The organism is Flavobacterium sp. UBA7680 (assembly GCF_002482975.1).
In the GTDB taxonomy this organism is placed as follows: domain Bacteria; phylum Bacteroidota; class Bacteroidia; order Flavobacteriales; family Flavobacteriaceae; genus Flavobacterium.
Genome location: NZ_DLHA01000023.1, coordinates 1 through 57,671 on the forward strand (window position 1 = coordinate 1; position 57,671 = coordinate 57,671).

A 57,671-nucleotide genomic window follows, 5' to 3' on the forward strand; every position below is an offset into this window, starting at 1 on the left:
ACATAAAAATTAACTTTTTATCAACCCGTTAACAAATTTAGTATTTTTATTTAAATAAAAATCTGCTTTTTGGTTCATTTTCGGAATATTAAGATAATCATCAGAATAAACAGCTTCATTTCCGTCGTATTCATAATGACCAAAATAATTTTCCAATTCGCCTGCTTCTACTATATAAGCATTAAAATGAATCTTATTTTCAATCAATTCTTCTTTGTATTGTGCGACAAAATTCGTAATAATTTCGATACCATCATAATTTATTTTGATATTTTTATACATAAAATCATAAAAAACGACTTTATTTTGTGAAATATTCAAATAATCAGAAATTCTATTGACAACTAAATCGTTTTCGTTTATGAGTTTAAAGCCCGAAATTAGTGAGAAAAATATGTATTTTCTAGTAATTTCCCTTTCGTAATCGTTAGGAAAATGCCCAGCTTCAAACAATATAGTAGGTACTCCTAAAAACTGAAAAGTATCTCCTATACAGTTTATATTGAATGAATCGTCAAATCTTCCTACTTGTCCAGGAATATATTTTTGCAATTCATCGTTAATTCCGGCAATTAAATTGATCGCTTTTTGTCTGTTTTCATTCACTTCTCTTTCTTCATTATAGGACGGAGCTAAAAAAGAGACAGTTGCAGGCTTACCAGTATCGCCAGCACCAAAAATAGTGCGCTGATCGTGCAGATTAAAGCAGTAGTGAGGCTTAAAAGTTTCAAAAACTTCTCTTAAAACGTTACTTTCAGGTTGTGTCAGGTTTTGAGAATCGCGATTTAAGTCAATTTTATTTGCATTTTCGCGTGTATAAAGCCTTGCGCCGTCAGGATTTAAAATAGGAATGGCATAAAATGTAAATGTAGATAGCATTTTTTCAGCAAAATCAGATTTGCTGTTTAATACATTAATAAAGTCAAAAAGCGCTTTAGTTGTGGTACTTTCATTTCCATGCATTTGAGACCATAAATAGATACGTGTCTTTCCGGTTCCAATTTCGTAACTATATATAGGTTCTCCTAAAACAGATTTTCCAATAACCTTAACTTGATTATTAGTATTTAGTTTGTCTAATAAAGGTTGAATATGATCTAAAGTCAGGTATCTTCCTTCTATTGACTGCTCTTTGTATTGGTTAAATAATTCTTCTAAATTCATTGTGTTTTGATTAGTTTACAAAAGTAAACATCTTTATTTTTACAATTGTAAACAATAAAAAATAAAGAGAATTTAGAAATGTAAACAGATTTATTAGCTTATATTAATGATTCCCGTGAAATACAGTTAACAATTGTTATTACTTTAAGTAAAAAATATGAATGCATTATATTTCAATAAGTTACACACTATTATATGAAGTTAAAATTAAACAATAAACACTTAATTTGAACAATTTACAACTGTAAAATTGTATTATCAAATCTTTTTAGTTACATTTGTAAACATGTCTAATTTAAATTAGAATTTACAATGGTAAACATCGATGATTTTGTAAAAAGACTGGAAATTATACTGGATTATTACGGATTAAACGCTTCTTCTTTTGCAGACAAAATTGGTGTGCAACGTTCCAGTATGTCTCACCTACTCTCTGGAAGAAACAAACCAAGTCTTGATTTTGTAATGAAAATTTTGGATGTTTTTCCCGAAGTAGATTTATATTGGATTCTAGTTGGAAAAGGAAATTTTCCAAAATCAGAAAATGAAACTGTCTCAAATTTTCAAAATACAAATTCAGACTCCCCTTCTTCATCAACCGAAAATTATTCCGGAGAAGATTTATTTACTCCGATAATTAACGAAGAAAATAAATCTCCTATTAAAAATTTGATAGAGACCAAAAAATCAAATTTGAGTTTTGAAGAAGACGAAATTGAGAAAATTGTAATTTTCTACAAAAATGGAACTTTTAAAGCTTATGTACCATAGCTCGAAAATTTCGCGTATTTGAAATTTTTTTAAAATAATTTTCATTTAAGGGATTCTCACGAATCTCAAAAAACATCAAAATTTTAGACTTGAATTCCATTTTCAGGAATTTTTCCTAAAACACCTTTATAATGTTGTTTTAAAATTTCCCAATCAGCTTCATAATTTCCTGTCGGATAAAATGGCTTTCCTAGATTCACTTCTTTTTTGCCCCAATCAAAAGCAACAGGAACAATTGGCACATTTGCTTTAAGCGCTATATAATAAAATCCGGTTTTAATTTCGGTTACTCCTTTTCGTGTTCCCTCAGGCGCAACAGCCAAACGGAAAACTTCTTTACGATCAAAAATAGCAGCAATAGAATCTACTTTATTTAATCCGCCAGTACGATCAAGCGGTTCGCCGCCCACATTTCTGAAATAATAACCAAACGGAAACTTGAATAATTCTTTCTTTCCAACCCAGTTCATCTGCAAGCCGGAAATTCCGCGGGTAAAAAGACCAATATAAAAATCATGATTACTGGTATGCGGCATAACCATTAATATACATTTTTTCACTTCGGCATTTTCTATTCCTACTATCTTCCAGCCCATTAGCTTAAAAAAGATAAATTTGTATAGTCTTTTCTTCATTAAAATTTGATATTTCTTGCAAAATAAAAGATTTAAAATGGTATTTTTGAGTAAAAGCATTACAAAATGATCCAAAAATTATTCAGTTATCTCTATCCAATTAAAATCTTCAAAAAAAAATCGGCCCGAAGTAAAGTAATCGAAGTTACCTGGGCAAATGGAGAGCTGGTTTTAGATTCTGAAAACACAAATTACTCTTACGGAAGTTTACAGCGTATATTAAGGTACGGCCTTCGAAATATTGGTTATGAAAAGGTATTAGAAATGGAACATATTCTCGTTCTGGGCGTTGCCGGCGGAAGCGTAATTAAAACTCTTGTTGACGAAATTAACTATAAAGGTAAAATTACCGGAGTTGAAATCGATCCTGAAATGATTCAAATTGCCAATCAGTATTTTAACTTAAACGAGATCAAACAGCTTGAAATTATTATTGATGATGCTTTTGAATTTGTTTTAAAAACAAAAGATCGCTACGATTTAATAATTATTGATATTTTTGAAGATACTAATATGCCAAACTTTTTGTTCGAAAAGTTTTTTAGCGAACGGGTTTGTTTTCTTCTCAAAGATCAGGGCTTCATTTTATTTAATACCATGATTCTAGATGAAGCGCATAATATTCGCAACAGAAAATACATTACAGAAATAAACGCACAATTATTTACTTCAAAAATGCTGCCCCGCATAGAAGTTCATAATGAATTAATAATAATCGAAAAAGTAGCTTAAATTTAATTTTTATGAAATCCCTTGTATCTATATTAAAAGCCTTACCACCTACTAAAGTCATTGATGCCTCTATTGATTTTTCAAAATATCTTCCTTTAGATTTATCCGTAACCAATACCGATTTAGTCGAAAGTAAACCCGAAACGTCTACAGAATTTGAACGTTTTATTTTTGATTATCTGGCCGATAATAATGCAGAAGTTGCCTATGGCGGTTATATCGAAGGCCGTAACTTATATAAAAGGAGCACCATTTTTAAAAATGATTCTGTTCCGGAAAGAAATATTCACATTGGCCTTGATTTATGGGCAAAAGTTGATACTGCAGTTTTAGCTCCGCTTGACGGAAAGGTTCACAGTTTTCAAAATAACCAAGGTTTAGGAGATTACGGGCCAACCATAATATTAGAGCATGAAGTAGAAAACGAGAAATTTTATACTTTATACGGACATTTATCGTTAGAAAGTATAGAAAACCTTACCGTTGGGACAATTTTTAAGAAAGGCGAACAAATTGCAGCTTTAGGAAATTCAACTGTTAACGGAGATTATGCTCCTCATGTTCACTTTCAGATTATAAAAAACTTAGAAGACAAATGGGGCGATTATCCCGGTGTCTGCAATACAAATGATTTAAATTTTTATATAGAAAATTGCCCCGACCCAAACTTATTATTAAAAATAACTTAAATGATTATGAAGAAAGCGGGATTGATTATATGTTTGTTGTTATTAATTGGATGTAAATCGAAAACTGTAAGTAGAGATACGGAAGATTTAAAAATTAAAAAAGTTTCTAACGCCGATATTAGTTCAGAACAGCAGCGAAAAGCGTATGAATTAGGCAAAAGAGTTTTAGAAACCTGTAATACATCAAAGTTTAAACCTTTTAATGAAACCGAAGTTACTCAGTCTGTTAGAGAAAATACGACCGAAGAGCGATTGACTAAAACCTGTACCAGATTTAGACAATATTATGGAAGTTTTATTGATTTAAAATTAGATGGCGTTTACAAAACCAAACAAGAAGTAATTTACCGCTATCATGCTATATACAGTAAAAAAGTGGCAAACAAAGAACTTCGTATTTTTGTAAATGAAGAGAACTTAATATCTGCCATTAAATCAATGGATTGGGATGAAAAGTTTGACGCAAAAGTAGCCGAACAATAAAGTAACTATATATGAAATTAAAATTGCCTCTTCTTTTATTACTGTTTATTTCAATCTTTGCAAATGCGCAGCAAACCATGAGTGTAAAAGGATCTCAGCCTTTTCCGGCAACGCAGGAATATACTTTTATCTGCGAAAAATATGCTTTTACGGGCGAAGCCAACATTCAGATTGCAAAAACAGATAAAGGCGGCATTTTAAAAATCACAATTGCAACTTCAAATGATAAAGCGAAAATTGCCGGAGGTCTTTATGTAGATTTGGCTAATGCCGATGTTATTGCCTGCACAGACAAAAACGTAAAAGAATCATCCGAAGGAAAAACAACAGCGTACTATTACTTTACTCCTGCTGAGTTTGCCAAACTTAAAAAAAATGATATTTACGCTGTTCGATTTATCATAAACGGAGGTTCCAATACTTTTGGAAACGAAACCGGATATTTTACGGCGCACAACAAAAAGAATTATTTTTCAACGGCTTACGATAAATCTAAAAAGAGTTACGATACCGCAAAAGAAATTAGTGTTTTATAAATACAATATTTTATATAATAAATCTTATATTTATAATTATATTCTAATTTCCAAATTTATGACTCCCAACGAAGCTTTAATTACAAAGTTCTATACTGCTTTTGCCAATTCTGATTTTAAAACAATGGCTGAATGTTATCATCCAAAAATACATTTTATTGATCCGGCCTTTGGTTTATTAAAAGAAGAACAAGTTTCGAAAATGTGGGAAATGCTGATTATACGAAGCAAAGGAAATCTTAAAATTGAATTCTTTGATGTAAAAGCCGATGAATTTACGGGTTCAGCAAAATGGGTCGCGGCTTATAATTTCAGCAAAACAAATCGTAACGTAATCAATAGAATTTCAGCAGAATTTGTTTTTCAAGATGGCTTAATCATCAAACACACTGATAATTTTGATGTTTGGAAATGGTCAAAACAAGCATTTGGTCCAACCGGATATTTATTAGGCTGGACAGGTTTTTTTCATAAAAAGATCCAAGAACAAGCCTTACTTTCCCTTAAAAAATTCCAGGAATCTAAGTAATGTAGAAAAGCTTTTTTTAACGCAAAGTACGCTAAGTTTTTTTCGCAAAGTGTGCGAAGGTTTTGTTTTGTAAAAGTTTTTCAAGGTCTCAAAGTTTCGTTTGAGAATATCAAGTATAAAAGTAAGCCCGAGAGTTTTTAAAACTTTCGGGCTTTTACTTTATTATGCATATATTTTAAAAACCAGCTTTGCGAACTTAAAAAACTTATTTTATACTAGAAATCTTTGTGCACTTTGCGAAAATTCCTTAGCGCTCTTTGCGTTAAAATTAAAAGTCACAGCAAAAAACACTACAATTTAAACCAGCTCTTCACCAATTCATCTTCGAATGAAGTAGCATTTTTATGAACAAATTCATTAGTCTCTTTATTATAAGAATAATCTAAAGCCCACGTTTTATGGTTTTTAGCTAAGTCTATAATACTATTACAAACAAAAGCAATTTCTTCGTCAGTTGTAGTTGGGTGAATCGACATTCTAATCCATCCCGGTTTTTTGATTAAATCACCAATAGTAATTTCATTCACCAGTTTATTAGAAGTTTCCTGATCAACGTGCAGTAAATAATGGCCGTAAGTTCCCGCACAGCTGCATCCGCCGCGAGTTTGAACCCCAAATTTGTCATTCAATAATTTTACACCCAAATTAAAATGAAGATCCTCAATAAAAAAGGAGATTACACCCAAACGGTTTTTATGCTGTCCCGCTAAAATCTTAATATTTTCAACAGGATCTAACTGACTAAAAACAAAATCAACAATTTCGTATTCGCGTTGCAAAATGTTTTGAATTCCCATTTCTTCCTTCAGCTCAATTGCCAAAGCGGTTTTAATAACCTGAAGAAACCCCGGAGTACCACCATCTTCACGATCCTCGATATTATCAATATATTTATGTTCGCCCCACGGATTTGTCCAGCTAACCGTTCCTCCACCCGGACAATCCGGAATCATATTATTGTATAATTTCTTATTGAAAATCAAAACTCCCGAAGTTCCAGGGCCGCCAAGAAATTTATGTGGAGAAAAGAAAATCGCATCAAGATAAGATTCCGAATCTGCAGGATGCATATCAATTTCTACATAAGGGCCAGAGCAGGCAAAATCTACAAAACAAACCCCGTTATACTGGTGCATTAATTTTGCCGCTTCATGAAAAGGCGTTTTTATACCTGTAACATTTGAGCAAGAAGTAATTGATGCAATTTTTATAGTTCTGTCGCTGTATTTCTGTAATAACAATTCTAAATTATCCAGACAAAACAACCCTTTTTCACAAGATGGAATAATCTCAACATCAGCAATAGTTTCTAACCATGAGGTTTGATTAGAATGATGTTCCATATGAGAAATAAAAACAATAGGCTTTTTTTCTGCTGGAACTGTGGTGAAATTTTTAAGGTTTTCAGGGATTTTCAAACCTAAAATCCGCTGAAATTTATTAATAACCCCAGTCATTCCGGTTCCATCCGTAATTAAAACATCATCTTCACTTGCATTGGTATGACGCTTAATTATATGTCTTGCGTGGTGATATGCCTTTGTCATGGCAGTACCAGACACCGTAGTTTCAGTATGTGTATTGGCAACAAAAGGTCCAAATTGATTCAAAAGTTTCTCCTCAATTGGTCTGTACAGCCTTCCGCTGGCAGTCCAATCGGTGTAAACAATATTTTTTTTGCCAAAAGGTGACATAAATTCCTGATCTATGCCAACAATATGCTGTCTAAAATCCTGAAAATAAGTTTCTAGACTGATGGTACTATTTTTGGTATTCATTTGTTGTGCCTGTGTTTAACTGCAAATATATCGCTTTTTTCTAAAATTGAGAATTTATCAATTCTAAACTTTAAACTTTAAGAAACCTTTTAATATCTTTAGTTAAATACCTCTTTTTTAGATAAATTATCATAATATTCTATCAGGTTAATAGGGCATGTAAACTTTAAGCTATTTTTACATTTATGGAAAATTTATCAACAGCCACTTTTGGTGGTGGATGTTTTTGGTGTGTAGAAGCTGTAATTCAGCGTTTAAAAGGAGTTGAGACAATCAAATCTGGATTTTCAGATGGTTTTATAAAGAATCCTGCTTATCGGGAAGTATGTACAGGACGAACTGGTCATGCAGAAGTTATTCAGGTTACTTTTGATTCTGACATAATTTCATATCATGATTTACTAACCGTTTTCATGACAAGCCATGATCCTACAACTTTAAATCGCCAGGGTGGCGACAACGGAACACAATATCGTTCGATAGTTTTGTATCATGACGAATCTCAAAAGGAAATCGCAGAAAAGGTTTTTGAAGAAGTTCAGCCTGTTTATGCAGATCCGATTGTTACGCAGTTAAAACCTTTTGAAGTGTTTTATGAAGCCGAAGATTATCATCAGGATTATTACAACAATAATCAAGAAGCAAGATATTGCCAGCTTGTAATCGACCCAAAAGTTCAAAAACTTAAAAAAATGTATGCTGATAAATTGATTAGCTAAAAAAAATAGGCCACAGATTTCACGGATTAAAATGATTTTTGTGTATTCTCTGTGAATATGAATTTACACAGATTTAAAAAAATCCGTTTAATCTGTGTAATCTGTGGCCCAATATATAAAAACTCAAATGAAAAACTTAAAAATAAATAATCGATTTACTGCTGAATTGCCTGCGGATACTGATTTAACAAATGAAATTCGTCAAGTTAGAAACACTGCTTTTTCGTATGTAAATCCAACAAAACCTTCAAATCCAAAATTGATTCACGCTTCTGAAGAAGTAGCCGAATTGGTCGGGATTTCAAAAGACGAAATTCAATCTGAGGAATTTTTGAATGTTTTTTCAGGAAAAGAAATTCTTTCTGAAACAAAGCCTTATGCGATGTGTTATGCCGGACATCAATTCGGAAACTGGGCTGGACAATTAGGCGACGGCCGCGCAATTAATTTAACGGAGGTTGAAAATAACAATCAGTTTTTTACCCTTCAATTAAAAGGTGCCGGAAAAACTCCATATTCCAGAACTGCTGATGGTTTGGCAGTTTTACGTTCCTCAATAAGAGAATATTTATGCGCCGAAGCCATGTATCATTTAGGTGTTCCCACTACCCGATCGCTTTCGTTGATTCTTTCTGGAGATCAGGTTTTGCGCGACGTTTTATACAATGGAAATCCTGCTTACGAAAATGGTGCAATTGTATGTCGTGTTGCGCCTTCTTTTATTCGTTTTGGAAGTTTTGAAATGCTGACTGCCAGAAATGAACTTAAAAATTTAAAGCAATTTGTAGAATACAATATCAAACATTATTTCACTGAAATTACTGGCGAACCAAAAGAGCAATATTTGCAGTTCTTTAAAAAAGTAGCCGATACAACACGCGAAATGATTTTGCACTGGCAGCGAGTTGGTTTTGTTCACGGCGTAATGAATACAGATAATATGTCGATTCACGGAATCACAATTGATTACGGGCCTTACGGATGGCTTGAAAATTATGACCCGAATTGGACACCAAATACTACAGACAGTCAAAATAAAAGATACCGATTCGGGAATCAGCCGCAAGTGGCCCATTGGAATTTATATCAATTGGCAAATGCTATTTATCCATTGATTAACGAAACCGAGGAGTTAGAAAAAATCTTAGAATCATTTATGGATGATTTTATTTTAGATTATAAAGAAATGATTCTAAATAAATTAGGATTGTTTATTTCAACTTCTGCTCAAATTGATAATGATTTAACAGATAATCTTGAAGCGACTTTACAATTGACAGAAACGGATATGACGATCTTTTTTAGAAATTTAAGTTCCGTTAAAAAATCGGATTCTGTTGAAAAAGCGATTGAAAAAATTCAATTCTCGTTTTATAAAATTGAAGAAGTTTCGGGAGATATTTTAGATGCCTGGAAAAAATGGTTGGCAGTTTATTTGGATAGATTGAACGCTGAAGAATTATCTGATGAAGAACGTTCTCAAAAAATGAACTTAATTAATCCGAAATATGTGCTTCGAAATTATATGGCTCAATTAGCCATTGATGCAGCTGATAAAGAAGATTATTCGCTGGTCGATGAATTGTATAAACTTTTACAAAAGCCATACGATGAACAACCTGAAAATGAAAAATGGTTCGCAAAACGCCCGGATTGGGCACGAACTAAAGTTGGTTGTTCTATGCTTTCTTGTAGTTCTTAATTTTTTTTTTAGGTTGCCACGAATTACACAAATTTTCACGAATTAATATTTTTGTCAGTTCGAGCGAAGTCGAGAACACACACGCATCTCGACTCCGCTCGATGTGACAGTTCAAAAAAAATTCGTGAAAATTTGTGTAATTCGTGGCAAAACCTTATTTAGAAGTAATATAATCCACAATCATATTAGCGTGAATTCTTGAGTTTTCGATAAACCATTTATGTGTCTGCATTCCTCCGCAGACAACGCCTGCAAGGAATAGGCCTTCAACATTGGTTTCCATAGTTTCAGGATTATACGTTGGAATTTTCAAATCGTCATTTGAAAGTTCAATTCCTATATTTTCCAGAAAATTCAAGTCTGGTTTATAACCTGTTAAAGCCAAAACAAAATCATTTTCTATTGTCACTTTACCAACTGGAGTTTCAATTTCAACTTCATTATCACGGATTTCCGTAATATTCGATTCAAAATAAGCTTTGATACTTCCTTCTGCGATTCGGTTTTCGATATCGGGTTTAACCCAATATTTTACTCGATTATTGATTTCATTTTTACGAATTACCATAGTTACGTTGGCGCCTTTTCGCCAGCATTCTAAAGCTGCATCAACAGATGAATTGTTTGCACCAACAACTATAACATTTCTAAAAGCATATTCATGCGCTTCTTTATAGTAATGGCGAACTTTTGGTAATTCTTCGCCTTTTAGATTCATGTGAATTGGAATATCATAAAAACCGGTAGCAATCACAACGTTTTTCGATTTGTATGAACTTTTGTCGGTAGCAATTTCGAAAACAGAATTTCCAGTTTTTTTAATCTTAGTTACTTTTTCAAATAGATTAATATTTAAATTAAAATAACGATGGATATTTCGATAATATTCTAAAGCTTCCTGACGACCCGGTTTTGGTGCTAAACAGTTAAACGGAATATCTCCAATTTCAAGTCTTTCGGCAGTAGAGAAAAAAGTCATGTACAACGGATAATTGAAAATACTATTTACAATCGCACCTTTTTCTATAATTAAATAACGCAAGTTTTTCTTTTGAGCTTCTATTGCACAAGCCAGACCTATTGGCCCGCCTCCTACAATAATTAAATCATATTGGTCTGCCATAAATTATTCTTTTCCCCAGTTTTTAAAAGGATTTTTGCTCAAATAAGCGTTATAATATCTTTCGTCATTTGTTACTTCTTCTCCCAGCCAATCTGGTTTTTCGAAACTTTCATCTTCAGACTGCAGTTCAATTTCTGCCATTGTTAAACCTTCATTTTCTCCATAAAATTCATCCACTTCATAAATATGGTTTCCGAATTTAATTTCATAACGTGTTTTCTCAATTTTACCTTTTTCGCATAATTTCAACAGTTCTGCAGCTTCGTCAAGCGGAATTTGATTTTCCCATTCAAAACGGGACATTCCTCCCTGATGGCCAATTCCTTTTATGGTTAAAAAAGCTTTATCTCCCTTAATTCTAACACGAACCGTTCTCTCGGCAATTGAACTTAAATAACCTTGTGCAATTTGATTTTTTGCAAATGCCTGTTCTTTAAAATCGTCTGATTTTACAAGAAACTTTCTTTCTATCTCGAGCATTTTGAATCTTAATTTATTTTACTGCAATTTACTCATTTTAATTCAGCCGTGGAATTTCATTTTTAAAAATCCAGTTATAAAATTCGTTTCAAGTTTTAATTTATCTGGTCTAAAATGAAACCAATTTCACTGATAGTTAATATGTTACATGTCTTAATTTTCCTTAATTTTGATAGAACCTTAATTCATCAAATCATGTCTAAAAAAATATTTTATCTATTAGGGATCGCTCTAGTCATAATTTTAGGTACAATTTTGTATATAAAATTTTGCTGCAATTGCGATGCGGCCCAGCCAAATGCTGCTGTCGAAAAAGCACCTCCTACGGCAATTAAAAATGATAATTTTGTTCCTTTTATCATAAACGGTTCCGGATTTGAATTTCAGACGAATGATAATTTTAAATTTCTAAAAAATAATCCTGCTGCAATTCAACCCATAAGTGATTCAATTTCAATTGGAATTGAAAAACTTAAAACTTTTTTGCTTTCAAATCCTAAACAAAAAGTTACCATTACAGGTTATGCAACTTCTGATGAAACCAACACAACAAAATTTGAAAATCTTGGATTAGCACGAGCAAATGATGTTAAAAATTATTTTATTTCAAAAGGTTTAGCTTCTTCTCAATTGGATACAAAAGGAGAAATTATCAACAGCTGGAAAACGAATGCAGATACACTTATTGGCCCTGTTGAATACGAATTTGGGACTATTGACGCTGCTTCTGCTGATACAACTTCTACAGATGAATGGTCTGCATTAAAAGAAAAAATTAATGCCAATCCGTTGATTCTTCATTTTAACACCAATAAATCGAGCTTTAATTTAAATGAAGAAGAACAGCAAAAAGTGGCTGATATTAGTAAATATTTAAAAAATGTAAAAAACACTTCTGTCTTAGTTGTGGGGCATAGTGATAATGTCGGAAATCGGGATTTAAATATAGAATTGGCACAAAAAAGAGCCGATTTTTCTAAAAATTATTTAATCAAAAATGGCATTGAAGCCTCCAGAATCGAAACTGAATCAAAAGGTCCGGATGAACCAATTGGCGATAACACAACCGCCGAAGGAAAAGCAAGCAACAGAAGAACCGTAATTACGATCAAATAATCAAAAATATACTTATTATGAATTTACCATGTATCTTAATACCGATTTTAGTGGGTATAATCTGTGGAATTTTAGGTTACTTACTAGGAAAATTGAACTCAAAAGAAGATGATTCTTTAGCTGCATCATTACAAGCAGATCTTGATGCGTGTAAAGCAAATACGAAAAATTTAAATACAAAAATAGCTTCTCTGGAAGCAGATTTGGCGGCTGCACATACCAAAGCTTCTGCATCTGTACCTAAATCATTTGTTGCAGAAGCTCCATCTGCTTTGTTTGATAGTGCACTGGCCGCAAATGTATTAGGCAAAAAAATAAAACAAGACGATTTGAAAATTGTCGAAGGAATTGGCCCTAAAATAGAAGCTTTATTTAACGCTGCCGGAATTAATACCTGGCGTGAACTTTCAGAAGCATCGACAGAAAAACTACAATCCATTCTGGATGCCGGAGGAGAAAATTTTGCTATGCATAATCCAAGTACCTGGGCTAGACAAGCTTTATTTGCTTATCAAGGCAAATGGCAGGAACTAAAAGAATGGCAGGATAATTTACTTGGCGGGAAAGAGTAAAAAATAGGTTCAAAGGTGCAGAGTTGCAAAGGTTCAGAGGTTTTATATCGTGCTTTTTAACCCTATGAATCTTTGTTACTTTGTACCTTTTCCAAAATTAGCGAATTCCAGTCTATTGATGTATTGTACCACAATTTTCCTTTTACGACTTCTAATGGAGAATCAAAATTATTGGTGTAAAGCGCTCCTGTTCCTAATCCTTGAGGCATTTTTGAATTTTGAAGAAATGTCCATTGTGCGATTGCATTTAATCCGATATTGCTTTCTAATGCAGAGGTTATCCACCAGCCAATATTGTATTTATCTGCTAATTTTATCCATTCCTGTGTTCCTCTAAAACCGCCAATAAAACTTGGTTTTAAAATAATATATTGTGGTTTGATTTCTTGCAGTAATTTTTCTTTTTCTTCTAATAAAAATACACCAATTAGTTCTTCATCTAAAGCAATTGAAAAAGGAGTTATTTTACACAAATCAGCCATAGCCTGAATATTTCCTTTTTTAATAGGCTGTTCGATACTATGTAATTGAAATTTATTTAATTGGTTGAGTTTATCTAAAGCTTCATTTAAAGCAAAAGCACCATTTGCATCAACTCTAATTTCTATTTCTTCTGCTGAAAAATGACTGCGGATAAATTCTAATAATTCTAATTCTTTTTGAAAATCTATCGCTCCAATTTTAAGTTTGATACAGCTGAATCCGTCTGCTAATTTTTCTTCAATCTGCTGTTTCATGAAAGCCGGCTCGCCCATCCAAACCAAACCATTTATCTCAATTGACTGCGTATTATTAGTAAAATCAGAAGGAAACAATAAATATGGATTTTCGCTTTTTAGTGATAAAAAAGCCATTTCAATTCCGAATTGAATTGAAGGGAATTCCAGTAAAGATTCCCATAACGCTTTTTCTCCTAAATGAATATTCTCGCAAGCCCACTTTAGTTTTTCTTCGTAATCATCGCGATCATCAGCACTTAAGCCACGAAGTATACCGCACTCACCTATTCCCTTTTTACCGTTTTCTTCAAGAACAATAAACCAGGTTTCTTTTTCGGTCATAACACCGCGAGACGTCCCGGACGGACGTTTAAACTCGAGCATGTATTTGTGGTAAGTCGCTTTCACTGTGCTGTTTTTAAACCATATAAGTTATATAAGTAAATTTAAGTTTTTCGTTGCCAAAAGTTTAAATGAACTTATATAACTTATATGGTGAAATATTTTTAATTGAATAATTTTAGGATTTTTTCGAAGTCTTTTGAGGGTAAACCTGCTTTTTCGAAAAGGACAAAATCAGATTTTGTTTTGTCTTTCCAGCTTAGACTGTCTGTAACGTTTTGATCTTGATATTTTTTATAGATTGTTTTTGCGTCACTGTAATTATTGCTTACTAAATAAACGTGTGCTAAATTTAGTTTTACCAATAACTCTGTATCGTCTAATTTTTCGCCTTCTTGTAAAAACTTTAATGCTTTTGCATATTGTTTTGTCAGGATATAGCAATAACCAATTGAACTATAGTCTAATGCTGTAGCTTTTCCGTCATTAATAATTATATTTAATTTCTGGATTGCTTCGTTATACTTTTGTTGTTTTATTAAAGTTGCAATCTGATTTCTTAAATCGTTATAAACGTTTTTAGAAATATCGGCATCTTTATAACAAGCATTTCCAAAGTCTTTGTAAACTTTTGTTTTTTCTACTGCCAATAATTTTTGAAATTCAGCATAACGATATTCTTTCATGATTTTATCTAAAATACAAACACAAAAATCATCAGAATTGGCCATTTTCTGAGCCATTGTTGATGTTTTGCACAAACTGATAATTTCATTTTTGTTATCCTGATTCCAGCCGCGGTTTAGTTTAGTATCAACCCAAGGCACGACTTCTAAAACTATTTTTTGAGTCAAAAACCAATTTTTGCTTTCAAAACCAAACCAAATTGTTTTTGTATTTTCTTTTAAACAGGAATTTTTATCTAATGAAATTCTTTTTGCGTCTTTACTAACTGGTTCTGACTGAGAATAACATGCTGAATCTATTTTTCCGTCGGAAACGTATTTCTTTGCAGTTTCATTTGAAGTAAATAATGAATATGTGCATTGGTCGTCTCCAGAAATTTTAGACATTAAAAAAACAGCTCCGGCAGAACCTTGTCCTATTCCGTATGGATCTGGAATTGCTTTTAAAAGCGAAACCAAACTATTGGCCATTTGCTGATTTTTGTCGAGAAGTGTAATTCTGTACACAATTTCAGTTGTTCCTACTGGTAAATCTTCTGTTTTTACTACAAGTCGGTCACCTGCTGAAACCAGAACTTCTTTTGTAGTTGCACGTTCTTTGTCCCAATAACCGTCTTTTTGAGCAAATGCGCTGTAGGTTGAAGTTATTAAAAGGATTAAAAATATTCTTTTGAAAGTCATATTTGGTTTAAATCTTTTGCCACGAATTGCACAAATTTTCACTAATTTTTTATTTGCCACAGATTGCACAGATTAAAGTGATTCAATAATTCATTATCTGACATATATTGTGCCAAATATTTTTTATGAAACCGAATGTCCTAGCCCCGATAGAAGCGACATCCTTTTGTGGTCTCGTTTTTTCACGAGACCATAAAAGATATAGCGGATAGCGGGATTAGCTCCTTACTATACTCAGGATAACTATTATAATTCTATAGATTCTCCAATATTTAAAAGCATCAAATCTTTTCCTTTATCAAAGAATTTGCGGATTGATTCTTCATGGTTGATTTCGATATAACCAAAAGTATCAAAGTGATAACCTAGAATTTTGTCGCATTCTACAAAGTCAGACGCAATTATGGCATCTTCAACATCCATTGTAAAATTATTTCCGATTGGAAGAATGGCTAAATCTAATTTCGTACGCAGCGGAATCAATTTCATATCAAATGTAAGTGCTGTATCTCCGGCAATGTAAATGTTTTTGTGTTCACCTTCGATTACAAATCCGCCTGGATTTCCTCCGTAAGTTCCATCAGTGAAAGAACTTGAGTGAATTGCGTTTACATATTTTACTCTTCCAAAATCAAATTTCCAGCTTCCGCCGTGATTCATTGGGTGTGCGTTAAAACCTTTTTTTGCGTAGTAACTTGTAATTTCAGCATTTGAAACAATTACTGCATTGGTATTTTTTGCAATAGTATCTACATCTAAAACGTGATCGCTGTGCGCGTGAGTTAATAAGATATAATCGGCTTTTAATGTGTTTATGTCGATGGCTGCAGCTTGTGGATTTCCAGAAATAAACGGGTCAACAAGAATGTGTTTTCCTCCTACTTCGATCCCTAAAGATGCGTGTCCGTAAAATGTAATTTTCATTTTTAAAAAGTTTTAAAGTTGAACTTAAAATTATCTTCCTCCAAGGAAAAGATTAACAATGATGTCTGAAATCAACGAAATCATACAAATTGTCAATAATATGGAAAGCAAAAATGTGCTTAGTGCCACTTTTTTTAATTCCGGATCTAAAAGCTTAGGGTTTTGATTTTTATAAACGGTAATTAAATGTTTAGTTAAAGGAATGTAAGCCAGTAAAAACAAATATTGATCGAAATTATAATCGCTTAAAATCGCAAAAATTATAACCAAAAGCATCGCTGTAATAATGATTGAAAAGTGATAAATTTTAGCTTTTGCACCGCCCATTTGCACTACGATTGTATTTTTACCGGATTTTCTGTCTGATTCTTCGTCGCGCATATTGTTAAGGTTTAAAACCCCAACGCTTAATAATCCAATTGCAACTGCCGGAAGAATTAAAAGCGGATCTACTTCCTTTGAATATAAAAAGTTAACGCCTAATGTGCTTACCAATCCGAAGAAAATGAAAACAAATAAATCGCCAAATCCTCTATATCCGTAAGCTGAATTTCCGACTGTATAACGAATTGCCGAAACAATTGCAGCGATTCCCAGTAAAAGGAAAAAGATAGAATAACCAAAATTGTCCTGACCAAAAGCGAAATAAATTAAAATAATTGCTGATAATAAAGTTAGCAAAGAAGTAATTATTATGGCTTTTTTCATGGCTTGCGGCGTAATTGCACCACTTTGAATGGCACGCTGCGGACCTACACGATCAGCATTGTCTGTACCTTTTACTCCGTCTCCGTAATCATTTGCAAAATTAGAAAGTACCTGAAGTCCAAGTGTTGTTAAAAGTGCGAAACCAAAAATTTTCCAACTAAAAACTTCTGTTGGCGTATTAATCGTTTCTGTTGGGTTTGAAAGTGCATATATACTTCCAACTATAATTCCGGAAACTGATAAAGGCAATGTGCGCAGTCTAGCGGCTTCAATCCAGTGTTTCATATTTTAATTTTAGATTTTTAGAGTTTAGATTTTAGATCGTTGGATTCTTTATAATTTAAAAAATCTAAAATCTGTAATCTAAATAATATTGTTTTTTTAATCTAGAGTTTAGATGTCATTTTCAGATTCAAAAAATCTAAAATCTGCAATCTAAAATCTAAAATATTTATGGCAACCATTTATTTTCGCCAAAGTTTGGTTTTCTTTTTTCTAAAAAGGCATTTCTTCCTTCTTTTGCTTCTTCGGTCATGTAGGCTAAACGTGTTGCTTCACCTGCAAAAACCTGTTGTCCAACCATTCCGTCGTCTGTTAGGTTCATGGCGAATTTTAGCATTTTGATTGAAGTTGGAGATTTTTGAAGAATTTCCTGTGCCCATTCGTATGCGGTAGCTTCTAATTCATCATGTGGAATTACGGCATTTACCATTCCCATATCCATAGCTTCCTGAGCTGAATAATTTCTTCCTAAAAAGAAAATTTCACGCGCTTTTTTCTGCCCCACCATTTTAGCTAAATAAGCAGATCCGTAACCACCGTCAAAGCTGGTAACATCTGCATCTGTCTGCTTAAAAATGGCGTGTTCTTTACTTGCCAGCGTCATATCGCAAACTACGTGCAAACTATGCCCGCCGCCTACAGCCCAGCCTGGAACAACTGCAATAACTACTTTTGGCATAAAACGAATTAAACGCTGTACTTCAAGAATATTTAAACGATGCTGTCCATCTTCTCCAACATATCCCTGATGTCCACGCGCATTTTGATCACCGCCGCTGCAAAACGAGTAAACGCCATCTTTTGTCGATGGTCCTTCTGCAGAAAGCAAAACTACTCCAATTGAAGTGTCTTCTTGCGCGTCATAAAAAGCCTGGTATAATTCTGAAGTCGTTTTAGGTCTGAAAGCATTTCTAACATTGGGTCTGTTAAAGGCGATTCTGGCAACTCCATTACATTTTTTATAGGTTATATCTTCAAATTCTCTGGCTGTAATCCAATCCATTTCTGTTTGTTTTATTTAAAAATTATAGTGTAAAAATAAACCATTTTTTACATTTTTTCCTATTCAATTTTGTTTAAGTCACAGCTATTTTTTCATTCAATGTTAACAATTACTATTCTTGTACAAAAAATAACACTTTTTAACATTAGTATTAAAAAATAATGAGTAATTTTACAGCCTAGAAATCAACAAGATACAATTTATTTTGTTGACATAAGATTGATTTTCTTTCACTGATTTATTAACCTAAAAAATGATTTTTTTGAGAAAATTTAAAAAATTTGTCGCTCATTTTTTTATGGTTTTAAATAGTAAACCTGTTAGGAATGAGCAAATGATTTACTCGTTTGTCAAAACTTCAAAAAGGAGATAGTAACACCTAAGGTTAAACGCTAGAATTGTTTTGTAATTAGTATCAAATTGATTACGAAAAGAGGAAAAAATGCTAACTAAAACTTTCTATAAGTTATTTTATTAAACCAAATGGATTAGCCGTGAAATTAATTTTTTGCTTTTAAGATAAACGCAATAATTGTTTAAAGACATACCATCAAGAAAGAAGTTTCTAAAATTCGTAAAGTGCTTACTTTCAAGATGAATTCGAATTATTTTATTTCTGTTTTTTTTTAATTACAATTTTTTTTAAAACTAGAATAAAAAGGGAAAGGCTGCTTGTAATGAGCAGCCTTTCTTGTTATAATGTTTAATAAATTCCAAAAAATAAAATTCCAAATTCCAATATATTCGTGATGCATTGGAATTTGGAATTTAAAATATTGGAATTTTAGAGAAATTTAATTTTATTCTTTTACCAGATAAATTCCATCTTCTTTAATTTCAATAAGTTTCTCTTTGTATAAAGCTCCTACAGCCTTTTTAAAAGTTTTTTTACTCATTTTTAAAACCGTTTTTATGTCTTCCGGATGCGAATTGTCATTTAAACGTAAAAAACCACGGTTGGCTCTTAATTCATCTAAAATCTTTTCTGCATTTGGTTCAATACTTTGATAACCTTGAATTTGCAAAGCAACATCTATTTTATTATCAGGACGAATGGTTTTAATATAACCGCGCATTCTGTCACCGGTTCTTATCGCATCATCATAAACTTCATCTTTATATAAAAGCCCTTTATGCTGTTCGTTGATAATGACATTTATTCCCAATTCTGTAATGTGGGAAACGATCAAATCAACTTCTTCTCCTTTTTCAACCGTAAGCTGGTCGTTATTTAAAAATTGATTTAATTTACTCGAAGCTACTAAACGATTGGTTTTCTCATCTTTATACAGATAAACTAGGTAGCGTTTTCCTTTTTCCATAGGGCGCGCCTGTTCTTTAAACGGAACCAGAATATCTTTTTCCATTCCCCAATCCATAAAAGCACCAACATTATTGATGTAGTTTACTCTTAAAAGCGCAAACTCATTCAGTAAAATATAAGGTTCAAGCGTAGTCGCCACAGGGCGTTGTTCATGATCTAAATAAACAAAAACAACAAGTTCTTCGCCTATTTCAAATTCATTTGGAACATATTTATTTGGTAATAAAACATCGTGAATTCCGTCTGGATCTTTTTCAGGATTCCCTAAAAAAAGACCAACTTTTGTATCACGTAATATAGTTAGTGTATTGTATTTTCCTATTTCAAGCATTTTTCTTAAGATTCTAAGTTGAAAAGCATCTAAGCTTCTAAGGTGCAAATGTACGAAGTTTGAAATCGTAAATGAAAAATGTTTTGTATTAAGGTATATAAAAAGAAAAAAGCGCCAATTTTGACGCTTTTACTTTTGTTATTTATAAACACTTTCTTTTTTAAAGTGAACTGTTAATAGATAGTATACAACAGCTCTGTATTTGTGTTTATTAGATTTTCCGTATTTTTCTAAAACTGCATGAATTGCTCCAAACAATTCCGGACTATCTGGTAAACCAAGTTTTTTTACCAAAAAGTTTTTCTTAACGGTTTCTAATTCTGACTCTTGAGTTCCAGCTACAACTGAAGCATCGTCATTGTATATCGCTGGTCCGCAGCCAATTGTCACTTTTGTTAATAAATCCATGTTTGGAGTTACTCCGCATTTGTCTTTTAAATCTGCTGCATACTTCTTAATTAATTCTTCTCTTTTGCTCATAATAAATTTAATATTGGTTACTAATTATGCAACCAAATCTAAATATTATTACGAGTTAAAACAAATATTTAACACAATTTAACTTACAAAATATTAGACAAGCTCTTTAAAGTATTGTTTTAAAATTACATCGTTTTCTGCAGTTGGAGTAAATACTTCCAATATTCCCGGTGCTTCATTCCCATTATAAAGTTTATTTAAATTCTCATTCAGATCTTCTACATTGCTGGCTTTGTAATAATTACAGCCGTACATTTTGGCTAAATGTTCTGCTGTTAATTGATGAGAAGTTTCAAAATAAGTATTAAAAACAGGCTTTTCTTCGTGTCCGGGTAAAATCCTGAAAATTCCTCCTCCTCCATTATTGATAATAATAATTTTGAAGTTTTTAGGAATATAAGAATTCCATAAAGCGTTACTGTCGTATAAAAAGCTGATATCGCCTGTTATAAAAACAGTTTGTTTTCCACTTCCAACGGCTGATCCAACTGCTGTTGAAGTACTTCCGTCAATTCCGCTTGTTCCTCTATTGCAAAATACTTCAATTGAAGGATCAATTTCAATTAATTGAGCATAACGAATTGCAGAACTGTTACTAATTTGTAATTGAATATTTTTAGGAAGTGATTCTATTACTTTTTCGAAAACTTTAAAATCTGAAAATGGAATTTTCTTTAAATATTCTTCTTTTCTTTTATTTCTTAGACTGTAAATTTTATCGATTTTCGAAAAGTAATTGCTTGCTTTAAATTCTGTTTTTGGAAGCAGATCTTTAAAAAAATCATTTGGTTCCATTACAAAATGTTTACTTAAAGCATTGAATGTATCATAAGCACGTAAAGTATCTATGTGCCAGTGATGTGCAGGTTTATATTTTCGTAAAAAAGCTTTAATACGTTTTGATACAATCATGCCCCCAAAAGTGATTAAAACCGGGGCTTCCAATTCTTTAAAATCAGAATCGTCAAATGGAGTAATTAAAGTATCAATACTATTAATAAAACTCGGATGATGTATGTTTGAAGTCGTTTCTGTAAGCACAACAATCGATGGATCATTGGCAAAGTTTTCCAGAATTTCCTCATCTATGGAATTTACTTCATTTATTCCTCCAATAAGAATTAGTTTTCTTTTTGCCGAATTCCAAATGGAAACAATTTCTTCGCTGTTATCAATAATTTTGGTTGGAATTTCTTCTTCCAGCGTTGTGATTTTTGGCTCAACAGAAAGTTCTGAAACGGTTTCGTATAATGGTTCTTCAAATGGTGCATTAATATGAACCGGACCTTTTTGAAGAATGGCTGTTTCTATAGCTTTATTTATTTTTAAGTCGTTTTCTACCGAAGCATCTTCAGTTAAATTGGCATTAAAAACAGAATGATTTAAGTAAACATTTTCCTGACGAATGGTTTGCCCGTCGCCAATATCAATTTTACTCTGCGGACGATCTGCAGAAATTACAATTAAAGGAATCTGACTGTAAAATGCTTCGGCTACAGCCGGATAATAATTCAATAATGCTGATCCTGACGTACATACAACTGCCGTAGGCTTTTTTGTCTGCATTGCGATTCCTAAAGCAAAGAATGCAGCGCAGCGCTCATCGGCAATACTGTAACATTTAAAATTTGGATTTTGTGCGAAACCAATCGTCAAAGGCGCATTTCGCGAACCTGGAGAAATTATAATATTATGAATTCCTTTTGCTGAACAAATCTCGATAATGCTTTGTGCAAGCGCTATTTTGGGGTAAATCATTCTAAAATGGTGTATAATTTTTAAAGAAAATATATTGCTTAAAATTTTCTTTTACGAATACAAAGTTACAAACTTCGCGCTTTATTTAACTTATATATTAGGAAGATATTAAGATTGGTTTTATAAAAAGGGAATATATTTGTAAAACAGAATTTCTTTATTAAAATTAACCCTTTATGCGTTTTTTAAATTTACTTTTTCTTTTCGTTTCGCTGCAAACCGTAACCTCTCAAAATCAATTTGTGGTTGACGGAATAACGTACAAAACGGCTCTTGAAAATGCTAAAACACAAAGCAAACCAGTTTTTGTAATGTTGTATGCAGATTGGTGTCCGCATTGTAACCAAATGAAAAAGGATGTTTTCAGCGATCAAAATGTGATGGATTTTTTAAATAAAAATTATATCTGCGTTTGGAAGAATATCGAAAAAGAAGAAGGAATTGCGCTTAAAAATAAGTTTAAAACGACTTCACTTCCAGCATTTTTGTTTTTAGATGCTAATGAAACTCTTTTATATGCTTTAAAAGGCGAAATGAAAAAAGAAGAATTTTTGGCAGAAGCCAATTATGCTTTAAATCCTAAATTACAGCTTCCTTATTTAGAAAAAGATTTTCTGGCTGATCCTAGTAATTCAACAAAATTCTTTACTTATTTGAATACATTGAAAAAAGGAAAAGACAGAACAGAATTATCGATTCCTACTCATATTTATCTGCAGACACAATCAGATGCTCAATTGGTTAGCGAAACCAATTGGCGCGTAATTGCCAATGGTGTTACTGATATTAATTCGAGAGAATTTCAATATGTTTTAAAACATCAAAAAGAGTTTGCCGCTGTGGCTTCGCAAAATCGTGTAGACCGTAAAGTCGAAAGTATTGTAAACGAATTACTTCGTCCGCTTGTGGATAATTTAGATACTATAAATTATTACAAACAAAGAGAAGTTGCCAAATCAATTCGATTGCAAAAAACGGATTCTCTTGTTTTTAAATTTGATTTGACGCTGGCTGAACGTACTGAAAAGTGGGATTTCTATAAAAAAGTGACTCTGGAAGATACTGAAAAATTGGTTTGGAACGATGCTAGTTTTTTAAAAGATATTGGACAGACTTATCTAAAACATATTAATGATACGGAAAGTTTGAAAAAATCAATTTCGTGGGTAAAACATTCTTTAGAATTAACGGATTCTTACGATGGAAATTTACTCATCGCCCGACTTTATAATAAAATTAAAGATAAAAAACAGGCATTAAAGTATGCTAAAGATGCCAAAGCTATTGGTAAAGAAATGGGATGGAATACCAAGGATATCGATACTTTACTGGCTGAATTAAATTCTAAATAAACTTAAAATAACAACCACGAATTTCATGAATTAAGACTAGTTCTTTTTGATGTGAAATTTTAAAAGATTAAAACCATGAGCCTTATCCTTAGACCTGCAACCACAAACGATTTAACGAAAATTCTTGATATTGTAAATCATTCTATCCTGCATACAACGGCAAATTATAGTTATGATATTCAAACTCTTGAAGTACAAACAAAATGGTTTGAAGATAAAAAAGCTAAAAACCTTCCTATTGTTGTAGCTGATTTAGATGACGAAGTTGTTGGTTTTGGAAGTTATGGTCAGTTTCGTGAAAAAATTGGGTATCAATATACTGTTGAGCATTCTGTTTATGTGGTTGATAATGTTATTGGAAAAGGAATTGGCTCTAAATTATTGACTGAATTAATTCGTTTGGCTAAAGAACAGGGTTTTCATGTTATGATTGGTGCTATCGATGCTGATAATGCGGGAAGTATTGCTTTTCATGAAAAATTTGGATTTGTAGCGACTGGGACGATTCGTGAAGTTGGGTATAAGTTTGATCATTGGCTTGATTTGGTTTTTATGCAGCTTATATTGACGTAGATTGCACGCGGATTTTACGGGTTCGCTTTCGCGAAGGCGCCGGATTTTACGGATTTTTTTTCTTTCTATTCTGGAGCCTCTGAGAGAATTGTTTACGAATATTGGCGTAGATGGCACGCGGATTTTACGGGTTCGCTATCGCGAAGGCGCGGATTAGCACGGATTTTTTTCTTTCGCTTTTTTGTCTTTTGAGAAAACCTTTGTCCCTTTGTAACTTTGCCACTTTGAACCTTTAAAAAAAAATCCCCAAATTTGATAAATTCAAATTTGGGGATTTTTTTAATATAGAAGTTCTAAATTAACTCTTGATCCAATTAATAACTTCTGGATCTGTAACTAAAGTTTTTGGTTTAATTACTTTTACCAATTCTCCTTTTTCGTTGATTAGGTATTTTTGGAAATTCCACTCTACTTCAGAATCCTGTAATCCGTTTTTAGATTTTTGAGTTAAGAATTTATAAACCTCACACATATCGTCGCCTTTTACAGAAACTTTATCCATCATAGGGAAAGTTACACCGTAATTTTGCTGACAGAAAGTTTCGATTTCTTTGTTTGTTCCAGGTTCCTGAGATGCAAAATTATTTGCCGGGAAACCTACAATTACAAAACCTTTGTCTTTGTATTGTTTGTAAACCGCTTCAAGATCTTTATATTGAGGAGTTAACCCGCATTTTGATGCTGTGTTTACGATTAGGACTTTTTTGCCTTTTAAAGAAGCAAAATCAAAAGTATTACCTGATAAATCTTCAACTTTAAACTGATAAATGTTTTCTTTTGCCATAGCTTTATCTGATTTAGATAATTTGTTTGTGCTTGTTTGAGCCTGAGTTGGTGCGCTTAATAAAAGTAAGGCACTGCATGCTATAAATAGTATTTTTTTCATTGTATAATTTTTTATAAAATTAATTAAAATCTGTATTGCTGAATATTTTTACCGCTTTTATTTTTATTAATAATAAGTTAAATAAAAAATGAAGCCCGGCGTTAATCAGACGCCGGGCTTCCCCCCATACAAACAAATCAAACCATGAATTAATTATTTGTCTCTTTTATATTTTAAATTATAGTTGATGCCCCGGTTATAATGAAAATCTTTAATCTTAATCTCACTAATTCAATTATCTATGGCGTTTATAGTGGAAATTTCAGTTCGTTTAGCATGCGTGATTAATATTATTGTTTTAATTTTCAGTTGGAAGTCCGAGGACATCAACTATTCAATATTTTTATTAAGTTCATTTTGAACGATTTCATTTTTAAAATCTTTATTGCTAAAATTTATCAGCGATAAAACAGTTGTTAAACCCACAATTAATATTTTAAATTTTTCTATCCTTCTCATAATTTTCTACTCTTAAAAAAAATCAATTTTATTAATTGCTAAATTTTTCAATTCTCATTTTTTCTCTTATAATGTTATATACGTAAGGAGATTAATTTTGGATTTAAAAAAAGTAAAAAAAATTGCACTTTTTTTCTAAATTTTATCTGAAGCCTTTATTTATCTAAGGTTTTGACTACAAAAAAAAATATTTTTTTCACAAAAAAATAAATTATCTTTATCTCAGGTTATAAGAAAATTTCGATAAAATATGTTTAAGCTTTAAAATCCAAATCTATGAGTCAAGAAGAATTGTTAGTTTTAATTTACAAGAAAGACGAAAGAGCTTTTACCCACTTGTACGATATGTACTCTAAAAGTTTGTTTGCAGTCATTAATGTTTTAATCAAAAATCGTGAAGAAGCCGAAGACGTTTTGCAGGAAGTTTTTGTAAAAATCTGGAAAAACATCGATTCTTATAACGAAAGTAAAGGCCGATTTTACACCTGGATCCTTAATATAGCTAGGAATACGTCGATTGACAAGCTGAGATCCAAAAATTTTAATAACAGCCAAAAAAACCTTTCCTCGGATAATTTCGTAAATCTGTTAGATGACAGTAATAAATTAATTAATAGAATTGATACAATTGGAATTCAGGAATTCGTAAAAAAACTGAAACCAAAATGTATAGAAATTATTGATTTATTATTTTTCAAAGGATATACCCAGCAAGAAGCTTCAGAAGAATTGGCACTGCCACTGGGAACTATCAAAACACAAAACAGAAACTGTATTAACGATTTAAGAAATTATTTAAAAATATAATGGAAGCACAAGAATATATTGAATCAGGAACTCTAGAACTTTATGTTTACGGTTTATTAACCGAAAAGGAAAATCTGGAAATCGCCGAACTGGCAAAAAACAACAAGGAAGTAGACGACGAAATAATTGCGATTGAAAGAGCTATTGTGGCGCTGTCATCAAGTTTCGCTCCTTTCCACTCTGTTGAGAATTTCGAAAAAATTAAAGCTCGTTTAGAACTTAAACATGGTAAAGTTGTTGAATTAAAACCTGCATCAAACTGGACTCAGTATGTGGGCTGGGCAGCAGCAGTTTTATTATTGTTAGGTTTTGGATATCAAACTTTAGAATTAACTAAATCTAAAGAAACAATCTCTAAAGTTGGAACTGAGAAAAATAAAATCGAAAGAAATTATGCTTTTTTAGATCAGCAGAATAAACAAACGGAGAAAAACTTAACTATTGTAAGAGATATTAAAAATACTGGTGTAACGCTTGGCGGTCAGGCAGTTTCTCCAACATCTTTTGCAAAAGTGTACTGGAACCAGCAGACAAAAACAACTTATATTGATGCTGCAGGTTTACCAACGCCTCCAAAAGGAATGGTTTATCAGGTTTGGTCTTTAAAATTAAGTCCGGTATTAACACCTACAAGTATTGGTTTACTGGATAATTTTGAAGGAAATTCACAAAAAATCTTTGCTATAAGCCAGACAGATTCGGCAGAAGCTTTTGGAATCACTTTAGAGCCGGCCGGCGGAAGCCTAACGCCTACAATGGAACAACTATATACTTTAGGAAAAGTTTAAAACCTAAAATATTTATAAATTTAAAGCACATATTAATTACTTTTAATATGTGCTTTTTTATTTAACCAAAAACAAAGCTAACCTAAACTATGAACGGAACTTTACTTTTAAGAATTGCTACTGCAATAATTCTGCTGACACATTCGGTTTTCGGAATTTTTAATAACGGAATTAATGATTTTGGAAATTTGTATTTAAACCAGATTGGCTTTGCTCCTTTTGGTGTTTTTCTGGCCTGGTCTATTAAATTATCACATATAATTGCGGCCTTGCTTTTACTGTTTAATAAATATGTAAAACCAGCAGGATTTGTAACGATTTTCATCCTAATTATGGGAATTGTTTTGGTTCATTTTCAGGAAGGTTGGTTTGTTGTAGGCGGCGGAAGAAATGGTGTTGAATATAATTTTTTATTGATTTGCGTTTTATTGGCGATAATGTACCCAAACGGGCTTAAGTTAAATTCTAAATAATGTATCAATATGGAAATAACTTGCAAAAACTGTCATCAGGTTTATACAGGTCATTACTGTAATAATTGCGGACAAAGTGCCGAAACTCATAAAATAAACGCGCATTTTTTGTGGCACGATATTCAACACGGATTATTACATTTTGACAAGGGAATATTATATTCTTTAAAGCAGTTATTTACCAGACCGGGACATTCTATTCGTGAATTTATTGACGGAAAACGTGCCCGACATTTTAAACCGCTTTCACTCGTTGCTGTTTTGGCAACGCTGTATGGTTTTATGTATCATTATTTTCATATCAATCTATATCCTTATACGAGCGATGTTAAAGGAATAGATTATGCGGAGTTTAACGAATGGACGTCAACGCATTTTTCATGGATTACAATAGCTACGATTCCTATTTATACCATTGGAACTTATATTTGTTTTAAAAAGCAAGGGTATAATTTTGTTGAGTTTTTCGTCCTTAATACTTTTAAAGCTTCGCAGCGTTTATTTGCCCATATTATAACATTTCCGCTTTTGTATTATTTCAACGGAACTGCTGAAATTCCTCTGCTTGTCAAAATTTTTTATGTAATTGATGTTCTTTTGATTTTCTGGACTAATATTCAATTTTTCAATAAAATTTCTAAAATGAAAGCATTATTGCTTTCGATTCTAAGCCATCTTATTTTTTTGACTATTTTTTATCTAATTGTCGCGATCGTATTTTTAATTATAACCAAATTTTAAAAAACGAAATATTTATAAATAAAAAAGGTTCAACTTAATTGTTGAACCTTTTCTTTTATATCAAAAAACTACTTTTTTTTGCTTTTATAATATTTTCTATATTTCGGATAAGTTACAGCACCAATTACTGCAATTGTTGCTATTGAATAGTAAACCCAGTTTAAAGAATGCGCTTCTCCGCTCGCATAAGAGTGTAAACCAACTAAATGGAAATTTACTCCGTAATACGTAAATAAAATCGAAATAAAGGCAAACATAGTCATTAAATTAAAGAACCATTTTCCGCGTAAAGCAGGAACAAAACGAGCGTGAATTACAAAAGCATAAATCATAATCGAGATTAAAGCCCAAGTTTCTTTTGGATCCCATCCCCAGTAACGCCCCCAGCTTTCGTTTGCCCATTGACCGCCTAAGAAGTTACCAATAGTCAGCATGATCAAACCAATCGTTACCGCCATTTCGTTGATATAAGTTATCTCTTTAATATTCAACTCCATTTTAGCTTTGTTTTTCTCAGTTGTAAACAAAATCAATAGCAAAGCCACAAAACCTAAAATCATTCCTAATGCAGTTGGGCCATAACTTGCTACAATAACTGCAACGTGAATCATTAGCCAATATGAATTAAGAACTGGCTGTAAGTTTGCAATTTCCGGATCGATCCAGTTCATGTATGCTGCCATTAAAATCATAGCCGTAACGAAAGCAGATGAAGCTACCGTTAATTTTGATTTTCTATCAAAAGCCAATCCAAAGAACATTGTTGACCAAGCCACATATACAATTGCTTCGTACGCATTACTCCATGGAGCGTGACCAGAAATATACCAGCGTGCTATTAATGCTAATGTGTGAAGTGCAAATAACAATCCAACTATAATATGAAAAGCATTTACTGTAATACGAAGCCATTTTTTCTCAAAGAAAATATTGACAATCACAAAAACAAACATAAATAATGCTGCTGTGATATACCAATACGGTAGTTTTTGAAGAACATCATATTTATTATAAGCAATCTCAGCATCAATTTTTTGTTCGCTTGGACGAACTTTTGCGCCAAATTTCTTTTGGAAACCATTAATACTTTCGACCAATTGATCAGCTGTATCCCAGTTTTTAGAAATAGAACCATTATTTAAGGCACTAAAATATAATGGAAGAATTTGATTTACATAAGTAGAATCCATTCCTTTAAAACCATTGTTATTACGTTCTAAATACGAAACCCATTTGTGGTTTGAATCATTTGGAACAGGAAAAATTCTCAAAATACTGCCGCTTAAAGCAGATTCCATCAAGTTTACTTTTTTATCTGTTTCAATATAATCTTTCTCAAATTGATTTGGATTTCCTGCTTTATAAGCAGCATCTAAATAAGGTGACAATTTATAATTTCCGTTTTCATCGAAGAATTTTACAAATGGCGCATATTGATCTTTTGAATCAATTCCGATGATTTTACGAATACTATCATTTCCCATCTTAATATAAATAATCGGAATCTGTATCCAAACCTGAGCGTATTGCGTCATAGACAAAAATACCTGATCAGAATTCATTCCGTTATATTTATCGCTGTGGCTAACTTTTCGAAGTAATTCAGAAGAGAATGTATTAATCGGTTTCATACGTCCTCCTGCATCCTGAATAATCAAACGACCAAATTTTGCCGCATGCGCTTCTGGAGCTTTATAAATTGTCAATAATGAATCTAATTGTTTTTGACTCGGTGGTGCAACTACGTGATTAGCGTGATCGTTTGGATCTGCAGTATGATTGTGGTCATGTTCATGCGAATGTACATGAGGATTTTGCTGTGCGAAGCCGCTCAAACTAATCATTAAAACTAAAATGGTAATTAGTTTTTCTTTTTTCTTTTTCACATTTTCCAGTTTGCGTTTTAAGTCAGCAAAACGAGAATGTTTGGTGAACATGATTGCCATTAAACCAAAGAATAACATAAAATATCCTAAATACGTGATAGAAGTTCCCCAGAAATCGTGGTTTACAGATAAAACTGTTCCTTTTTCGTCTGGATCAAATGAAGATTGAAAGAAACGATATCCTTTATGGTCTAAAACGTGGTTCATATAAATATCGGCATCAAAAGTTTCTGTAGAATCCTGAACGGTAACTTTACTTTCAAAAGCAGAATAACTTTTTTCTGTTCCCGGATATTTTGTTGCAATAAAGTCATTCAATTTCACTCTAAAAGGTAAAACATACGCTTTACTTCCGTAAAATATTGAATATTCGATTTTACCAATTTTTACTGTTTTTGGTTCTCCAACACTTCCTTTAGAACCCATCACCATTACTTCTTTTTCCTGTCCTTCTGCTTTTACTTTTAAAACTAAAGCATCCGTATGAGATTTTGCTTTGAAATCATTATTAGATTCATAATCTACTTTTCCTTTCATTGCAGGATCTGGGAAAACAATTCTAATATCTCCAATACTATATAACGAACGCATCATTAAAGGCTGAACATTATCTTTAGTAACTTTTCCTTTCAACTGATCTGCCATTCGCATAAATTCACCTTCAAAAGGAGTCTGAATCGTGTATTTTTCACCAGTTGTATTAATATTTATAGCACCTTGCGTTGGTTTATTTAAAGCAAATAAAACATTGTGAATGTTTTGAACTTCACCCTCTTTCAGGAAATGTTCTTCACGTCCGCCCGCACCCGCTTCAACTAATTTAAGATATAAAGTTCCTTTAGGATCTGGTTTAACCACTTCCTTCGCTCCCATTATATATTTTGAATACGAAACTTCAAAAGGAGTTTCGTCAAATTTTCCTGAAACAGAGAAATCATTATTGGTAACCGGAGAAAGTAAAAGGCTTTTTTCGAAAACCCTGCGTTTCATTTCTCCTTTATATTCACCATCAACAAAAATGGTAATAAATGTTTTATCTGAATAAATCTGATTTTCTGATGCGCCTTCGCGAATTGGCATCATTCCTTCATAACTGATATAACGTGTAATAAAAGCTCCTAAAATGATAAAAACAAAGGCAATGTGCAGTAAAAAAGTTGCCCATTTTTCTTTTTTCAATAATTGATAACGTTTGATATTTCCGAAGAAATTAATCATGAAAATGAACATTATGGCTTCAAACCACCAGGTATTGTATATTAAAATTCTGGCTGTATCGGTATTGTATTTACTTTCGATAAAAGTTCCAACACCCATTGCAATTGCGAATGTCAAAAAAAGAACGGCCATTAATCGTGTAGAAAACAAAAAAGAGAATATTTTTTTATCCATTTTTAAGGAATTACATTGTATAAAAGTGGCACAAAAATACTTAAAAATGTTGATTTGAGGTAACTGTTATTTGTTAATAAAAACCAAATAATAGGATTGAGTTTTGGGCCACAGATTACACTGATTAAACGGATTATTTTTTTAATCTTTTTTATTTTTCATGATAAATAAAGCATAAATCCGTATAAATCAGTTTAATCAGTGTAATCTGTGGGCAAACTTTCCTCCATCATATTTTCTTTAGAAAAAATAATGTTAATTTTGCGATTATGATTCGAATAACGATTATTGGTTCCGGAAACGTCGCACAGCATTTAATAAAAGCTTTTTCTGCAAGTTCGCTTGTTGAAATTGTGCAGGCTTTTTCGAGAAAAAAAGAAGCTTTGAATCATCTTTTAGATTCAAATAAAATTGTAACAGAATTTTCAGCTTTAAAAGCCGCCGATTTATATATTATTTCGGTTTCTGATAACGCTATTGCTGAAGTTTCAAGCAAATTACCTTTTGAAAACCAATTAGTTGTTCATACTTCTGGAACGACTTCAATTGATGTTTTAGATTCAAAAAACAGAAAAGGCGTTTTCTATCCGTTACAAACATTTTCTAAAACTAAAGATGTTGATTTTTCAGTAATTCCGATTTGTTTAGAAACTGAAAATCAGAATGATTATAAAGTTTTAGAAGATACTGCTAAAAGCATTTCAAATGCAGTTTTCGCCATAAGTTCAGAACAGCGAAAAGCTTTACATGTTGCAGCCGTTTTTGTCAATAATTTCACGAATCATTTATACCAAATTGGGCAGGAAATCTGCGAAGAACATCAAGTTCCTTTTGAAGTTTTAAAACCTTTGATTCAGGAAACTGCCGAAAAAATAAAAACCTTAGATCCAATTGACGCTCAAACTGGTCCGGCAAAACGCCATGATTCTGTCACAACCGATGCGCATTTGAATTTTATCACCAACGAAAATCAAAAAAACATTTATAAAATACTAACACAATCTATACAGCATAATGGCAAAAAGTTATAAAGAAATGATGAACGACATTACAACATTTATTTTTGATGTTGATGGCGTACTTACAGACAGTTCGGTTTTTGTAACCACAGAAGGAGAAATTCTTCGTACGATGAATATTCGTGACGGTTATGCCATGAAAGCGGCTGTAGAAAGCGGTTACCATGTCTGCATTATTTCTGGCGGAAGCAACGAAGGCGTTCGCGTAAGACTTAAAAATTTAGGAATCACCGATATTCATTTAGGAACTCCGGATAAAGTGAAAACATTTAAAGAATACACTGAAACTTATAATATTAAACCAGAACAGGTTTTATATATGGGAGACGATATTCCGGATTATCACGTAATGAAATTAGTAAGTTTACCAACTTGTCCGCAAGACGCAGTTCCTGAAATCAAAAATATCTGCCGTTATATTTCACACGTAAAAGGCGGAAAAGGCGCAGCACGCGACGTTATCGAGCAAGTAATGAAAGTACAGGGAAAATGGATGGAACATTTTAATGGACAGCATGATTAGGTAATTTTAGATTTGTGATTTTAGATTTTAGATTATTTTCTAAGTCTTTAAAATTTCAAAAGAAAAACCTTTGCACCTCTGTCTCTTTGTCCCTTTGAACCTTTTAAAAAAAACTTAGAATCTTAGCATCTCAGCAACTTAGAACCTAAAAAAAATGAAATACCTAAAACTAATTCGATATAAAAATCTACTTATGCTTGCTTTTATGCAGGTTTTATTTCGTTATGCTTTTTTAAAACAGCAGGATATTCCTCTGGCTTTAGCAGACTGGCAATACGGACTTTTAGTTTTAAGCACCGTTTTACTGGCTGCGGCGGGTTATGTCATTAATAATATTTATGATGTTGCAACAGATACAATTAACAAACCTCAGGATGTTGTAATTGGCAAAGGAATTTCTGAAACGGCAGCGTTTAATATTTATATCGGACTAAATGTTACTGGTGTAGCAATTGGCTTTGTTTTAGCCAATATTATTTTAAGACCAACATTTGCTTCGCTTTTTATTCTAATTGCTTCACTGCTTTATTTTTATTCCACAACTTTAAAATCGATTATGATTTTAGGAAATTTTGTAGTGGCCGCTTTACTTGCTATAAGCGTTTTAATCATTGGTGTTTTTGATCTTTTTCCGGCAACAACTTTGGAGAATAAAGCACAAATGGCGAGTTTCTTTTCTATTTTGACAGATTATGCGCTTTTTGCTTTTATGATCAATTTTATACGCGAAATAGTTAAAGATATTGAAGATATGGACGGAGATTATAACCAAGGAATGAATACTTTACCAATTGCCATTGGAAAAAACCGTGCAGCAAAAATTGCATTGGGATTTGCTATAATTCCGTTTATTTTATGTCTGCTTTATATCAATAAATACTTCTTTGAAAATAATCTTTTGATAGTCACGTTTTATACGTTTGTTTTTGTTTTAGCACCTTTATTATATTTTATTGTGAAAATATTCAGTGCCAAAACCCAAAAGGATTTTCACCATTTAAGTACCGTTTTAAAATTGATTTTATTCTTCGGAATTTTATCAATCTTAATCATCAGCTTAAACCATCAATACCTTCAAAACCATGCTTAAAGAAAAACTCAAAAAATATAAAATTATCCTGGCTTCGGGATCGCCGCGCAGACAACAGTTTTTTAAGGATTTAGATCTTGATTTTGAAATTCGCTTAAAAGACGTGGAAGAAATTTATCCGCCAGAATTAAAAGCAGTTGAAATTACTGATTTTCTGGCACAATTAAAAGCGGATGCTTTAAAAAACGAATTAAAAGAAAACGAAATATTAGTAACAAGCGACACGATTGTCTGGCATCAGAATAAAGCTTTAGGGAAACCAAAAAGTGCCGAAGATGCTTTTCAAATGATAAAATCAATGTCGGGTACAACGCACGAAGTTATTACGTCTGTTTGTTTTCAAACCAATACCGCTTCTACTCTTTTGCATGATATTACAAAAGTGACTTTCAAAGATTTATCTGATGAAGCAATTTTGTATTATATCGAAAATTACAAACCTTATGATAAAGCCGGAGCATACGGTATTCAGGAATGGTTTGGTTTTATGGCAGTTACAAAAGTAGAAGGTTCTTATACCAATGTTATGGGACTTCCAACGGCTAAAGTTTACGAATATTTGAGTACTTTAGTGTAAAAATTTATTTATGTTTTCTTTTAAAGAATATACTCAGGAATTATTTGCAACCTTTATTCTTATTATTGCTTTAATCGCTTTAAGAATGATTGTTGCCAAATTAATCCGACGCTTTGCTTCTTCAAGTCAGTTACTAGAACATCGTACTAATTTGGTTATCAAATACATTCATATTTTGATGAATATTTTAGTCGCGATTAGTTTAATTGTGATTTGGGGCGTTAATACCGAAGATATTTTTTTAACTGTTTCCTCTATTGCAACCGTTATTGGTGTTGCGATGTTTGCACAATGGTCTATTTTGAGCAATATTACTTCGGGAATGATTTTGTTTTTTTCATTTCCTTTTAGAATTGGCGATACCATAAAAATTCACGATAAAGATTTCCCAATTGAAGCTGAAATAGAAGATATTAATACCTTTCATATCAGTCTGAGAACAAAAGAAGGCGAAAAGATTATTTTCCCAAATAACCTGCTTTTGCAAAAGGGAATTTCGATTATGCCGGCACACTACGAAGAGAAAGAATTTTTTGATTAATTTTTGAATGGGAATTTTATAACGTATAACTAAAAAGCTAAAACGCTATAATTTGAAGAAATTATAATATTTGCTTAACCAATTATACATTATCTAAAAATTTCACTCAAAATGATTCAACCCATAAAATTGCCGTTTTATGCAAAACTTGCTTGTATCTTAGTAAGCTTAATTTCTTTTGCTTATATTTTTTGCATTACAAAAGATATTCTGACTCCAGTTTTGTTAGCCTTTTTGTTTGCGGTTTTACTATTACCCATTTTCACCTTTTTAAACACAAAATTTAAGTTCCCCAGACATCTTGCGGCGATAATTTGTGTTTTAATTTTTCTGGCATTCATTGGGGGAATTCTTGTTTTTATCTCCTATCAGGTTACTAATATGGCAAGTGATTTTGATACAATTAAAAAAAATGCAAACTCCTTTATAATTGAAATTCATAAGTTTATCAGAGAAAATTTCCAGATAAGTATTGGCGAACAAAAAAAATATCTGGACACCGTTACAAAAGACTCTGTAAAAAATGGAAATGCAACTTTAGGTTCCGCCATAATATCAATCAGCGATCTGCTGTTAGACAGTACTATTATTGTAATTTATACGTTTCTGTTTCTGATATATAAAGAACATTTCAAACTGTTTTTAGCCAAATTAATAAGCAAAGAAAATCATGCTGTTTTAAAAGATATTTTATCACAAATCAAAGTTTCGATCAACAATTATATTGTGAGTTTGATACTGGAAATGATTATAGTTTCGGTATTAACCAGTTTAGGACTTTGGATTATTGGTATTAAATATTTCATTTTATTAGGATTGATAACCGGAATTTTAAATCTGGTTCCTTATATCGGAATTTTAGTTGCAGGTATTATTACCGTTTTGGCTTCGCTGACCGGATCCGGAGAAACATCTGTAATTGTCGGGATTTTAGTTGTCAATGTAATTGTTCAGCTAATTGACAATAATCTTCTTGTGCCTTTAATTATCAATTCAAAAGTAGAAATAAACGCTTTTGTATCCATTATGGGAATTATAGTGGGCGGTGCGGCGGCTGGTATTTCGGGAATGTTTCTCGCAATTCCGCTTTTAGCCATTTTGAAAATTATATTTGACCGAATAGAATCGCTGGAACCCTGGGGCTATTTAATGGGAAATCATATTCCGAGAAAATTTGCGTGGAGAGTTCGCAGAACCAAAGTAGAAGAGTAAAATAATCTGCCGATTTTAAAAATAATCGTGTTATTTATCTTAAATTCATAGAATAATAGCCTTTAAAATAAGTTTAAATCCATCTGAATGTTATCAAGTAAAAAAATAGTTATTTTTATTTTCTTATGCTTTTGTTTTCAAAGCATTTGTGCACAGACAGATAAAACTAAGAAAGAGAATCCTTCAAAAAAGGACAGTACAGAGATTTACACTAAAATAAAAAACTATTCTAAGAAAAATAAATTTACCCAAACCTTACACAAACTTCTATTTAGATCAAAAAAAGCTAAAAAAAGAGAAGTTATCGAACCAAGTGACAATACAAGTTTTGATGGCAAAATCATTCGAAAAATCAATATTGTAACGCTTGATCCTTTTGGACATTCCATTGTAGATTCTACGGTTCAGCCAAAAAACTGGGGTGAACGAACCGGAAACAAACTGCATTTAAAAACAAAAAAAATAGCGATTCATAATCTTCTTTTGTTTAAAAGAAATACTCCTTACGATTCTTATAAAGTACAGGAAACGGAGCGTTTAATTCGTGCTCAGAGATATGTTACGGCAGTTAGGATTTCTAACGAATTAGCCAGTCCGGCATCAGATTCTGTTGATGTTACCATTAGGGTTTTAGATTCCTGGAGTACCATCCCGAGGTTTTCAATTTCGAGCAGCAGAGTTGGCGTAGGATTTAAAGAAAAAGATTTTTTTGGCACCGGACAGCAGCTCGAATATCGTTTTACCAACCGATTTGATGATGGTGCAAATGGTAATGATATTACCTATACGGTTCCAAATATAAAGAACACTTATATAGGAACTACGCTGCATTACAACATGGATTTGGACAATAATTATACTAAAAGTATTGATATAGAAAGAGATTTCTACTCGCCTTTAACCAAATGGGCCGGAGGTGTTTTTGTTGGGCAGAATTTCAGAAAAGATAGTTTGCAGGCTCCAGATATGAGTTATGCATTTCAAACTTTTAAAAATAATTTTCAGGATGTTTGGGCAGGAAAAGCCACGAAAGTTTATGAAGACGATAATGAAGCGATTACGAATTTAATTACTTCTGCCCGCTTTTTAAACGTGAATTACAGCGAATCTCCTGATTCCTTATATGATCCAACAAATTTTTATTCGGATGAAAAACTGCTTTTAATGGGCGTTGGATTAAACAGACGAAAATTTATAAAAGACAATTATATTTTTAGAAATGGTCAGACAGAAGACGTTCCAATTGGGCGTATTTACGGAATCACTTTTGGATATCAATATAAAAATCAAATTTGGAGACCTTATGCCGGTGCGCAGTTTTCATTTGGAAATTATTACCGATTAGGTTTTTTGAGTATGAATTTTGAAGCCGGAACTTATTTTCATCAATCTAAAACCTATCAAACCGCTTATTTATTTGAATCGAATTATTTCACCAAACTCTTTAATCTCGGAACCTGGAAATTACGACAATTCGTAAACCCAAGAGTTGTTATTGGTGCAAATCGGGAGGAAATAATTGGAGATGAGCTGAATATAAACGAACGAAATGGTCTTGCAGGGTTTAACAGCGCTTTGTATGGAACTAGTAAAACGGTTTTATCCTTGCAAACGCAAACGTATTCTCCTTATGCACTTTGGGGATTTCGTTTAAATCCATTTTTTAATTATACGATTGCATTTTTAGGAAGTCCAAAAAATGCGATGTTCGACAGCAAACCGTATTCAAAAATTACTTTGGGATTATTAATCAGCAATGACTATTTGGTTTTTAGTAATTTCCAACTGTCACTGTCATATTACCCAAGCATTCCTTTTCAGGGTGATAATGTTTTCAAAACCAATACTTTTGAAACAACCGATTATGGTTTGCAGAGTTTTGAGCTTGCAAAACCAAGAGTTGTTGATTATCGATAATCTGAAAAAATTTAGAAAATTTTTAGAAATTTTATATTCTTCAAAACACTTTAGAAATCAATATTTTACACAATATTTAACTTCTCTTCAATCGTTAAAAAGTATATTTTATCCGATGAAATACAATTGCATTTTATTTTTGGCACGGTATATGAAAATCCTTAAACAAAGATTAACATTAAACTTTAGAAAAGATGAAAACAATTAAAATAGCAATCGCCGGATTATTTCTTTTGGTTGCAAATGCCACACAAGCTCAGGTATCAATTAACGTTAACATAGGAACACCTCCAGCTTGGGGACCTGCAGGATATGCTGAAATGGAATATTACTATCTTCCAGACATTGAAGCTTATTATGATGTTCGTGCATCACAGTTCATCTATTTTGGAGGAGGAAGATGGGTTAGAACAACTTACTTACCAAGACAATACAGAAATTATGATTTATACGGAGGTTACAAAGTAGTTTTAAATGATTACCACGGAAGAACTCCTTACACTTACTTCGATCGTCACAGAGTAAAATATTATAAAGGATATCACGGTGCACCGCAAACATGCTACAGACCGAGACCAGTTTCAAGACCTGTTTATGGTTACAATGAGCGTCGTTATGAGCACAGAGATCACAGACATTATGATAAACACGATAAGCATGACAAACACCACGGGCATGATAGACATGATGATGATGATCGCGGGCATGGTCACGGAAGAAGATAATATCTAAATATTTAAGAGCGTATTAATTATAATACGCTCTTTTTCTATTTTATAAATCAGGTAAATAGCCCTTAAAAATCAGCATTAACATTTCATTTAAATATTGTTCCAAGATTTAATTAGTATTTTTGGGACACATTTCAAAACCATTTAACTACGCCATGCGAAAAATACAAGTTCAAATACTTCTTTTATTTTTTATAAGTTTTCAAACCTTATTTGCACAACAGCCGCAAAAACCTAACGCAGTCGAAATTTACAATCAAATTAAAAAGCTAAACTTTTTAGGATCTGTATTGTACGTAGCCGCACATCCTGATGATGAAAATACCCGAATGATTTCGTATCTGGCAAATGAAGTAAATGCGAGAACCGGTTATTTATCATTAACCCGCGGTGATGGCGGTCAAAATTTAATAGGCCCGCAATTGCGTGAATTACTTGGTGTAATTAGAACTCAGGAATTAATTGAAGCCCGAAAAATTGACGGTGGAGAACAATTTTTTTCGAGAGCAAATGATTTTGGTTTCTCAAAAAATCCAAACGAAACTTTAGAAATTTGGGATAAAGATAAAGTCCTTGCTGATGTGGTGTGGACGATTAGAAATTTTCAACCGGATATTATCATTAACCGTTTTGATCACCGTTCGCCGGGAACTACACACGGGCATCATACATCGTCTGCTATGTTGAGTGTGGAGAGTTTTAAGCTGACAAACGATCCGAAAATTTATCCGGAGCAATTGAAATTTGTTTCGCCTTGGCAGGTAAAACGCCAGTTTTTTAATCCGTCTTGGTGGTTTTACGGAAGTCAGGAAAAATTTGATGCCGCAAATAAATCAAAATTCACCAAGTTAGAAACAGGTGTATATTATACCGGAATTGGAAAATCGAATCAGGAAATTGCAGCTTTAAGCCGAAGCCGTCACCAGTCACAAGGTTTTGGAAGTACTGGAGTTCGTGGTTTAGAAACTGAATATCTTGAACTTATTAATGGAGAAACTCCAAAAGACCGCGACAATTTATTTGACGGAATTGATACAAGCTGGAACCGCGTTAAAAACGGAAAACCAGTTGGAGATTTAGTTGCTTCAATTATTGAGAAATACAATTTCAGCAATCCATCCGCAAGTATTCCAGATTTAGTAAAAGCCTACACTATGATTCAGGCTTTAGACGATACACATTGGAAAAATCTAAAATCGACAGCGATAAAAAACATTATTGCTTCATGTTCCGGTTTATATCTTGAAGCCGTTTCAAATGAGCAGGAAGCAACTCCGGGAAGCAGCATTCGTTTGAGCTTAGAAGCCATTAACAGATGTTCTGTTGAAATGCAATTGACAAGCGTTACAACATTGCCAGATAATAAATCAACGGCTCAAAACAGCATTTTAAAAGATAATAACGATCAAAAAATCAGTCTGCAATTACAGCTTCCAAATAATATCGAATACACACAGCCGTATTGGTTAAAAGAAAAAGCAACGGTTGGAATGTATACCGTTTCTAATCAGGAAAATATTGGTATTCCGGATATTATTAGAGAAGTAAAAGTAATTTTCAATATAAAAATCAACAATGTAGAAATTCCGTTTGAACGCACCGTTGTTTACAAATACAATGACGGAGTAAAAGGCGAAATGTATAATTTCCTGGATATAGTTCCAGAAGTTACGACTTCTATTTTAGAAAAAGTTTTGATTTTTAGAGATACAAAAAGCAAAATGGTTCCGGTAAAAGTTCGCGCCGGAAAAGATGATGTAAAAGGAAACCTGCAGCTGGATTTACCAAAAAGCTGGAATGTTTCTCCAAAACAAATCGCCTTTACTTTAGATAAAAAAGGGACAGAACAAATCTTCTATTTTGAAGTTACTCCACCCGTAAATCCTGAAGAAGTTGTAGCAAAAAGTATTGCAATTGTTGACAATAAACGTTTTGACAGAGACGAAACTATTATCGATTTCAACCATATTACCAAACAAATGGTTTTAAAACCGGCTGAATCAAAATGTATTAGAATTGATTTGAAAACTTCTGGCGATGCTATCGCTTACATTATGGGTGCCGGCGACGAAGTTCCGGAAAGTTTAACTCAAATGGGATACAAAGTTTCTATTTTAAAACCCGAAGAAATTACTCCTGAGAAACTGGATTCTTTTAGTACCGTTATTACAGGAATTCGTGCTTATAATACCGTAAACGCTTTGGCAAACAAACAAAATATCTTATTTAATTTTGTAAAAAGCGGTAAAAATATGATTGTGCAGTACAATACATACGGCAGCAGATTAGTAACCGATAAAATTGCACCTTATCCATTAAAATTATCAAACGACCGTGTGACCGAGGAAAACGCAAAAGTGACTTTTCTTGCGCCAAATCACCCGGTTTTAAATACGCCAAATAAAATCACTTCAAAAGATTTTGAAGGCTGGACACAAGAACAAGGTTTATATTATCCAGATGAATATGATCCTGCCTTCACTCCTATTATTTCTTCACACGACAAAGGAGAATCTGCTAAAAATGGCGCTTTATTAGTCGCTCCGTATGGAAAAGGATATTACATTTACACTGGTCTAAGCTTTTTTAGAGAACTGCCGGAAGGCGTTGCGGGAGCTTACAGATTATTATCAAATATAATTTCGCTAAAACAGCCTCTTGAAGCTCCTAAACAGGATTTAAAGCAATAATTTCAAAAATATGGAAGCAAAAAAAACAAAAAAATGGAAAAAAAGTTACACCTATGTTTTAGTTGCTAACCTCATTTACATTGTGATTTTTTTCTTAATCATGCAATTTTATTCATAACCTATGCAGCTATTTGACTGGATCGTACTTATTGTAACTCTTTTATTCATTGTTGGTTACGGTTCCTGGAAAACCAAAGGAAGTAAAAACGTTGAAGATTTTATTTTAGGAAACAACGAAACGCCTTGGTATACCGTTGGACTTTCAGTAATGGCAACTCAGGCCAGCGCAATTACATTTTTATCTACTCCCGGACAGGCTTATCATGACGGAATGGGTTTTGTGCAGTTCTATTTTGGACTGCCAATCGCAATGGTTGTTATTTGTTTGACCTTTATTCCGCTTTATCATAAAAATAAGGTTTTTACCGCTTACGAATTTCTTGAAAAACGATTTGATGTACAAACCCGTTCTCTTGCCGCTATTTTATTTTTAATTCAAAGAGGTTTAGGAACAGGATTAACGATTTATGCTCCTGCGATTATTTTATCGGCACTTTTAGGCTGGAACTTAACGGGTATGAATATTATAATTGGAGTTCTGGTTATTATTTATACTTTTTCTGGAGGAACTAAGGCCGTAAACGTTACGCAGAAGCAGCAAATGTTTGTAATTATGTCGGGAATGTTTATCACGTTTTTCCTGATTTTACATTACCTTCCAAATGATATGACTTTTACAAGCGCACTGCATATTGCCGGAGCAAATGATAAAATGAATATTGTAGATTTTTCTTTTGATCCCGAAGAAAAATATACTTTTTGGAGCGGAATTACGGGCGGATTCTTTTTAGCACTCGCCTATTTTGGTACAGATCAATCTCAGGTTGGAAGATATTTATCCGGAAAATCGGTAAAGGAAAGCCAAATGGGATTAATCATGAACGGACTTTTAAAAGTACCGATGCAGTTTTTTATTCTGTTAACCGGAGTTATGGTTTTTGTGTTTTTTCAATTCAATCCCGTTCCTTTAAATTTTAATCCGAATAATAAAATTGTAATTGAAAAATCGGCTTATAAAGAAGAATATCATGTTCTTGAAAAAAAGCTGGACAAATTATCTGAAGATAAAAAAGTAATTAACTTATTATATATCGATCAGTTGAATCAGGATTACGATAATCCGATTCTTCGTAAAGAATTAGTCAATTTATCGAATAAGGAAAAAGATTTGCGTGATCGCGCCAAAGAAATAATTTCAAGAGCCGACAGCAACAGCGAAACCAACGATAAAGATTATGTCTTTTTCCACTTTATTCTTCATTATTTACCAAAAGGTTTAATTGGTTTATTGCTTGCAGTTATTCTTTCGGCAGCAATGTCATCAACGGCTTCAGGGTTGAATGCTTTAGCTTCAACAACAGCAATTGATATTTATAAAAGAAATATCAAAACCGAAAAATCAGAGAAACATTATCTTAATGCCACTAAATTTTTTACACTGTTTTGGGGAATTATAGCAATCCTTTTTGCCTGCGTAGGAACTTTGTTTGAAAACTTAATTCAGCTTGTAAATATTATTGGTTCGATTTTTTACGGAACTGTCTTGGGAATTTTCCTTGTTGGTTTTTACATAAAACGTGTTCAGGCAAAATCGATGTTTATTAGTGCCTGTATAAGCCAGTTTGTAATTATAATCATTTATTACTTTATGGTTTACAAACAAGAAAAACTGGGTTATTTATGGCTGAATTTTATTGGAGCAATTTTGACTATCGGTTTGGCTTTGATTTTGCAGTTTTTGTTCTTTAAAGGAGATAAAAAGGATAATAGTGATCTAATCTTAGAAGAATAATTAATGAGATATTTAAAAAATATCTTCTTCTTCTCTGCTTCTTTTTCAGGAAAAGCTGGAAGAATTGAATATGGATTCTATTTATTATTTAGCATTTTATGCGGATGGTTTGCACTTTATTTAAATAGTAAAGTTGATTTAGATAATGAGAAAATACTTTACCTGTTTTATGATTGCTTAATTATTTTACTGGTTTTAGTTCCTATGCAAGCTGCTGCAACAAGAAGATTACGAGATTTAAATGCAAATCCCACTTTTATTATTTTTAATTTTATTCCTGTTTTGAATATTGCATTTGCAATGTTTTTATTGTTTGTAAAATCAAAAACAAAGAAAATAAATGAATAAACTCTTATACTTTTTTTTGCTTTTAAACTTCAATTTTTGCTTTTCTCAATTTGCAATTATTAAGGATACTGATGGATTTGTGAATGTTCGCAACACTCCAAAGAAGGCAAATAACATTTCTGACAAACTAAATAATGGTTTTATAATCTATTATTTTAAGCAAAAAAACAATTGGTTAAGTATTTATTACAAAAAAAATGGTAAAGAATTAAACGGTTTTATTTATAAAGATAAAGTCAAATACATATATGATTATAAAAGTATTCCTTTAAAATCTAACACAAATGGGCAGGTAATTCTAGAAAATAACACCCTAAAAATTGAAGTAAAAGAAACTAATTTTGTGAAAGAAAAACACAAATTAAATTATCTCAAAAATTCAAGTGTATTAAATAAAATTGATGGTTCGGCTTTTTTAGGAACTGACGGAGGAATTCCTAAAAGAGAATATAAATCTATTGAAATAAAAATAAATAATATCAAAGTTGAAATACCAAAAACTGCACTGCAAAATTTATATGAACCAAATTTGCAAAATACAAAAGCAAATTATGACGAATTAAATGATATTTTATATATTCAATCTTCAAATAGTGATGGTGCTGGCGGTTATGACATAATGTGGATTATTGATAAAAAGAAATTTAAAAATCGAGTTGAATTCTATGGATTCTAGATAATAAAACCTAAGAATTAAAAAATAATAGGGTATTAAAATGACAAAAGAGGAGTTTTTATTTCATCTAAACGGTGCAAGTTTTGTGGCTCTGAAATTTGCCGAAAATTATGTCAAGGATAAATTGACTACTGATTTCAAGTATAATATAATTTTTACCCCGCCAAATGTCATCGGAAATATGGATCAATTTGATATTTATCCAGAAGATGAAGGAATTATAAGACTGAATTTGACAGATAATGAAGTGGTAGAACTCCTTTATCGAAAAAACAAAATACCTGTTTGGATTGATATAAATGTTCTTAAATCAAGCAGAAAAAGCACTACTTTCAATCTTTTATGTGCCGGAAGATATACTGATAATAAAGAAGAATATTATTATAATGACAATGGTTCAGGACCATTTGGAGTAAAAAGTCCAACGTTTCCTATTGGTTATAAAGAAGGCGAAAAATTTAGATTGAAATAAATTTATAATCTTTATAAAAGATAATTATGCTTCAAAAAATTGTTTTAATGATATTACTTCTTTTGAGCCTTTCTGTCAAAAGCCAAGATACTAATGATACTGAAATAGTTGAAGATTATTCTATTGCTGATCAACTTTATACAAAATGCTTTGAAAATTTAAATCAAGGGATTGAAATTTTTGAAAAATACCCTCCTTTAAAAAGCAGGAAATTTTGTTCTCTTATTGAATGTATGTTTTTATATTCTTATAAAGAAGAAGATATAAAATTTGCAGCCGAAAAAAGATTAATAGGTATCGCTACTCAATTATACAACGCAGGAACTCCTGTTTATTTAACTATGGGAATGGATAGTTATTTATATGCTACAGAAAAAAATAAAAATCTTGAAGATGATGATCATCTTATTTATATTAATTACGGTGAGTGTACAAATCCAAGATTTTTATCAGATGCCGCTGAAATTATAAATAGACAAACTCTTTCGCTAATTAAGCAATCTACTTCCAAATAAATCTTTCTTTTAGATCTAAAAAAACATAATCTTGTCATTCCGAGGAACGAGGAATCGCACTAGAAATTACGCACGGAAAAGCCCTAATCTTTGTCGAGTTACGAGTGCGATTCCTCGTTCCTCGGAATGACAAACTTAATGTAAAAATCTCTATCTTTGAGTAACCCACTTCTTAAATAGAGCGTTATGAAAGACCATAAAAAATACAGCAATAAAACCAAAGCAGCTTTTATCCTGCTGATTGTAATGCTGATAATTTTATTGGGAAATTTCAATACACTTCGAAATTCTAAAAATGTAAATGACAATATCAACGCCATTTATAATGACCGATTAGTTGTGGCACATTATATTTTTCAATATTCGAAACAACTTCATTTTATAAAATCCGAAGCTGAAAAACTGGATTTAAGCGATAATATCAAAAAAAATGAAATCATTCATACTTTAGACATCATTCACGATATTGATGATTTGTACGCTAAAACGGTTTTAACCAATAACGAAAAAAGACATTTTGATGCTTTTCTGGGTTCTTGTAAAGAAATCAACAAACAAGTTGAAAACAAAAACTGGAATAAAATCGCTTATTCGAGCGCACAAGCTTTAAAAACTTTAGAATCTTTATCTCAAATTCAAATTAAAGAAGGAAAAGCAAAGCTGGCAAATGCAAATGCAATGTACAGCAAAAACAATAGTTTAGGCCAGCTTCAAATTGCTTTACTTATAATTTTAGGCGGAATTACGTTTTACCTTTTAATTGTAAAGAAAATCAAAAGAAAAATCAAAATTCCGGAACCGCCTAGTATGAATTAGTTTTATTTAAACTTCCTGTCTTCTTCCTTTATTTGAAGATCATTTATACTGGCATATCTTTTCTGCATTAAACCATTAGCGTCAAATTCCCAGTTTTCATTTCCATACGCTCTAAACCAATTTCCATTAAGATCCTGATATTCATACTCAAAACGTACTGCAATTCTATTTTCGGTATGTGCCCAGTATTCTTTTTTCAATTTGTAATTTCTCTCTTTCTTCCATTTTTCAGTTAAAAAAGCAACGATTTCCTCGCGTCCGTTAACGAATTTATCTCTGTTTCTCCATTCGCTGTCTATTGTATACGCTTTTGAAACTCTTTCCGGATCCTGGCTATTCCATGCGTCTTCTGCCAACTGAATTTTTTCTTTTGCCGTTTCTAAAGTGAAAGGAGGCAGCGGTAATTTCTGTTCCATTATTTTAAAATTAAAGTTTGAATTATTTTTTTTGATTGTTCTATTAACTCGTTTGATTTAAACATTTGGCTTTCAATTATACAGCTTTCAAATAATAAATAAACATGATCTGATATTAGTTCATCTTTCAAAATATCCCTGAAAAAATTACGCAAGTTACTTTTATGGCTTTGAATTACGTTGAGAATCTTAACATTATCTGACGGAATCTCTGAAAGTATATTTAGGAAACTACAGCCTCTAAAGTTTTCTTTTTCATTCATATAAACCAAGAACTCAAAAGAAGCTAAAACTTTAGAATTTGAGTCTTCTGCATTGCTTGTAAACTTTAGTAATTCGTTAAACCAAAAGGAATGACGCTGCTCTAAAAATGCCACACATAAATCTTCTTTAGATTTAAAATGTTGATAAAAACTGGCTTTTGCTACTTTAGATTCTTCAATAATCTGATTGATTCCCGTAGCATTATAACCTTGCTTATGGAATAAAATAAAAGTCTTTTCTAAAATTCGTTCTCTGGGCTGCATCTTCAATAAATTGGATATACAAATATAAATATTATTTAAATATACAGACAAGTCTGTCTGTTTTAATTTCAAAAAAAAATCCAAAACTTATAAAGCTTTGGATTTTAGAATTTTTATATTGAAATTTTCAAGAAATTATCTGCTCCATTCAGTGATACTGTCTTTATTCATTTTTACGTAATCTTGATTGTTTGCAGCTTCTGCAGCAGCCAATGAAAGTTTAGCCGTTTCAACAGCACCTTTTTTATCACCTTGTTTTGCCTGGATTAATGATTTTAATCTTGAAACATAATAAGGTTTATCAGTGCTCATATCTAATGCTTTATCCACATAGATTTTTGCAGTATCTAAATTTCCGTTTGAAGAAAATAAATATTGTGATGCTGCATAATAATCATTCCAAGTTGGTCCAGCCAATGTTTTTTCGATACTTGCAATTGCATTTTTAGCAGTTGGAACTTCAAATTTTAAAGCAACGTGAGAGTTTTCCCAAGCCATTTCTAAATAAGCAAAGTTTTGATCTAAACCATTAATTCCAATTGTAAAAGTTTCAACCGGAGTTGGTAATGCATTTTCTTTAACTGTAGTTTTTAAAACCACATAAGCATCGTTCCAGTTTTCAGGTAATCCCCAGTTGTCTGTAGAAAGATAAAAAATAACTTCCCAGCTTTCGATTTTAGGAATGGTATAAATTGCATATTTTCCTTTTTTCAAAGTTTTACCGTCAATTACAACATCGTCACTAAAATTAATAACGGTATTTTCATTTGCTCCGGTTCTCCAAAGTTTACCAAACGGAACTAAGTTTCCAAAAACAGCTCTACCTCTGGCTCCCGGTCTTGAATACGTAACTTCAACATCCGTTAAACCCACTGTTTGTTTGATATAAGCTTTTGGACTCGCTTGCGGCGTTCTCACTTGTGCTTCAGCTGCAAAAGGCGCCAAAATGATGGCTAATGCAATAAGTATTTTTTTCATTATAAGTTTTTGTTTGTTTTTGTTCAAATTTACGAATTCAATTACCTAACAAATGTTAAATTTTACATAATTCAAGCCGTAAGCTGTGATATTTTTTGCGCATTCAGTTCGTTAAAATGATTGATAACAATATCAGCTTCTGATAAATCCTGCATGTGTGAATGATCGCTATTATAACCTACACAGTATATTCCGGCAGCTTTTGCGGCCTTTACACCATTTGTGCTGTCTTCAATAATAATACATTCTTCTTTTGGCGCAATTGACAATGAAGCTGCATGATTAAAAATAGCCGGATTTGGTTTAGACTGCGGAAAATCTTCGCCACTAACTATATGAGAAAAATACTGATGCAGATTAAATCTTGTAAATACGCGCTCAATTGTAACTTTTGAAGCCGATGAAGCTAAAATCAGCTGAATTCCGTTTGCGTATATATCTTTAATTAAATCTTCAACTCCTTCTAAAAGATATAAATCTTCTTTAGTATCAAAAGCATCATTAAAAATATTTCTTTTTCGTTGAATCAAATCTTCCACTTCGTGCTCAATTGTCGGAAAAAAACCTTTTAAACTCTGAAAAGTATTTTTAGTCGAAAATCCGGTAAACGAAGTATACATTTCCTCAGGAACTTCAATATTTAATTCTGAAAACTGCTTGTAGTAGGCATAACGATGAACGGGTTCTGTGTCGACAATTACTCCGTCCATATCAAAAATTACTGTTTTAATCATTTTTTTTTTAAGTTTCTGAGTTGCTAAGATTCTAAGTTTTTGTTTCAGGTTTTCTTTGTTTCATGTTTCAAGTTACTGGATTGGGTAACTTTGACAAAGTTTACTCCGTTTAGAACGTGAAACCTGAAACTTTAAACTTGAAACAAAACTTTCTACTCTTTCTTTAATAAGTAGCGAATTACAGTTTCCGCAGCGTGAAGGCCGAATAATCCCGGCATGTAGCTGTTTGTTCCGTAGAAAGATTTTTTGAAGTTTTTTCCGTCGGTTAATTTTAAGCTGTTTTCGTTTTGGATTTCAGATGAAAAAACAACTTTTAATTTGTTGATATTTACCGCTTTTAATCTCTTACGAATTGCTTTTGAGAAATAACAGTTTATAGTTTTAGAGATATCACCCACTTTTACTTTAGAAGCCAGCATCTTTCCTCCTGCTCCCATACTGCTGATGATTTTTACTCTTTTGCGTTTTGCTGCAATAATTAAATTCAGTTTTGGTGTAATACTATCAATACAGTCTAAAACATAATCAAATTCTGGAGAAACGATTTCAAAGGCTCTTTCCGGAGATAAAAATTCCTGAACGCGGGTAAGCTTCAATTCTGGATTAATATCCATTAAACGATCTCCGACAATTTTAATTTTTGCCTCTCCCACTGTAGAATGCAAAGCTGGTAATTGTCTGTTAATGTTTGTAATATCTACAACGTCACCATCAACAATGGTCATGCTTCCTACTCCTGCTCTTGCTAAAAATTCAGCTGTAAACGATCCAACACCGCCTAAACCTACTACTAATACATTTGCATTACGCAAATTTTCTAATCCTTCCTTTGTAAATAAAAGCTCGGCTCTTTCTGTCCACTCTGCCATATTATATTTTTTTGTTTTTTATTTTTGTTTCAAGTTTAAAGTTTCAGGTTTCATGTTTGTCAGGCTGAGCGAAGTCGAAGCCCCACGTCCAATTGGAGCGCCCTTCGACTTCGCTCAGGGTGACAAACTTATTTTACTTTCTCCCAAATACTTCCGCAAAATTACTTGAGATAATACCTTGTAATTCTTTGATTGTAATATTTTTATATTCTGATGCTAAATCATAAACCTGTTTAATATCCTCTTCAATTGTATCGGTTTCCAGAAAAAAACGATCGTTTGGAATATTTTGAAAAACGGTTTTTAAATCGGGATTTCTTAATAGATATTTTCCGAAAGAAATATAAAATCCGTCTTTAATTAATTGTTCTGCCAACTGTTTGTTTTTTGAAAAACCGTGAATAATCATCGGAACAGAAATCTTTAATTTCTTTTTAATTGCTGTTACTTCCTGAAAAGCGGCAACGCAATGAATTACGACTGGTTTATTGTATTTTTCGGCTAAAGCCAATTGTTTTTCAAAAACTACAATCTGCAGTTCTAACGGAATTTCGATTCGTTTGTCTAAACCGCATTCGCCTATTGCTAAACAATTTTCGGTTTGCAGTTTTTCTTCAATAATTTTCAATTCCAAATCAATTTCACTTTCCTTAATATGCCACGGATGAATTCCGATGGAATAAAACGGAATAGCCGAATCAAATTCCTGCGGATATTGATTGACCAATTCTACTATATTAGATTGATTTGTAAATTGATGGGTATGAAAATTAAAAAATTCCATTAATGAAATGTTTTCACTCCGGCTTTGATTTCTACTTTTAAATCATTTTCCAACGGAACAAGCGGACATGAATATTTATGATTGTAAGCACAATACGGGTTGTATGCCTGATTGAAATCGACTGCAATTGTTTTTCCTTTCGGAATTTTTAAGTCGATATATCTTCCACCAATGTAACTTTCTTTACCACAGGTTAAATCAGAAAAAGGAAGGAATAAATGATCTTTATATTCTTTTTGTTTAGAAAGTTCAATATTTCTGTAAACGTTCAACTTCATTGCAACACCATTTATAGTAAAGGATAAAGTACCGTATTTTATATATTGCGGTGTTCTTGTTCCGGTAGTTTTCATTTCGAAAACTTTTTCATTTGTAGCTTTTTCAAATTTTGCATTCACAAAATACTTTCCATCAATTGGGTAAAAATCTAAAGTTTTAAAGGTCTTTAAATCTTCTTCCATTAACGGACTTGTCTTAGCATCAGCATATTCTGAGTTTATTTGCTTTTGGAATTTTTCAGCTTCAGTCTTGCTAAATTTACTTTGGCTAAAGCCAAAACTAAAAGCCAGAAGCAAAATAAGGGCAATAGAATTTTTCATCTTTGGAAATTTTATGCAAAAATAGTTTAAAAGTAACAAAGCAACAACCGTTGTACGTGACAAAGTTTCCTAACTTTGTGGCAAATACAATAATTATAATGCTCAAAACTGCCGCAAACCATTACTTCAACAATTTTAGGGGATTTTCAAGAGAAATTTGGATACTTACATTAGTTACTTTCATAAATCGTGCGGGTACAATGGTGCTGCCTTTTTTATCAAAATATTTAAATGAGGATTTAAAGTTTTCTTTAGATCAGGTAACCTGGATTATGGTCTCTTTTGGTTTGGGTTCTATGCTTGGTTCCTGGCTTGGAGGGAAACTTTCTGATAAAATTGGGTTTTACAAAATCATGGTTTTCAGTCTGTTTACCAGCGGAGTATCACTTTTCTTTATTCAATATATTACCTCTTTCTGGGGACTTTGTATTGCAATGTTTGTATTAATGACTATTGCCGATATGTTTCGCCCTGCAATGTTTGTTTCGCTTGGTGCTTATGCAAAACCAGAAAACAGAACACGTGCCTTAACCCTTGTTCGTCTTGCCGTAAACTTAGGTTTTGCTGCAGGACCGGCACTTGGAGGTTTAATCATTATAGGAATGGGGTATTCAGGTTTATTTTGGGTTGATGGGGCTTCATGTATAGTTTCTATATCGATTTTTGCATTATTAGTTAAAGAAAAGAAGAAAGTCGATCATGGTGATAAAACCGAAAGTGTAACAAATGTAAAATCAGTATTTCACGATAAAATATTTTGGGTTTTCTTATTTGTGAGTTTTATTACGGCTATTATTTTCTTTCAGCTTTTCACCACTTTACCTTTATATCATCATAAACAATATGGCTTAAATGAGTTTCAAACAGGACTTTTAATGACTCTAAACGGACTTCTGATTTTTGCCTTAGAAATGCCAACGGTTGGTTTTATGGAAAGAAAAGGATTTCCGAAAATCAAAATCATCATTATAGGATCATTTGTAATGGCATTGAGTTTCTTTTTGTTGCTGATTAATGTTTGGGCCGGAATCCTGGTTATCAGTATGATTTGTATTTCAATTGGAGAAATCCTAACCTTCCCTTTTTCGAATGCATTTGCTTTAAGCCGTGCGCCTCGTGGTCAGGAAGGGCGTTATATGGCTTTGTATACCATGAGTTTTAGTTTAGCACATATTTTTAGCACTATGCTAGGTTTTGGAATTGCTGATCATTTTGGTTACCAAAGTAACTGGTTATTTATGGCTTGTATTGGAGTTCTGGCTACACTTTGCTGTCTCTGGATTAAAAAAGCTTTAGTTCAGGAGAAAATAAAATAAATCTTCTTTTTCACATAAATCATTACAATTCAAATCATTAACTTTGATTCTGAATAGCTTTTCTATGCTTTTAATTCACCTTGAAACGAAATTTTTAGTTAAATAACTATATTTATAGTTGCGTAACTAAAAAAATAGTTGTAGGTTTGAATTAAAATTAGAAAACATGCAAAAGTTAACCAACAAAGAAGAAGAAATAATGCAGATTTTATGGAAGCTTAAAAAAGCATTCGTAAAAGAAATTCAGGCAGAGATTACGGAAGACCAGCCGCATTATAATACACTTTCTACAATTGTTAGAAATCTGGAAGAAAAAGGTTTTGTAGCACATAATGCTTTTGGAAATACGCATCAATATTATCCAGCAATTACTCTTGAAGCGTACAGCAAAAAATATATGAAAACGGCTATTGATAATTATTTCAACAGTTCGTATAAAAATATGGTTTCGTTTTTTGCCAAAGAAGAAAAAATTTCTGCAGATGAATTGCGCGAAATTCTGGCCATGATCGAAAATCCAAAAGACAATAAATAACAGTAAAAATAAACGAGGAAAAATAATAGTTATGGAATCAATATTTGTTTATATCGCAAAATCGGCTGGCTTAGTGGCAATATTTTACTGTGCTTATTATTTTTTACTTCGAAAAGAAACTTTCTTTACTAGCAACAGATGGTTTTTACTAACGGGTTTAATTACTTCAGTTGTACTTCCATTAGTAGTTTATACTAAAGTTGTTTGGGTAAACCCTACTCCTATTCCAAACTTAAATTTCTCTAACACAAATCTTATTCAAAATACTGAAAACAAATCTTTTGAAATAAATTGGATCTATGTTATGTTATCCATTTATTGTATTGGCCTTTTAGTTTTTCTGATAAAATTTGCAATGGATTTTTACAGTTTGAATTCTATTTTAAAAGGAAAAAAAATACATCAACAAGCTGATTTTAAATTTATTGATACAAACGAAGATATTGCTCCTTTTTCTTATTTCGAATATATCGTATACAACTCATCAATGTATACACCTACAGAATTAGAAAATATTATTGAGCATGAAAAAGTGCACAGTGATCAAAATCATACTATTGATGTATTGATTTCACGAGCTTTCTGCATGCTTTTTTGGTTCAACCCTATTATATGGCTTTATAAAAAGGCAATTACCCAAAATTTAGAATTTATTGCCGATAAAGAAGCTGCTAAAAAATTATCCGATAAAAAAGCGTATCAATACACGCTTTTAAAAATAACAACACACGAAAGCTGTGTTGCCATTACCAATCATTTTTATCAATCATTAATCAAAAAACGAATTGTCATGTTAAACAAAAATCAATCAAAAAAAAGAAATTCTTGGAAGTATTATGTTGTAATTCCTGCTCTTGCAGCTTTTGTTTTACTATTTCAGGTTGAAGTAATTGCAAAAGAAAAACAACAAATTGTAAAAGAAGTTTCGGGCGAAATTAAATCTGTAGATGTGTACAAAATCAAGAAAAGCTCTACAGATGCAGACTTGGAAAAAATTAAAGAGAATTTAAAAAAACTTCACAATGTTGATTTTGAAGTTTCTGATGTAAAAAGAAATAGCGAGAACTATTTAACTTCACTTAAAGTTGCTATTAAAAACGGGAAGCAGCAAGCTCAATCTATTCAGGTTAATGGCGATAAAGCGATTAAAGATTTTGGAGTATTTGTTACGACAGATGAAAAAGGCCAAAAAAGCGTTGGTATCCAAACTGATGACGAAGCAAAAACTAAAGTTGCTGTTAGTAAAAAAGTCAGCTTTATAGATGCCTCTGAACCTGATAATACTAAAACTGCAGCCAGCAAAACACTAATCACTAAAATTGATACCAATGCTAACGATAATACTAATACTAGTACAAAAACTAATAGTAATACTAACACAAATATTAGCACTACTGTAACTATTGATACAGATAACAAGACTAATACTAAAGTAATTACGACTACAAATGGTTCTGTTATTGCCATTTCGAATGATACAAAAGCCAACGGCAAAGTATTAGAAAGTCTTGTAATTGTTGACGGAAAAGAAATGCCAGCTGGTTTTGATGTTGAAGATATTGATGCAAAAAATATTAAATCTGTAAATGTTTACAAAGGAATAAATGCAGTAACTAAATATGGAGATAAAGGCTCAAATGGTGTAATTGAGATAGAAACGAAGCATTAAGACGCTGATAATTTTAAAAATCTGAAAATGCAAAAACTAACCAACAAAGAAGAAGAAATAATGCACATTTTATGGAAGCTTAAAAAAGCATTCGTAAAAGAGATTCAGGCAGAAATTACAGAAGATCAGCCGCATTATAATACACTTTCGACTATAGTTCGAAATCTGGAGGAAAAAGGTTTTGTGGCGCATAATGCTTTTGGAAACACACATCAATATTATCCGGCCGTAACTTTGGAAGCATACAGCAAAAAGTATATGAATACGGCCATTGATAATTATTTCAACAGCTCGTATAAAAATATGGTTTCGTTTTTTGCCAAAGAAGAAAAAATTTCGGCAGATGAATTACGCGAAATCCTGGCTATGATTGAAAATCCAAACGAAAAAAAGTAAACGAAGAAAAATAAATCATTATGGAAGCACTTTTCATTTTTATCGTCAAATCAAGTGGTTTAATCGCTTTGTTTTATTTTGCATACTTTTTTTTACTGCGAAAAGAAACCTTCTTCAATAGCAGCAGATGGTTTTTACTAGCCGGTTTAATAACATCAATTGTTTTACCGTTTGTTGTTTACACAAAAGTGGTTTGGATTGATCCGGTTCCGGTTCCAGTTGATTATGCGTCAGCTGTGAACTATCACTACACTCCTAATTATCATCCGCAGATTGCTGAAGAAGAATCTTTTGAAATAAACTGGAATTTGGTTTCACTAGGTATTTACACGCTTGGTTTTGCTGCTTTTATGATAAAATTCGGAATTGATTTCTACAGTTTGAATTCTGTTTTAAAAGGAAAAAAAATAGAACAGCAGGCCGATTTCAAATTTGTAGATGTTGACGAAAACATTGCACCATTTTCTTATTTTGATTATATCGTTTACAACTCATCAATGTACAGCGAATCTGAATTAGAAAGTATTCTGGAGCACGAAAAAGTGCACAGCGACCAACATCATACCTTTGATGTAATCATTTCGAGGATTTTCTGTATCCTGTTTTGGTTCAACCCAATTATCTGGCTTTATAAAAAAGCAATTCTTCAAAATTTAGAATTCATTGCAGATAATGAAGCCACTAAAAAAATATCAGACAAAAAAGCGTATCAATACACGCTTTTAAAAATCACAACACATGAAACGTGTGTTGCCATCACCAATCATTTTTACCAATCATTAATCAAAAAACGAATTGTTATGTTAAACAAAAATCAATCAAAAAAATGGAATTACTGGAAATATTACGCCATAATTCCGGCACTTGGAGCGTTTGTTCTCTTGTTCCAAATTAAAACAATTGCACAGGAGAAAAAAGAACTTAAAGAAAAAACCGAAAAAGCTGCTTTGGCTTCTATAATTCAAGATGGTGAAGTTTATAAAATCACGAAATCGACTACAGATCAGGAATTAAAAGATTTAACTGCAAAACTAAAATCAGAACATAATGTTGATTTAGAAATTTCGAATGTTAAAAGAAACAGTGATAATGAACTAATTGCTATTAAAATTAGAGTTGTTAAGGAAAGCGGTAAAGTTCATGTTATTGATATGAATAGTACTAAAGCCTTAAAAGACTGCAGTATTGTAATCGATAAAGATGAAGACGGTACTAAAAATGTAACCTTAGTTACTGATGATGAAATAGGCAATCCTGCACTAACTCAAAATCGTGATGTTGTAGTAAGAAACTTCGAAAATGATGTTACTCCGGAAGATCGTTCTTCACCAGTTCCTCCTGCTCCGCCTGTTGCGCCAATTGCTCCGGTTTTCCCTATTGGACCAATGCCTCCTGCACCAGTTATTGACATGTCTAAAATGCCAAAACCGCCAGTTGCACCGGCAAGTCCAAAAGATAAAGTGGCTTGGGCTAAATTTGAAAAAGAAATGGCTGAGTTTGAGAAAAAAATGGAAGCTTTTGAACCAGATTTATCTGCTTACGAAAAACAAGTTGAAGCTATTATGTCTCAGAGAGAAGCTATTTTTGAAAAACAAATGGAGAAGTATGAAATTGCTATGGAAAAATTCAATTTTGACATGGATAAATTCAGTCAGGATGTTGAAATCAAATACGGCAGAGATTCTCAAGAGTATCAAAAAAGCATTAAACAGTATGAAAACGATATGAAACAGCATCAGCTTGACATGAAACAACATGAAAAAGATATGAAGCAGTTTGAGAAAGACATGAAACAACGTGAAAAGGAATTGAAAAAATGGGAAAAGGAAAACAGTAAAAAATCCTAACCATTATTTCAATCGATAAAAAATCAATTTATTTTGAAGCTAAAAAAGACTTTGTGAGTAACAAAGTCTTTTTTTATATCTTTGAAAAAACAAATCTGCCATGTATAAAATTTTAGCCAAACTAAATAAAATGCTACTGCCTAGTTTTACAAAGCAAGGTCTGGATATTTCAAAAGCAAAAAAATGGCAAATGGCGATCATTGGGTATCGCGCTTACGTAACTAAACGAGCTTTAGGATAATCAATTAAAAATACTTTTGTTTTAGACAGCAGAAATAATTGATTTTATTTTCTGCACTTTTATATTTATGAAAAATAAAGAATTCAACCTTCCTCCTGTTCCGGCAGTCTTATTGGCAATTATAAGTGTACAATGTGGCGCTGCGATTGCAAAAACG

The 57,671-nt window shown here is 32.2% G+C and carries 60 protein-coding genes (1 of these 60 running past the window's edge); 38 read left to right on the top strand and 22 right to left on the bottom strand.

What is annotated here, in order from left to right; translation table 11 throughout:
* Window positions 1–9 precede the first annotated feature (9 nt).
* Window positions 10–1,164 (bottom strand): M14 family metallopeptidase, encoded by a 1,155-nt coding sequence (locus B3C18_RS08830; protein WP_291145536.1) that lies wholly within the window; start codon window positions 1,162–1,164, stop codon window positions 10–12.
* 312 nt (window positions 1,165–1,476) lie between these two features.
* Here B3C18_RS08830 and B3C18_RS08835 point away from each other — a divergent pair, with 312 nt between their 5' ends.
* Window positions 1,477–1,935 (top strand): helix-turn-helix domain-containing protein, encoded by a 459-nt coding sequence (locus B3C18_RS08835; RefSeq protein ID WP_291145540.1) that lies wholly within the window; start codon window positions 1,477–1,479, stop codon window positions 1,933–1,935.
* 83 nt (window positions 1,936–2,018) lie between these two features.
* On the opposite strand, the gene B3C18_RS08840 is transcribed toward B3C18_RS08835, so the two are convergent.
* Window positions 2,019–2,570, bottom strand: a complete 552-nt coding sequence (locus B3C18_RS08840) for a 1-acyl-sn-glycerol-3-phosphate acyltransferase (protein WP_291145543.1) — start codon at window positions 2,568–2,570, stop codon at window positions 2,019–2,021.
* A gap of 66 nt (window positions 2,571–2,636) precedes the next feature.
* On the opposite strand from B3C18_RS08840, the gene B3C18_RS08845 reads away from it, so the two are divergent.
* From B3C18_RS08845 to B3C18_RS08865, 5 genes are read left to right on the top strand one after another with little or no spacing between them, the layout of a single operon-like run.
* Window positions 2,637–3,302 carry a spermidine synthase gene (locus B3C18_RS08845; protein WP_291145545.1) on the top strand — a complete coding sequence of 222 codons (666 nt, stop codon included), beginning with the start codon at window positions 2,637–2,639 and terminating at the stop codon, window positions 3,300–3,302.
* 11 nt (window positions 3,303–3,313) lie between these two features.
* Window positions 3,314–3,991 carry a peptidoglycan DD-metalloendopeptidase family protein gene (locus B3C18_RS08850; RefSeq protein ID WP_291145548.1) on the top strand — a complete coding sequence of 226 codons (678 nt, stop codon included), beginning with the start codon at window positions 3,314–3,316 and terminating at the stop codon, window positions 3,989–3,991.
* A 6-nt stretch (window positions 3,992–3,997) separates the two neighbouring features.
* The gene (locus B3C18_RS08855; protein WP_291145804.1) at window positions 3,998–4,474 is read left to right on the top strand and encodes a hypothetical protein; all 477 of its coding nucleotides are present in this window, start codon (window positions 3,998–4,000) and stop codon (window positions 4,472–4,474) included.
* Window positions 4,475–4,485: 11 nt separating this feature from the next.
* A complete protein-coding gene (locus tag B3C18_RS08860; RefSeq protein ID WP_291145551.1) occupies window positions 4,486–5,010 on the top strand; it encodes a hypothetical protein in 525 nt (174 codons plus the stop codon).
* A 58-nt stretch (window positions 5,011–5,068) separates the two neighbouring features.
* The gene (locus B3C18_RS08865) at window positions 5,069–5,539 is read left to right on the top strand and encodes a nuclear transport factor 2 family protein (protein ID WP_291145554.1); all 471 of its coding nucleotides are present in this window, start codon (window positions 5,069–5,071) and stop codon (window positions 5,537–5,539) included.
* A 290-nt stretch (window positions 5,540–5,829) separates the two neighbouring features.
* Here B3C18_RS08865 and B3C18_RS08870 read toward each other — a convergent pair whose 3' ends face one another.
* The gene (locus B3C18_RS08870; protein ID WP_291145557.1) at window positions 5,830–7,317 is read right to left on the bottom strand and encodes an aminotransferase class V-fold PLP-dependent enzyme; all 1,488 of its coding nucleotides are present in this window, start codon (window positions 7,315–7,317) and stop codon (window positions 5,830–5,832) included.
* A 185-nt stretch (window positions 7,318–7,502) separates the two neighbouring features.
* On the opposite strand from B3C18_RS08870, the gene msrA reads away from it, so the two are divergent.
* Together msrA and B3C18_RS08880 are read left to right on the top strand one after the other, a co-directional pair.
* The gene (msrA, locus tag B3C18_RS08875; RefSeq protein ID WP_291145560.1) at window positions 7,503–8,036 is read left to right on the top strand and encodes a peptide-methionine (S)-S-oxide reductase MsrA; all 534 of its coding nucleotides are present in this window, start codon (window positions 7,503–7,505) and stop codon (window positions 8,034–8,036) included.
* 127 nt (window positions 8,037–8,163) lie between these two features.
* Window positions 8,164–9,738, top strand: a complete 1,575-nt coding sequence (locus tag B3C18_RS08880; protein ID WP_291145564.1) for a protein adenylyltransferase SelO — start codon at window positions 8,164–8,166, stop codon at window positions 9,736–9,738.
* A gap of 154 nt (window positions 9,739–9,892) precedes the next feature.
* Here B3C18_RS08880 and B3C18_RS08885 read toward each other — a convergent pair whose 3' ends face one another.
* Together B3C18_RS08885 and B3C18_RS08890 are read right to left on the bottom strand one after the other, a co-directional pair.
* Window positions 9,893–10,861: a YpdA family putative bacillithiol disulfide reductase gene (locus B3C18_RS08885; protein WP_291145566.1), complete on the bottom strand. Its 969-nt coding sequence runs from the start codon at window positions 10,859–10,861 to the stop codon at window positions 9,893–9,895.
* Between the two features lie 3 nt (window positions 10,862–10,864).
* On the bottom strand, window positions 10,865–11,341 hold the full coding sequence (locus B3C18_RS08890) for a CYTH domain-containing protein (protein WP_180861852.1): 477 nt from the start codon (window positions 11,339–11,341) through the stop codon (window positions 10,865–10,867).
* A gap of 195 nt (window positions 11,342–11,536) precedes the next feature.
* Here B3C18_RS08890 and B3C18_RS08895 point away from each other — a divergent pair, with 195 nt between their 5' ends.
* Together B3C18_RS08895 and B3C18_RS08900 are read left to right on the top strand one after the other, a co-directional pair.
* Window positions 11,537–12,457, top strand: coding sequence for an OmpA family protein (locus B3C18_RS08895; protein ID WP_291145571.1), 921 nt, complete (start codon window positions 11,537–11,539; stop codon window positions 12,455–12,457).
* A gap of 17 nt (window positions 12,458–12,474) precedes the next feature.
* Window positions 12,475–13,029: a hypothetical protein gene (locus B3C18_RS08900; protein ID WP_291145574.1), complete on the top strand. Its 555-nt coding sequence runs from the start codon at window positions 12,475–12,477 to the stop codon at window positions 13,027–13,029.
* A gap of 62 nt (window positions 13,030–13,091) precedes the next feature.
* Here the strand turns inward: B3C18_RS08900 and B3C18_RS08905 are convergent, their stop codons facing one another.
* The 8 genes from B3C18_RS08905 to menD all read right to left on the bottom strand — a co-directional run bounded on the left by B3C18_RS08905 (window position 13,092) and on the right by menD (window position 22,267).
* Window positions 13,092–14,156 (bottom strand): o-succinylbenzoate synthase, encoded by a 1,065-nt coding sequence (locus B3C18_RS08905; protein WP_291145576.1) that lies wholly within the window; start codon window positions 14,154–14,156, stop codon window positions 13,092–13,094.
* Window positions 14,157–14,254: 98 nt separating this feature from the next.
* Window positions 14,255–15,457, bottom strand: coding sequence for a tetratricopeptide repeat protein (locus B3C18_RS08910; RefSeq protein ID WP_291145580.1), 1,203 nt, complete (start codon window positions 15,455–15,457; stop codon window positions 14,255–14,257).
* Between the two features lie 246 nt (window positions 15,458–15,703).
* Window positions 15,704–16,381 carry a metal-dependent hydrolase gene (locus B3C18_RS08915; RefSeq protein WP_291145582.1) on the bottom strand — a complete coding sequence of 226 codons (678 nt, stop codon included), beginning with the start codon at window positions 16,379–16,381 and terminating at the stop codon, window positions 15,704–15,706.
* Window positions 16,382–16,411: 30 nt separating this feature from the next.
* A complete protein-coding gene (gene menA / locus B3C18_RS08920) occupies window positions 16,412–17,374 on the bottom strand; it encodes a 1,4-dihydroxy-2-naphthoate octaprenyltransferase (RefSeq protein ID WP_291145585.1) in 963 nt (320 codons plus the stop codon).
* 166 nt (window positions 17,375–17,540) lie between these two features.
* Entirely contained in the window at window positions 17,541–18,374 is an 834-nt protein-coding gene (locus B3C18_RS08925; protein ID WP_017498510.1) for a 1,4-dihydroxy-2-naphthoyl-CoA synthase, read from the bottom strand.
* 800 nt (window positions 18,375–19,174) lie between these two features.
* Window positions 19,175–20,029, bottom strand: a complete 855-nt coding sequence (locus B3C18_RS08930; RefSeq protein WP_291145602.1) for a CvfB family protein — start codon at window positions 20,027–20,029, stop codon at window positions 19,175–19,177.
* A 138-nt stretch (window positions 20,030–20,167) separates the two neighbouring features.
* Window positions 20,168–20,509, bottom strand: coding sequence for a DUF2853 family protein (locus tag B3C18_RS08935; RefSeq protein ID WP_291145604.1), 342 nt, complete (start codon window positions 20,507–20,509; stop codon window positions 20,168–20,170).
* 93 nt (window positions 20,510–20,602) lie between these two features.
* Window positions 20,603–22,267 (bottom strand): 2-succinyl-5-enolpyruvyl-6-hydroxy-3-cyclohexene-1-carboxylic-acid synthase, encoded by a 1,665-nt coding sequence (gene menD, locus B3C18_RS08940; RefSeq protein ID WP_291145608.1) that lies wholly within the window; start codon window positions 22,265–22,267, stop codon window positions 20,603–20,605.
* A 176-nt stretch (window positions 22,268–22,443) separates the two neighbouring features.
* On the opposite strand from menD, the gene B3C18_RS08945 reads away from it, so the two are divergent.
* Window positions 22,444–23,619, top strand: coding sequence for a thioredoxin family protein (locus tag B3C18_RS08945; RefSeq protein ID WP_291145611.1), 1,176 nt, complete (start codon window positions 22,444–22,446; stop codon window positions 23,617–23,619).
* Window positions 23,620–23,694: 75 nt separating this feature from the next.
* Entirely contained in the window at window positions 23,695–24,192 is a 498-nt protein-coding gene (locus B3C18_RS08950; protein ID WP_291145615.1) for a GNAT family N-acetyltransferase, read from the top strand.
* A gap of 298 nt (window positions 24,193–24,490) precedes the next feature.
* Here the strand turns inward: B3C18_RS08950 and B3C18_RS08955 are convergent, their stop codons facing one another.
* The gene (locus tag B3C18_RS08955; protein WP_256634975.1) at window positions 24,491–25,078 is read right to left on the bottom strand and encodes a glutathione peroxidase; all 588 of its coding nucleotides are present in this window, start codon (window positions 25,076–25,078) and stop codon (window positions 24,491–24,493) included.
* A 735-nt stretch (window positions 25,079–25,813) separates the two neighbouring features.
* Here B3C18_RS08955 and B3C18_RS08960 point away from each other — a divergent pair.
* The 4 genes from B3C18_RS08960 to B3C18_RS08975 all read left to right on the top strand — a co-directional run bounded on the left by B3C18_RS08960 (window position 25,814) and on the right by B3C18_RS08975 (window position 28,346).
* On the top strand, window positions 25,814–26,344 hold the full coding sequence (locus B3C18_RS08960; protein WP_291145622.1) for an RNA polymerase sigma factor: 531 nt from the start codon (window positions 25,814–25,816) through the stop codon (window positions 26,342–26,344).
* A complete protein-coding gene (locus B3C18_RS08965) occupies window positions 26,344–27,132 on the top strand; it encodes an anti-sigma factor (protein WP_291145629.1) in 789 nt (262 codons plus the stop codon). The genes B3C18_RS08960 and B3C18_RS08965 overlap by 1 nt, the downstream gene beginning before the upstream one ends.
* A gap of 89 nt (window positions 27,133–27,221) precedes the next feature.
* Window positions 27,222–27,605, top strand: coding sequence for a DoxX family protein (locus B3C18_RS08970; RefSeq protein WP_291145632.1), 384 nt, complete (start codon window positions 27,222–27,224; stop codon window positions 27,603–27,605).
* 9 nt (window positions 27,606–27,614) lie between these two features.
* Window positions 27,615–28,346 carry a DUF3667 domain-containing protein gene (locus tag B3C18_RS08975; RefSeq protein ID WP_291145635.1) on the top strand — a complete coding sequence of 244 codons (732 nt, stop codon included), beginning with the start codon at window positions 27,615–27,617 and terminating at the stop codon, window positions 28,344–28,346.
* Between the two features lie 68 nt (window positions 28,347–28,414).
* On the opposite strand, the gene ccsA is transcribed toward B3C18_RS08975, so the two are convergent.
* Window positions 28,415–31,624, bottom strand: coding sequence for a cytochrome c biogenesis protein CcsA (gene ccsA / locus B3C18_RS08980; protein ID WP_291145638.1), 3,210 nt, complete (start codon window positions 31,622–31,624; stop codon window positions 28,415–28,417).
* A gap of 269 nt (window positions 31,625–31,893) precedes the next feature.
* Here ccsA and B3C18_RS08985 point away from each other — a divergent pair, with 269 nt between their 5' ends.
* The 15 genes from B3C18_RS08985 to B3C18_RS09055 all read left to right on the top strand — a co-directional run bounded on the left by B3C18_RS08985 (window position 31,894) and on the right by B3C18_RS09055 (window position 46,603).
* Window positions 31,894–32,655 carry a Rossmann-like and DUF2520 domain-containing protein gene (locus B3C18_RS08985; RefSeq protein ID WP_291145642.1) on the top strand — a complete coding sequence of 254 codons (762 nt, stop codon included), beginning with the start codon at window positions 31,894–31,896 and terminating at the stop codon, window positions 32,653–32,655.
* Window positions 32,639–33,166 carry a KdsC family phosphatase gene (locus B3C18_RS08990; RefSeq protein WP_291145645.1) on the top strand — a complete coding sequence of 176 codons (528 nt, stop codon included), beginning with the start codon at window positions 32,639–32,641 and terminating at the stop codon, window positions 33,164–33,166. The genes B3C18_RS08985 and B3C18_RS08990 overlap by 17 nt, the downstream gene beginning before the upstream one ends.
* Before the next feature lie 154 nt (window positions 33,167–33,320).
* Complete coding sequence (locus B3C18_RS08995; protein ID WP_291145648.1) at window positions 33,321–34,256, top strand: geranylgeranylglycerol-phosphate geranylgeranyltransferase; 936 nt, start codon at window positions 33,321–33,323, stop codon at window positions 34,254–34,256.
* Entirely contained in the window at window positions 34,249–34,833 is a 585-nt protein-coding gene (locus B3C18_RS09000) for a Maf-like protein (protein WP_291145651.1), read from the top strand. Before B3C18_RS08995 ends, B3C18_RS09000 begins: the two co-directional genes overlap by 8 nt.
* Before the next feature lie 10 nt (window positions 34,834–34,843).
* Window positions 34,844–35,374 carry a mechanosensitive ion channel domain-containing protein gene (locus B3C18_RS09005; RefSeq protein ID WP_291145655.1) on the top strand — a complete coding sequence of 177 codons (531 nt, stop codon included), beginning with the start codon at window positions 34,844–34,846 and terminating at the stop codon, window positions 35,372–35,374.
* A gap of 111 nt (window positions 35,375–35,485) precedes the next feature.
* Window positions 35,486–36,586 (top strand): AI-2E family transporter, encoded by a 1,101-nt coding sequence (locus B3C18_RS09010; RefSeq protein ID WP_291145657.1) that lies wholly within the window; start codon window positions 35,486–35,488, stop codon window positions 36,584–36,586.
* A gap of 87 nt (window positions 36,587–36,673) precedes the next feature.
* Window positions 36,674–38,503: a hypothetical protein gene (locus B3C18_RS09015; RefSeq protein ID WP_291145660.1), complete on the top strand. Its 1,830-nt coding sequence runs from the start codon at window positions 36,674–36,676 to the stop codon at window positions 38,501–38,503.
* A gap of 194 nt (window positions 38,504–38,697) precedes the next feature.
* Window positions 38,698–39,228: a hypothetical protein gene (locus B3C18_RS09020; protein ID WP_291145663.1), complete on the top strand. Its 531-nt coding sequence runs from the start codon at window positions 38,698–38,700 to the stop codon at window positions 39,226–39,228.
* A gap of 161 nt (window positions 39,229–39,389) precedes the next feature.
* The gene (locus B3C18_RS09025; protein ID WP_291145666.1) at window positions 39,390–41,924 is read left to right on the top strand and encodes a PIG-L family deacetylase; all 2,535 of its coding nucleotides are present in this window, start codon (window positions 39,390–39,392) and stop codon (window positions 41,922–41,924) included.
* 121 nt (window positions 41,925–42,045) lie between these two features.
* Complete coding sequence (locus B3C18_RS09030) at window positions 42,046–43,776, top strand: sodium:solute symporter (protein WP_291145669.1); 1,731 nt, start codon at window positions 42,046–42,048, stop codon at window positions 43,774–43,776.
* A 3-nt stretch (window positions 43,777–43,779) separates the two neighbouring features.
* Window positions 43,780–44,124, top strand: coding sequence for a DUF805 domain-containing protein (locus tag B3C18_RS09035; protein WP_291145672.1), 345 nt, complete (start codon window positions 43,780–43,782; stop codon window positions 44,122–44,124).
* Window positions 44,117–44,800, top strand: coding sequence for a hypothetical protein (locus B3C18_RS09040; RefSeq protein ID WP_291145675.1), 684 nt, complete (start codon window positions 44,117–44,119; stop codon window positions 44,798–44,800). The genes B3C18_RS09035 and B3C18_RS09040 overlap by 8 nt, the downstream gene beginning before the upstream one ends.
* A 40-nt stretch (window positions 44,801–44,840) precedes the next feature.
* Window positions 44,841–45,272, top strand: coding sequence for a hypothetical protein (locus tag B3C18_RS09045; RefSeq protein ID WP_291145678.1), 432 nt, complete (start codon window positions 44,841–44,843; stop codon window positions 45,270–45,272).
* A gap of 47 nt (window positions 45,273–45,319) precedes the next feature.
* Window positions 45,320–45,787 carry a hypothetical protein gene (locus B3C18_RS09050; protein ID WP_291145680.1) on the top strand — a complete coding sequence of 156 codons (468 nt, stop codon included), beginning with the start codon at window positions 45,320–45,322 and terminating at the stop codon, window positions 45,785–45,787.
* 186 nt (window positions 45,788–45,973) lie between these two features.
* Entirely contained in the window at window positions 45,974–46,603 is a 630-nt protein-coding gene (locus tag B3C18_RS09055) for an MCP four helix bundle domain-containing protein (protein WP_291145683.1), read from the top strand.
* Between the two features lie 2 nt (window positions 46,604–46,605).
* On the opposite strand, the gene B3C18_RS09060 is transcribed toward B3C18_RS09055, so the two are convergent.
* The 7 genes from B3C18_RS09060 to B3C18_RS09090 all read right to left on the bottom strand — a co-directional run bounded on the left by B3C18_RS09060 (window position 46,606) and on the right by B3C18_RS09090 (window position 51,510).
* Window positions 46,606–47,019: a DUF1348 family protein gene (locus B3C18_RS09060; protein ID WP_180861903.1), complete on the bottom strand. Its 414-nt coding sequence runs from the start codon at window positions 47,017–47,019 to the stop codon at window positions 46,606–46,608.
* Entirely contained in the window at window positions 47,019–47,546 is a 528-nt protein-coding gene (locus B3C18_RS09065) for a TetR/AcrR family transcriptional regulator (protein WP_291145687.1), read from the bottom strand. The genes B3C18_RS09060 and B3C18_RS09065 overlap by 1 nt, the downstream gene beginning before the upstream one ends.
* A 135-nt stretch (window positions 47,547–47,681) precedes the next feature.
* Window positions 47,682–48,524, bottom strand: a complete 843-nt coding sequence (locus tag B3C18_RS09070) for a DUF2911 domain-containing protein (RefSeq protein ID WP_291145690.1) — start codon at window positions 48,522–48,524, stop codon at window positions 47,682–47,684.
* 71 nt (window positions 48,525–48,595) lie between these two features.
* Window positions 48,596–49,258 (bottom strand): HAD family hydrolase, encoded by a 663-nt coding sequence (locus B3C18_RS09075; RefSeq protein WP_291145693.1) that lies wholly within the window; start codon window positions 49,256–49,258, stop codon window positions 48,596–48,598.
* 152 nt (window positions 49,259–49,410) lie between these two features.
* Entirely contained in the window at window positions 49,411–50,127 is a 717-nt protein-coding gene (locus B3C18_RS09080) for a tRNA threonylcarbamoyladenosine dehydratase (protein WP_291145696.1), read from the bottom strand.
* Window positions 50,128–50,260: 133 nt separating this feature from the next.
* Window positions 50,261–50,911, bottom strand: a complete 651-nt coding sequence (locus tag B3C18_RS09085) for a TatD family hydrolase (RefSeq protein WP_291145699.1) — start codon at window positions 50,909–50,911, stop codon at window positions 50,261–50,263.
* Window positions 50,911–51,510 (bottom strand): DUF1684 domain-containing protein, encoded by a 600-nt coding sequence (locus B3C18_RS09090; protein ID WP_291145701.1) that lies wholly within the window; start codon window positions 51,508–51,510, stop codon window positions 50,911–50,913. The genes B3C18_RS09085 and B3C18_RS09090 overlap by 1 nt, the downstream gene beginning before the upstream one ends.
* Before the next feature lie 98 nt (window positions 51,511–51,608).
* Between B3C18_RS09090 and B3C18_RS09095 the strand changes: the two genes are divergently transcribed.
* The 7 genes from B3C18_RS09095 to B3C18_RS09125 form a co-directional block, all read left to right on the top strand.
* The gene (locus B3C18_RS09095) at window positions 51,609–52,826 is read left to right on the top strand and encodes an MDR family MFS transporter (protein ID WP_291145807.1); all 1,218 of its coding nucleotides are present in this window, start codon (window positions 51,609–51,611) and stop codon (window positions 52,824–52,826) included.
* Window positions 52,827–52,992: 166 nt separating this feature from the next.
* Entirely contained in the window at window positions 52,993–53,361 is a 369-nt protein-coding gene (locus B3C18_RS09100; RefSeq protein WP_291145704.1) for a BlaI/MecI/CopY family transcriptional regulator, read from the top strand.
* Between the two features lie 31 nt (window positions 53,362–53,392).
* The gene (locus B3C18_RS09105; RefSeq protein WP_291145707.1) at window positions 53,393–55,030 is read left to right on the top strand and encodes a M56 family metallopeptidase; all 1,638 of its coding nucleotides are present in this window, start codon (window positions 53,393–53,395) and stop codon (window positions 55,028–55,030) included.
* A 27-nt stretch (window positions 55,031–55,057) separates the two neighbouring features.
* Window positions 55,058–55,426, top strand: a complete 369-nt coding sequence (locus tag B3C18_RS09110; RefSeq protein WP_256634996.1) for a BlaI/MecI/CopY family transcriptional regulator — start codon at window positions 55,058–55,060, stop codon at window positions 55,424–55,426.
* 20 nt (window positions 55,427–55,446) lie between these two features.
* Window positions 55,447–57,273 carry a M56 family metallopeptidase gene (locus tag B3C18_RS09115; protein WP_291145713.1) on the top strand — a complete coding sequence of 609 codons (1,827 nt, stop codon included), beginning with the start codon at window positions 55,447–55,449 and terminating at the stop codon, window positions 57,271–57,273.
* Between the two features lie 100 nt (window positions 57,274–57,373).
* Window positions 57,374–57,514 carry a hypothetical protein gene (locus B3C18_RS09120; protein ID WP_053474185.1) on the top strand — a complete coding sequence of 47 codons (141 nt, stop codon included), beginning with the start codon at window positions 57,374–57,376 and terminating at the stop codon, window positions 57,512–57,514.
* 67 nt (window positions 57,515–57,581) lie between these two features.
* A protein-coding gene (locus tag B3C18_RS09125; protein ID WP_291145718.1) for an EamA family transporter crosses the window boundary here: on the top strand, window positions 57,582–57,671 show its 5' portion. It continues 756 nt past the right edge of the window; 90 of the gene's 846 nt are visible here — the first part of the coding sequence; it begins with the start codon at window positions 57,582–57,584; its stop codon lies beyond the right edge, outside the window.

Bases quoted from the DNA above. Each gene is read 5' to 3' on its own strand.
- B3C18_RS08830 (WP_291145536.1), bottom strand. From the start codon at position 1,164: ATGAATTTAGAAGAATTATTTAACCAATACAAAGAGCAGTCAATAGAA.
- B3C18_RS08835 (WP_291145540.1), top strand. From the start codon at position 1,477: ATGGTAAACATCGATGATTTTGTAAAAAGACTGGAAATTATACTGGAT.
- B3C18_RS08840 (WP_291145543.1), bottom strand. From the start codon at position 2,570: ATGAAGAAAAGACTATACAAATTTATCTTTTTTAAGCTAATGGGCTGG.
- B3C18_RS08845 (WP_291145545.1), top strand. From the start codon at position 2,637: ATGATCCAAAAATTATTCAGTTATCTCTATCCAATTAAAATCTTCAAA.
- B3C18_RS08850 (WP_291145548.1), top strand. From the start codon at position 3,314: ATGAAATCCCTTGTATCTATATTAAAAGCCTTACCACCTACTAAAGTC.
- B3C18_RS08855 (WP_291145804.1), top strand. From the start codon at position 3,998: ATGAAGAAAGCGGGATTGATTATATGTTTGTTGTTATTAATTGGATGT.
- B3C18_RS08860 (WP_291145551.1), top strand. From the start codon at position 4,486: ATGAAATTAAAATTGCCTCTTCTTTTATTACTGTTTATTTCAATCTTT.
- B3C18_RS08865 (WP_291145554.1), top strand. From the start codon at position 5,069: ATGACTCCCAACGAAGCTTTAATTACAAAGTTCTATACTGCTTTTGCC.
- B3C18_RS08870 (WP_291145557.1), bottom strand. From the start codon at position 7,317: ATGAATACCAAAAATAGTACCATCAGTCTAGAAACTTATTTTCAGGAT.
- msrA (WP_291145560.1), top strand. From the start codon at position 7,503: ATGGAAAATTTATCAACAGCCACTTTTGGTGGTGGATGTTTTTGGTGT.
- B3C18_RS08880 (WP_291145564.1), top strand. From the start codon at position 8,164: ATGAAAAACTTAAAAATAAATAATCGATTTACTGCTGAATTGCCTGCG.
- B3C18_RS08885 (WP_291145566.1), bottom strand. From the start codon at position 10,861: ATGGCAGACCAATATGATTTAATTATTGTAGGAGGCGGGCCAATAGGT.
- B3C18_RS08890 (WP_180861852.1), bottom strand. From the start codon at position 11,341: ATGCTCGAGATAGAAAGAAAGTTTCTTGTAAAATCAGACGATTTTAAA.
- B3C18_RS08895 (WP_291145571.1), top strand. From the start codon at position 11,537: ATGTCTAAAAAAATATTTTATCTATTAGGGATCGCTCTAGTCATAATT.
- B3C18_RS08900 (WP_291145574.1), top strand. From the start codon at position 12,475: ATGAATTTACCATGTATCTTAATACCGATTTTAGTGGGTATAATCTGT.
- B3C18_RS08910 (WP_291145580.1), bottom strand. From the start codon at position 15,457: ATGACTTTCAAAAGAATATTTTTAATCCTTTTAATAACTTCAACCTAC.
- B3C18_RS08915 (WP_291145582.1), bottom strand. From the start codon at position 16,381: ATGAAAATTACATTTTACGGACACGCATCTTTAGGGATCGAAGTAGGA.
- menA (WP_291145585.1), bottom strand. From the start codon at position 17,374: ATGAAACACTGGATTGAAGCCGCTAGACTGCGCACATTGCCTTTATCA.
- B3C18_RS08925 (WP_017498510.1), bottom strand. From the start codon at position 18,374: ATGGATTGGATTACAGCCAGAGAATTTGAAGATATAACCTATAAAAAA.
- B3C18_RS08930 (WP_291145602.1), bottom strand. From the start codon at position 20,029: ATGCTTGAAATAGGAAAATACAATACACTAACTATATTACGTGATACA.
- B3C18_RS08935 (WP_291145604.1), bottom strand. From the start codon at position 20,509: ATGAGCAAAAGAGAAGAATTAATTAAGAAGTATGCAGCAGATTTAAAA.
- menD (WP_291145608.1), bottom strand. From the start codon at position 22,267: ATGATTTACCCCAAAATAGCGCTTGCACAAAGCATTATCGAGATTTGT.
- B3C18_RS08945 (WP_291145611.1), top strand. From the start codon at position 22,444: ATGCGTTTTTTAAATTTACTTTTTCTTTTCGTTTCGCTGCAAACCGTA.
- B3C18_RS08950 (WP_291145615.1), top strand. From the start codon at position 23,695: ATGAGCCTTATCCTTAGACCTGCAACCACAAACGATTTAACGAAAATT.
- B3C18_RS08955 (WP_256634975.1), bottom strand. From the start codon at position 25,078: ATGAAAAAAATACTATTTATAGCATGCAGTGCCTTACTTTTATTAAGC.
- B3C18_RS08960 (WP_291145622.1), top strand. From the start codon at position 25,814: ATGAGTCAAGAAGAATTGTTAGTTTTAATTTACAAGAAAGACGAAAGA.
- B3C18_RS08965 (WP_291145629.1), top strand. From the start codon at position 26,344: ATGGAAGCACAAGAATATATTGAATCAGGAACTCTAGAACTTTATGTT.
- B3C18_RS08970 (WP_291145632.1), top strand. From the start codon at position 27,222: ATGAACGGAACTTTACTTTTAAGAATTGCTACTGCAATAATTCTGCTG.
- B3C18_RS08975 (WP_291145635.1), top strand. From the start codon at position 27,615: ATGGAAATAACTTGCAAAAACTGTCATCAGGTTTATACAGGTCATTAC.
- ccsA (WP_291145638.1), bottom strand. From the start codon at position 31,624: ATGGATAAAAAAATATTCTCTTTTTTGTTTTCTACACGATTAATGGCC.
- B3C18_RS08985 (WP_291145642.1), top strand. From the start codon at position 31,894: ATGATTCGAATAACGATTATTGGTTCCGGAAACGTCGCACAGCATTTA.
- B3C18_RS08990 (WP_291145645.1), top strand. From the start codon at position 32,639: ATGGCAAAAAGTTATAAAGAAATGATGAACGACATTACAACATTTATT.
- B3C18_RS08995 (WP_291145648.1), top strand. From the start codon at position 33,321: ATGAAATACCTAAAACTAATTCGATATAAAAATCTACTTATGCTTGCT.
- B3C18_RS09000 (WP_291145651.1), top strand. From the start codon at position 34,249: ATGCTTAAAGAAAAACTCAAAAAATATAAAATTATCCTGGCTTCGGGA.
- B3C18_RS09005 (WP_291145655.1), top strand. From the start codon at position 34,844: ATGTTTTCTTTTAAAGAATATACTCAGGAATTATTTGCAACCTTTATT.
- B3C18_RS09010 (WP_291145657.1), top strand. From the start codon at position 35,486: ATGATTCAACCCATAAAATTGCCGTTTTATGCAAAACTTGCTTGTATC.
- B3C18_RS09015 (WP_291145660.1), top strand. From the start codon at position 36,674: ATGTTATCAAGTAAAAAAATAGTTATTTTTATTTTCTTATGCTTTTGT.
- B3C18_RS09020 (WP_291145663.1), top strand. From the start codon at position 38,698: ATGAAAACAATTAAAATAGCAATCGCCGGATTATTTCTTTTGGTTGCA.
- B3C18_RS09025 (WP_291145666.1), top strand. From the start codon at position 39,390: ATGCGAAAAATACAAGTTCAAATACTTCTTTTATTTTTTATAAGTTTT.
- B3C18_RS09030 (WP_291145669.1), top strand. From the start codon at position 42,046: ATGCAGCTATTTGACTGGATCGTACTTATTGTAACTCTTTTATTCATT.
- B3C18_RS09035 (WP_291145672.1), top strand. From the start codon at position 43,780: ATGAGATATTTAAAAAATATCTTCTTCTTCTCTGCTTCTTTTTCAGGA.
- B3C18_RS09040 (WP_291145675.1), top strand. From the start codon at position 44,117: ATGAATAAACTCTTATACTTTTTTTTGCTTTTAAACTTCAATTTTTGC.
- B3C18_RS09045 (WP_291145678.1), top strand. From the start codon at position 44,841: ATGACAAAAGAGGAGTTTTTATTTCATCTAAACGGTGCAAGTTTTGTG.
- B3C18_RS09050 (WP_291145680.1), top strand. From the start codon at position 45,320: ATGATATTACTTCTTTTGAGCCTTTCTGTCAAAAGCCAAGATACTAAT.
- B3C18_RS09055 (WP_291145683.1), top strand. From the start codon at position 45,974: ATGAAAGACCATAAAAAATACAGCAATAAAACCAAAGCAGCTTTTATC.
- B3C18_RS09060 (WP_180861903.1), bottom strand. From the start codon at position 47,019: ATGGAACAGAAATTACCGCTGCCTCCTTTCACTTTAGAAACGGCAAAA.
- B3C18_RS09065 (WP_291145687.1), bottom strand. From the start codon at position 47,546: ATGCAGCCCAGAGAACGAATTTTAGAAAAGACTTTTATTTTATTCCAT.
- B3C18_RS09070 (WP_291145690.1), bottom strand. From the start codon at position 48,524: ATGAAAAAAATACTTATTGCATTAGCCATCATTTTGGCGCCTTTTGCA.
- B3C18_RS09075 (WP_291145693.1), bottom strand. From the start codon at position 49,258: ATGATTAAAACAGTAATTTTTGATATGGACGGAGTAATTGTCGACACA.
- B3C18_RS09080 (WP_291145696.1), bottom strand. From the start codon at position 50,127: ATGGCAGAGTGGACAGAAAGAGCCGAGCTTTTATTTACAAAGGAAGGA.
- B3C18_RS09085 (WP_291145699.1), bottom strand. From the start codon at position 50,911: ATGGAATTTTTTAATTTTCATACCCATCAATTTACAAATCAATCTAAT.
- B3C18_RS09090 (WP_291145701.1), bottom strand. From the start codon at position 51,510: ATGAAAAATTCTATTGCCCTTATTTTGCTTCTGGCTTTTAGTTTTGGC.
- B3C18_RS09095 (WP_291145807.1), top strand. From the start codon at position 51,609: ATGCTCAAAACTGCCGCAAACCATTACTTCAACAATTTTAGGGGATTT.
- B3C18_RS09100 (WP_291145704.1), top strand. From the start codon at position 52,993: ATGCAAAAGTTAACCAACAAAGAAGAAGAAATAATGCAGATTTTATGG.
- B3C18_RS09105 (WP_291145707.1), top strand. From the start codon at position 53,393: ATGGAATCAATATTTGTTTATATCGCAAAATCGGCTGGCTTAGTGGCA.
- B3C18_RS09110 (WP_256634996.1), top strand. From the start codon at position 55,058: ATGCAAAAACTAACCAACAAAGAAGAAGAAATAATGCACATTTTATGG.
- B3C18_RS09115 (WP_291145713.1), top strand. From the start codon at position 55,447: ATGGAAGCACTTTTCATTTTTATCGTCAAATCAAGTGGTTTAATCGCT.
- B3C18_RS09120 (WP_053474185.1), top strand. From the start codon at position 57,374: ATGTATAAAATTTTAGCCAAACTAAATAAAATGCTACTGCCTAGTTTT.